We start from the raw sequence: 57,671 nt of genomic DNA on the forward strand, positions 1-57,671 counted from the left end.
TTTTTGCTAGTCAAAGAGCGCATTAGTGCTTTCAATGAGCTTTCAAAGAATCCAAGCAAGGATAAGGTGATTATCCCTTACGAGACAAGCGAATTTATCGGCGGCTTAAGCGTAATAAGCGACTTTTTTGGAAAAAATTCTAAGTAAGTTTTTCTCGCAGAATTAAAATACACTATAAAAGGGCAAGATTCTAAACAATATAGAATCTAAAATTTTAAATCCCACAAGTGAGGTAAAATGTGAGGGCGAGATGCGTGCGTATTAGTGAGCCAAAGCCCACATTTTGTACCCCACAAAAACCTTGACATAGCGCACTTTCTAAAAACAGAATCCTTATTCTTAAGTGTAAAAAATTAAACGCAACAAGGTGGGCAAAATATAAAATCTCGGTTTCTAGCCTAAACTCTCCAACACAACTCCCCTTGCGCGTTGCAATGCCTGTGGAATCTTCCTAGTCGTTCAACAATAGCAATTGTCTGTTTGCGAGATGATTTTCACACCAAAGTATAAAACCACCCCGCATAGCCCAAGCACGATTAATGCTAAAATGATCATTATGTCTCCTTTAAAAATTCACAAAATGTGGGGATTATAGCGTAAAAAAGACTTAAGAAGTTAAGTAAAGGGAGTAAATCAGCCTAGACATCACATTATAAAGATGTAATGCCTAAACCTGTTCGTCCAAAATAAGTTTACATATTGCGTGATTAACAAGACTCTTTTCTGAATATTTAGATATATCAAAATTTTTCTTACTAAGCTCTGCAATAGCATTGTCATATACCTTTAGCCAACTTTTAACTTTTTCATTTGTTGAGCTTAATCCATAATATTCAGGGTCTACCAACAAACGATATAAATCAGGTATATCATTACTGCCTAGAAACTTAATCTTGTTTTTATGATAATATTGCTTACACACTTCTTTGTTTTTCTTATTAAAGATATTATTGTCATAAATAGGGTCTCCAAAGTCAGCACTTACTCCTGTAAGTAAAGCATTCAATGCAACTATTCCTACTACACTCTTTTTCATTTTCTCTCCTTGTCATTGAAAGTAAAATTTAAACTTTCCACTATAACAACAAAAAAAGCTTAATCAATTCACAAATAAAAATTTTATTTTGTTTCATTCTTTCATATTGCAACGAAAAAACATTATGTGGAGTGTAGTATTCCTTATTACACAGCCTTGAGGGCAATATCTCTTGCGAGATTCAAAGCCTGTGAGATTTTGCTCATATCTTTGCCTCCAGCGGTAGCAAAGTCATCTCTGCCCCCGCCATTGCCACCTAGAATCTGCGCTACTTCTCTCACCCACGCTCCAGCTTTAAGAGAATCTATGCCTTTTACTCCCGCCGTGATAGCGATTTTGCCCTCACTTTGACTAATAAGTAAAATCGCTACATGCATATTTTCATTTTTCGCCTTATCCACAAGCTCCTTTGCCTGTGCGCTATCAATAGAATCAAGCTGCGAGATAATAAGCGTTGCGCCATTTATCTCCTCAAAATCAAGGCTTTTGACACTGCTTTTTGCTTTCTTTTCACGCTCTTTGAGTTTTGCTAACTCGCCTTTGAGCTTTTCAATGCCCTGCATCACATCTTGCGCCTTAAGGCTCTCTTTTGCTATTTTAAGAGAATCTAATGCCGCCCTGCCATAGCTATACGCCGCTGCGCCGCACACTGCTTCAATACGCCGCACACCGCTACTGACACCGGATTCTTTGATGATATAAAAGCTGCCAATCTCTGCCGTGCTGCCTGTGTGGATTCCACCACATAGCTCGATAGAATCCCCAAAGCGCACCACACGCACGACATCGCCATACTTCTCGCCAAAAAGTGCCATTGCGCCCTTTGCCTTTGCCTCATTGATACCCATATACTCGCATTCTTGCTTGCTCGCACGAGCGATTGCCGCATTTACAAGGCTTTCAATCTGTGCTAACTCCTCGCCGCTCACTGCCTTTGGGTGAGAAAAATCAAAGCGCAAACGAGTAGATTCTACAAGGCTACCCGCTTGAGCGATATGGCTGCCTAGCACATCACGCAATGCCTTATGCAGCAAATGCGTGGCGGAATGGTGCTTTGCAATCTCAAGACGCGCATTATCCACCACCGCGCGCACGACATCATTTACCCCAATGCTCTTGTTTGCGTGAATGCGAGAGAGATTAAGCCCAAAATACTTTTGCGTATCAAGCACTTGCGCAAGTGTGGAATCTGCGCCTTGTTTGATAAGCACACCCTTATCCCCCACAGGACCGCCAGATTCGGGATAAAAGGGCGTTTTATCAAGCATTACATAGCCCTCTTGCCCCGCTTGGAGTGTATCTATCTTTTGAAATGCAAAATCTAAGAGGGCTACAACCTTGCAATCCGCGCTCATACATTCATAGCCAATAAATTCATTCTCGCCAAATGCACTTAGAAGCGCACTAAAATCGCCCTCTTTCAAGGCGTCCCCACTGCCTTTCCAACTTGCCTTGCCCCTGTTTTTCTGCTCTGCCATACATCGCTCAAAACTTGCCAAATCCACCTCTAAGCCCTGCTCACGCAGCATATCTTGGGTTAAATCAAGAGGGAATCCATAGGTATCATAGAGTTTAAACGCCACTTCGCCGCTAAACAATGGGCTTTGTCCTTGCGTGCTTGATATTGTCTTAGAATCTAGCTCATCTGTTAGCTTTTCACGCTCTTTGTCAAAAAGGCTCATTCCTGATTCTATGGTTTCAAAAAAACGCGCTTCCTCTGCCTTGCACTGCTCCATAATGGCGTTTTTGCGCTCGTTCAAATAGCTATAATGTCCGCCCATACACTCACACACAGAGGCAATGACTTCAAACAAAAAGGGCTTTTGCAGTCCAAGCAAATAGCCGTGTCGCACCGCGCGGCGCAAGATTCTACGCAGCACATAGCCTCGCCCCTCTTTATCAAAATTTACCCCTTGCGCGAGGAGGAATGCCACACTTCTAGCGTGGTCGGCAATCACTCTAAAACTCGCACTCTCCTTTTGCGCTTGTCGTATTTGCTCTGCGCTTAATTGCATTGTGTTTTGCAAAAGCGTGCCATCGTGGTAGTATGTCTTGTGAGTGAGATTCTCTATTGTTTTCATCAGTGGCGCAAATAACGAGGTATCAAAGTTATTGATTTTGCCCTCTTTGAGTGCAATAACCCGCTCTAAGCCCATTCCTGTGTCAATGCTTGGCTTTGGTAGCGGTGTGCGTATGCCGTCTTTTTGCTCAAACTGCATAAACACAAGATTCCATATTTCTAAGAATCTATCGCCCTCGCCGCCAAAATAATCCTCGCTCGAATGGAAAAATTCTGCGCCTTGATCGACATAAATCTCACTACAAGGTCCGCAAGGTCCGCTATCGCCCATTTGCCAAAAGTTATCCTTATCGCCCATTCTTTTTATGCGGCTTGGCTCAATGTGTTCGCACCACAGCTCATAGGCTTCATCATCGCTTTCGTGAATGGTTACATATAACACAGATTTATCAAAACCTAGAATCTGCGTTACAAACTCCCACGCATAGGCAATCGCGTCTTTTTTAAAATAATCGCCAAAGCTAAAGTTGCCTAGCATTTCAAAAAGCGTGTGGTGGCGCGCGGTGTAGCCGACATTTTCTAAGTCATTATGCTTGCCACCTGCGCGGATACAAAGCTGGGAGCTTGTCGCTCGTGGTGGCGTAGGTGTGGGAATCTTGCCCGTAAAAATATCTTTAAACTGCACCATACCTGCATTGGTAAAAAGCAAGCTCGCATCATCAGGCACAAGCGGCATAGAATCATAAATTTTATGAGCTTTAGAAGCAAAAAAATCAAGATAAGCTTGACGAATGTTTTTCATCATAATCCTTGTCAAAACCTATGCATTACGCTAAGGCTTACCGATGTATTTCCCTGCCTATCGCTATCAATACTCGGTAAAATCATCGTATTTTTAGGCTGATACTCACTTGTAAAGAGCCACGCAAATCCCCAAGCAATTATCGCACCAACACTCACTTGTAAAATAGAATGTTTCTTAGCCTCAACCCTTGAAGCCGCTGTAAGCACGGCAAGTCCTCCCACAGGCAAGGCACTTTTCCACCCGTAGCGGTAATATACATATCCAGCCGCGCTAAAAGCCCCAGCTGAATGTCCGCTAGGCATTCCTTTCCAGTCCTCACAACAAGGGCGTTTCGCCCACTTAAGCGGATGTCCGCCATTATGCACACTTTCAAAGCTATATTTTAATCCTTCAACTACAAGCTGTGTGCTTAAAGTGCCAAGTACAAGTTGCCCCATACCCTCATAGTCTTCCATTGCCAAAGATACAACCATCACATACACGGGCAAAAACCTAAACGCATCGCCAAATTGTTCAAATTGATTCTCTTGCGTATAAACGGGGGGGGGGGCATAGATAAAAAAGACCAATGCAAATTGCATAAAAAAATTTCGCCACATAGATTTCCTTAATATTTTATAATAAAATGCTATTATAAGATTTTATCCTTAAACTGCATTTTGGATTCAAGCATTATTTATAGCATATTCTACCGCATTGAGATAGCTTTGCACACTGATATTGCTTCCTTTTTTATATGCCTTATCATACGCTACGCCGTGATCCACAGAAGTGCGCAAAATAGGCAAATCAAGGCTGACATTAATGCTCTCCTCAAAATACAGCGCCTTAAGCGGAGCTAAGCCTACATCGTGATACATACTCACAAAATACCTAAACTTTGCACGATTAAGCGGAGAAAATGCACTATCAGGTGGATATGCGCCAAAAAATAGTTCTTTTCCCAAAGCCATATTTGCTTCATGCACTGCCTCGCTAATAGAGCTATCCTCATCTCCCATAATACCCTCATCGCCGCAATGTGGATTAAGCCCTAGCACACAGCACGGCTCATCTAAAGCCACAGCCAAAGCAAAGCGAAGTAAAAAATCAATAAGTTTCTCTTTTTTTACATACGCGCTCACATCTTTGAGGGCAATATGGTCGGTAAAAAGTGCGACAAAAAGTGCAGGACAGCCCAGCATCATAATGCCCTGTTTCTTAAAAAAAGTAGATAAGGCGTGAGTATGCCCCACAAATGCCACTCCGGCTTCCTGCCACGCTTTTTTGTGTATAGGCAAGGTTACTAACGCCACACATTCACCACTTTGGGTAAGATTCACCCCCTGCATAAAGCTGTGGTAGCTATATGCGCCACTTTTTGCACTCACCACACCCGGCGTGATAAAATTCCCTACATCATAGGCAAAATCACCCACACACTGTATATCTAGGGGTATAGGATAAGATAGAATCTCACTCGCAGATTCTAAAACTTCTCGATGAGCGCAATAGAGTGGCTCACAGATTTGAGAAATAATCTTATGCGCTCTTAAAGCAATTTCAATCCCCACGCCATTGACATCGCCAATACTAATGGCTATTTTTGGCACATCGCCTCTTTCATTTGAATAATTGCACGCTCTAGCCCCACAAACATCGCTCTTGCGATAATACTATGCCCAATATTTAGCTCACTAATGTAAGGAATAGTGGCAACCGCGCCCACATTTTGATAATTAAGCCCGTGTCCCGCAAAGCATTCAAGTGAGCGTGTATCCGTGCTAGAAGTCGCTAAAGTCGCGCATTGAGAGAGTTCATCAAGGCTTATTTTAATTTGCTCCAGCATATCACGCATAGGCATATCTAACTCCTTAATGCTATGTTGTGTGCGCGAGAGATTACTATAAGCCATAAGGTGCAAATTTGCGTATTTACCCGTGTGTAGCTCCACAGCGTCCGCTCCAAGCTCCCTTGCAAGAAAGATAGATTCTTTTTTAGGGTCGATAAAAAGCGCACTTGCAATACCCACAGATTCAAAGGCTTTGAGTGTAGTGCGTATAGTGTTGTAATGAGATTCTATATCCAGCCCACCTTCAGTTGTAATTTCCTCTCTCTTCTCTGGCACAAGCGTAATACGGCGGGGCTTGAGAGCACAAAGATAGTCTATAATCTTTTCATCAAGAGCAGATTCTATATTAATAGGCAAAGGGCTTGATTGAATAATGCGCTTTACATCACTATCGTGGATATGTCGCCTATCCTCGCGCAAATGCAAGGTGATTTGGTGTGCTCCCGCATTTTTTGCCACAAACACCGCTTCTAGCGGGTCAGGCTCATAAATCGCTCTCGCCTCACGCAAAGTCGCAATATGATCGATATTTACCCCTAATCTCATCATCACCTCCTTATTTCTCCATAGCAATAACACCACTGCGAATAATCTCTTTTGGATTAAAGATTTTCACAGCAGCGATAAATTGATTAATTGCGGTTGGCTTATCAGTGGCGATGACAATGATATATTTTTCATTCGCATTGACAATCTTACCATTGTAAGCCTTACACAGCACCTCTATATCTGCTAAACGCTCACTTAATGGAATCTTTACAAGCGCTGCCTCTTTTTCAAGCAAATCATCGTTTGAAATCACGCTCACCACCGGGATAAGCTTATGTAGTTGCTTGATAATCTGCTCTATCACCACTTCCGAGCCTTGCGTAACAATCGTAATGCGTGAGAGATTGCTATTTGGAATGGGGGCAGTAGTCAAAGATTCTATATTATAGCCCCGCGCAGAGAAAAGCCCGGAAATACGCGCTAAGACGCTATGCTCGTTAATCACATTCACACAAATACTTTTTTTCATTTCTTTATTTTTTGCTTCCATTGTTGCTTCCTTATGCGATTATTTACTCTGCGGGAGCATCATCTCATAGATTGCCCCACCTGTTGGCACCATAGGCAACACATTTTCGTGTCTATCAATAAGAACCTCAATAAACGCCACTTTTTTAGAATCTAGCGCGGCTTTGAGTGCTGGGGCAAACTCATCTTTACGCTCTACCCTAAAGCCCACACCTCCAAAAGATTCTATAAGCTTCACAAAATTCGGCTGCAAACTCAAATCTACGTGAGAGAGGCGATTATCATAAAATAAAGTCTGCCATTGGCGCACCATACCCAAATAATTATTATTCAAAATCACATTAATTACAGGAATATTATATGCTACACAAGTCATTAACTCTTGAATATTCATCAAAATTGAGCCATCTCCTGTAATATTGACGATAATTTTATCCTCACACGCGAGTTTTGCACCAAGAGCAGCGGGCAAGCCATAGCCCATTGTGCCAAGCCCCCCGCTGCTTAAAAATTGACGCGGAAAGCTAAAAGGATAAAACTGCGCCGCCCACATTTGGTGCTGTCCCACATCAGTGGTAATAATCGCCCTCTCACTCAAACTCTCTCCTAGCTGCTCAATAATCCATTGGGGTTTAATAGAATCCTCGCTATCCTCATAGCTTAGCGGATTCTGTCGCTGCAGTGAGCGCAAATGCTCCCGCCACTGCTCAATATGCTCCCTCTCATAGCCATTAAGCTCGATAAGCATATCAGCAATAGCATACTTCAAGTCGCCCACAATAGGGTAATCCACACCTACGATTTTACCAATAGAGCTAGGGTCTATATCGATATGTGCTATTTTTGCATTTTTGGCAAACTCACTCAATTTGCCCGTTACCCTATCATCAAATCTCGCACCAAGGCAAATAAGCAAATCGCACTCGCTCACCGCCATATTTGCCGCATAGCTGCCGTGCATTCCTAGCATTCCTAGTAGATTCTCATCATTATGCGCCAAGACGCCAAGCCCGAGCAGAGTCTCCACACAAGGAATCCCTGTGCGATGAGCCAACTCACGCACATCTTCACTTGCATTTGAGAGTATCGCACCCCCACCGATATAAAACAAAGGCTTCTTGGCGTGTGTGATAGCCGCGCAAAGCTTTTTGATTTGACGTGGATTCCCCTTAATCGTAGGTCTATAACTCTGTAATGCAATAGAATCTGGATAGTCAAATGTGCCTAATGTCGCAGTAATATCCTTTGGAATATCCACAAGCACAGGTCCTTGTCTCCCACTTCGTGCAATATAAAAAGCTTCTTTTAAAATTCTGGGTAATTCGGCAATATTGCGCACTAAAAAATTGTGTTTCGTGCAAGGGCGCGAGATTCCAACCGCGTCAATCTCTTGAAATGAATCTGTGCCAATTTGCGTAATAGGCACTTGTCCGCTAATCACCACAAGCGGAATGGAATCTGTGTAAGCGGTGGCTATTCCTGTAACTGCATTAGTGAATCCCGGACCAGAAGTGATAATAGCCACTCCCACTTCCCCGCTACTGCGCGCATAGCCATCGGCTGAATGCACCGCGCCTTGCTCGTGCCGTGCAAGAATATGATGAAAATATTGTTGCTTATAAATCTCATCATAAATATGCAACACCGCACCACCGGGATAACCAAACACTACCTTTACGCCCTCTAAATGCAAGGCTTGGATAATCATTTGTGCCCCTGTTAGCTGCTTCATAAAAACTCCTTTTGCCTCTTTAGTCGCTTTTAAAAAGCGTTGATGATACCTAAATTTTGTTTAAAATATGCAGCTTTAGATGATTGAATCTCACGCTTTTTGTGTATATGTGCTTTTTTGCACCTTTTAATGCAATAAAGCAATGTCAAAAGTTAGGAAATTGCTATGTTTAGGATTTAACTCTTATTTTTAAGAATCCAACAATATACAAAAGTTATATTATGTTTGTTACAAAATTTCGCTAGGATTAAATTTTTATTTTATTTCACAAGGAGTCTTAATGCTAAAAAAATTAGCATTTACTTTGGGCGCGGCACTTGCGCTATTTTTTGTAGGCTGCGGTGGAGATACACCAAAAGATGTGGCGGTTTCTTTCATTGAGGATGTATATAATGGCAAGGGCGATGCACTTATCAAGTATGTGTATATTCCAGAAAATGAAAAAGCGGGTGCAAAAGAGTTTGTAGAGGGCAAACTTAAAGCAGCGGCTGAAATAGCTAAAGAAAATGCGGACAATGCTGGAGGAGTAAAAAATATAGAAGTGTTGTCTGAAAAAGTAGATGAAAAGAAAGCAAGAATAGAATTGCGCGTGAATTTTAAGAATGGTGAAGACAAAATGGAGCACGTGAAGCTAACAAACATAGATGGCAAATGGAAAATTGACCTCTAAAAAGCTGCAATTTAGGAGATTCTATCTCGTATTGCTTGCGTTATGTTTTGGCGTTGTGGCACTTTGTATCGCAACGCTTTTTAATTTCTCCCCCTCATCTCTTACCCCCACGCTTTTACACAAAGATTTGCGCCCTCTCCCTCCATTGCAGATAGGCGATATGATTCTACGAGAAGGTATAGGCATAGAAAGTGTAGTGATTAAACGCCTAAGCAAACATCGCTATACACACATTGGATTGGTTGTTAGCTCAAAACCTATTATTATCTTACACGCCACACCAGATGATAATCTCAAAATGCCAAATCAGGTGATTCTAAGCTCCATTGATGAATTTTTATCCCACGCGCAAAACATTGCGATTAAACGACTAAATCTAAGCAAAGCTCAAAAGGAGCATATCGCATTGCAAGTGTCCGCCTATCTTGGCAAAACTTTTGTGCTAGATTCAAACAAAGGCGCACTATACTGCACGACTTTGCTCGAGCAAATCTTATCGCCCATTATTCCGCTCAATATAGATTATGAACGTATTGATTTACCCGCCTTTAGCGGAGATTATCTCTTTCCAAAGGCATTTTATGAGGATTCTAATTCAACACTCATTTATGAAAGTCGAGCATATTGACAAAAAGTTACAAACAAGAAATTTTTACATTCTAGATTCTTAAACCCTCATAGATTGCTTTTATCTCGTCCTTGTTTAGTCGTTCGCGCTCTTGCAAGGCTTTAGAAATTGCTAAAAGGGCGGTTTTTGAGTTAGTAATAAATTCGCGCATCTCACTCTGTGCAGATTCTAAAATCGCCGCCACATCGCTACTATCGCTCAATAATCGCTCACTCATTCCATATTCCTCGCACATCTGCATAGCTATGCCTTTAGCACGTGCAATATCTTCTTTTGCATTACTAAAACTCTGCTGATAAATGTAACTCACGGCGATATTGCCACTTAGGGCGACCTTGATTTGCGCCATAAGCTCCTGCTTACTCACAATCTCCTTATCCACAGCCCTAAAACTCTCACTCACAAGTGCAATTTTATCAAAATCCACCTCTAACCAATACGCGCTCAACGCCTTTGCACCCTGATAAAGAGCTAGAATCTCTTTTTCTTTCTCGCTTAGGCTCAACACTTTCTTTTTGCCTATCAACACCTTGTCTTTCGTGGCTAAAATATCTTCTTTTTGTATCACATTTGATTTGCGCCTTAGAGCGTTGAGAGCGGATTCATTTACGAGTGCCGCAAGAGCTGCACCACTAAAACCCACACACAAGCGTGCCACCTCCTCTATGTCAAGCTCGTGCTTTTTATCCTGCAAATACAGCCCCAAAATATGTTCTCGCTCTTGCAAGTTTGGCAGCTCTACATAGATTCGCCTATCAAATCGCCCACTACGCAAAAGTGCCTCATCAAGCACCTCCATCTTATTTGTTGCTGCGATGACTATCACACCACTAGAATCTTCAAAGCCGTCCATTTCTGTTAAAAGTTGATTGAGTGTTGCCTCGCGCTCATCACTACGTGTGTTGCCTCGCGCTTTCCCCACTGCATCAATCTCATCAATAAAAATAATACTCGGTGCTTTTGCCTTTGCCCTCGCAAAAAGCTCCCTTACGCGCTTTGCACCCATACCGACATAGATTTGCACAAAGCTTGAACCGCTTTGATAAAAAAATGGCACACCGGCTTCACCAGCCACAGCCTTGGCTATCATTGTCTTACCCACACCCGGAGGTCCAACAAGTAGCACACCCTTAGGCAAAGTAATGCCCAAATCCTGATAATGCTTAGGATTTTTCAAATAATCAATAATTTCTACAAGCTCTTCTTTTACCTCGCTAATCCCCGCCACATCTTTAAAACGCACTGCACTACTCATTGGCATAAAGCTAGATTCTATAAGTGGCACACTCTCTCGTATAGGCTCATTTTGTATTTTTTGAGGGATTTTGTTCTTTCTGTGCGAACGCACAAGCGCAAAAAATAGGCTTAGGACTAAAAATACGACAACAATCACACCAATTTCGCCCAGAATCTCGCTACTAAAAAATGTTTGTCTCACTTTAATGGGGAACATATAGCCCCACGCTTCAAGCGGAATGGGGTAGAGATAGACTTTATAATTGTCATCTTTATGTGTAAAATACAAATAGTCATTATCCACACTCACATTGCGCACTTCTCCACTCGAAAGCAAAGTCTGTGCTTCTTGTGTGCTAAGCACTTGGGTATTATCACGCATAAGCATCACCACGACAAGAATTGCTACGACAACAACGCCAACAATCCCCACGATGAGACTTTTAGACTTTACCATAATTCCCCTCCTTGTGTATCTCATAAGATGTGAATGTGAGCCATTTGCCCTCTAAACCCTCTTGAGAGGATACAAAATAAAAGCGGTTAAAGAACTGGTCAAGCCCACTATACATAAAGCCATTTGCAGATTCTATTTTGCTCTCAACAAGCACTTCTAAAGGCACTCTATGAGCTTTTCTAAAGGATTCGTTATTATGCGTGATAATATCTTTAAGCGTATGTAGTCGCTCTTTAGCAATATCGCCCTTGACTTCATTTACAAGAGCACTAGACCTTGTGCCATCACGCTTAGAGTAAATAAAGGGGTGCAAATGCGTAAGCGGAAAGGTTCTAAAGTTATGCAAAGATTCCTGCCACACTTCCTCACTCTCGCCGGGGTGTCCCACAATAAAATCACTCCCCAAACAAAAGCCTTTTTGAGCAAACTCATCAAACAAGGCTAAATCACTCTCCACGCGATTTAGCCTATTCATTACCTCTAGCATTGTATTGCTCGTGTGTTGAAGTGCGATATGCAAATGTCTCTCCATTAGGGGTAGATTCAAAACATCTTTAAGTTCATCATTGATTTGACTAGGCTCTAAGCTCCCTACGCGTAAGCGTTTAAGGACATTGAGAGCATTTATATCACAAATAAGTTTGGCAAGATTATAATTATCTAAATCTATGCCATAACTACCAACATTCGTGCCTGTTAGCACCACCTCATCTACGCCATTTTCACTTAAAGCGCAGATTTGATTTAGAATCTTCTCCTTTGGGTAGCTCCGTGCGCGCCCACGCACAGAAGGAATAATGCAATAACTGCACGAAAAATTACAACCCTCCTGAATCTTCAAAAACGCGCGTGATTTATTTGCAAACTCCGCAATCATCGTGCTATCGATATGTGTCTCGTTTTTTTCTTCATAAAAAAATCGCTCATCTGTGCGCAAAAAATCTCCAATAGATTCTTTAAAACTATGGGCGAATACACTATGGGCGAGATTATTATGAAAAAGCTCTTTTCCCCTTGTCCCCACACCACAGCCGGTAAGATAGACTTTTTTATCCAAATGGCGTATTTTATTGAGATAGCCCCTCACACCAGAATCTGCACCATTTGTTACCGTGCAAGAATTTACCACCACCACATCGGCGCTCTCCTCATCATTGACGCATTCAAACTCCTCTCCTATGCAGCTTTTCATTACCTGTGTATCAAAGAGATTTGTACGACAGCCAAAGGTTTTAAAATATACCTTTTTTTGCAAAATATATCCTTCGCTAAGATTCTATCGCGCCGCCTAGCAAGGCATTTGCGGAGGTATGACTAGAAATAGAGGCAGTATCGCCAATACCATTGCCACCGGTGGCAACAACTTTAGTTGTAGGATAGGCGATGTGTATATCATCTTCTTTTAAAATTGCCTCGATAATCTCCCCTGAAATCGTGCTACGCAAGGCGAGTGTGGCATAGGCGTTTGTTTGATACCACATTGAGATTCTAAGTCCATTTGGCTCTATCATACAATAGCTTCGCACCTCAAGATTTGGATTGCGTAGAGAGTATTTATCGCGCATACGATGCACCTGCTGACGCACCATTTCCGTGTAGCCTTTGGCATATTTTTTACCAATATCTGTGGCAATTTTGAGTGCTTTTTTATGATTGCTATCAAAGGTGATACTAAAGTCTATCCCGTCCCAAACGGTCTTTAGCCCTCCGTGCGTATAGTTTGCAAACATTGTAGTAAAAATAAAATTGTTTGGGACAAAGATAATGCGCCCAGCTCGGCGATTTTCCTTATAACTTGTGAGTGTTACATCTTCAAAAAGTGTGATTCTTAGCATAGAAATATCCAGTACATCGCCTACATAGATGCTATTATCCTTTACCACGCGCACCCTATCACCCACATGCACAGTGCCGCCCAGCACGATGACAAACCAGCCGAGCACACTCATAAATAAATCTTTCATCGCAATAGCAAGACCCGCTGAAGCAAAACCCACAATCGCCACGAGGTAGGTTACATTCTCCATATAGCTAAAAAGCAGAATAAGCACGATAATGGTGATATTTAAGAAATTAATCACCTTACTTGCAGTATAGATTCTATCTGTATCAAGGATATATTTGCGTAGAGTGAGCTTCAGCAAAAAGGCTAAAAGAATCGTAATAAGCACTGCTATGCCTACATACACGATTTTTATAATTTGATTTTTGATTTGATTTGTAATCTTTGTATTGATATTCTCACTCTCTTGCACATAAATATCAATCGAAGTTTCTAAGATTTTTTGTGCCCCCTCGAGCTCTTCTATCATTCTCTGTGTGGAAGCAATGGCACTTGCTACTTCAAGGGATTTATCAGTAAAACTTAGCTCAAGCAAAAGCGTGTATTTCTCACGCACCATATCAAGCAAATGCTGCAAACTATCATAATTGCTTTGAAGCGCATTTTGTTGCTCCCTCATTATTTTCATAAAAGAATACCCAGAAAAAGCTAAAAATGGATTAGTAATCTGTGGCACTTCATCGATTGTCTTAATTTCTAGAAGTTCCTTGTATGGCTCTTTTGCATAGTCTTTTAACAAATCTTGCTGCCTTTGCAAAGTCTCTAGGCGCGAAGTGAGTGAGCGGGGAGGATTGATATGAGATTGAATCTCTCGTTTTAATATATTGATTTCATCACTAAGTTCATTATAGTTTTGCATACTCATATAGTGCTTGAGCCACGCATTGTGGCTCGATTCTAGCTGCTTGTCAATAACCTCTACCTGCTCTTTAAGCGAAAGATCATCTCCAAAGCCAAGAGATAGAGTAGCACAAAGCAGCGCAATCACACATAAGATTAATTTATTCATCACATTCTCCACAGGCTTTTAACACTTTTAACACAACATCTTTTGGCACATCATCAAGTAGTCTCACATCACCAATGCCTTGAGGCAAGATAAACATAATCTTAGAATCTGTGCTTTTTTTATCAAGATAGAATTTCTCATAAAATCCACTCGCTGATGAAAAACTAAATCTTGTAGGCAAATCATAACTTGCAAGCAGTTTCTCTATGCTTTCACACTCACTTTGCGTCATCATTCCTAGCTCACAAGCAAGTGCATTTGCCATACACATACCCATACTTACCGCCTCTCCGTGTAGAAATCTCTCATATTGTGTAAGATTCTCAATAATATGCCCGAAAGTATGTCCATAATTCAATGCGGCGCGAATGCCTCGCTCTTTCTCATCAGCACTTACAACACCTGCCTTTATCTTTACACTTGTGGCTATGGCTGCACTCAAAGACACTATATCCTGCAATGTGAGCCTATGCGAAAGCAGTATATCAAAAAATATCTTATCAAAGCACACCGCCATTTTGACAATCTCTGCTACTCCCGCTCCAAACTCTCTACTTGGGAGAGTGGCGAGCATAGAGGGGTCGATATATACCGCTTGTGGCTGATGAAAAAGCCCAACAAGATTCTTACCAAAGCTATTATTAATGCCGGTTTTGCCCCCAACAGACGCATCAACTTGCGCTAAAAGTGTTGTTGGAATCTGTATGAAATCAATCCCGCGCTGATAAATCCCACTTGCAAAGCCCACCATATCGCCGATAACGCCCCCGCCAAGCGCAATCATTAAGGATTTTCTATCAAGGCGATGAGTAAAAGCGCATTCAAGGATATACTCGATATTTTGCATATTTTTATACTTCTCGCCATCTGGCACAATACACACATACACTTCAGGCGCAAAAATACGCTCTAGGACATATTTGAGATACAGCCCGGCGACTTTTGGATTTGAAACAATAAGAATCTTATGATTCGATTCTATTTTTGGTAATGCCCCAATATAAATAGGATATTGTGAAGTTTTTGTCTCTATATGCACAATTTCGCCCATAATTTCTCCTCCTTATTTAACTTGCGAAAGTGGAATAAAAATCTGCGGATTCTTATTGTTCATTGATACAATTTTATGAGCATCAGTAGAAAGAAATGAAAAGGTCTTGGTGCGCGAAATGCCCCGCTCAAATGGCACAAAGCACAAATAAGGGATAAAGCTATCTTGCAAATACAAAATAGGATTTTTTGAATCTGTTTGTATCATATTCATATCGCATTTAAAAATCCGCGCAAGCTCCTCATATCGCTGCATAATCTCATTATGATACAGCGCGTCCGTATCATAATCATACACATCAATATCAAGCTTGAGCTGCTTACTCACATCAAATACTACCGAAGCTACATTATCCGCATTTCCCATACTTTCACTTAACACGACAAAGCCCTGTTTGCACTCGCTTATATGCTCATAGCCTGTCTTAAGCACAGGGATTGAGAGGTCAAAAAGCACCTTACGATTCTTACGCAAAGCAAAAATATCGTGATTCACAATCACCAACCCAAAACGTTTCTGTGAATCTTGAGCGATTTTCTCCTTAAAGCTCGCATTATTATAATCCACCATAACCTTTACGCTCTTAGATTCTAAATCCTTTATTGATTTGAGGAACGCGAAATTAGAGGGATTAAGCAAATGGATAAAAAGCTTATTATTTTTGAGATTATCATTTAAAAAAATTGCGTCCTGCACATCATTAAAGATTCTATGTTCGCTTGAAAGCGACATATCAATATAAAGAAAAATATCGCGTCCAAATGGTGCAGGAAACTGCCCTATATCACTTTTTATCTGCCTATACACATCATTAAGCTTTTTTGGGTCTCCAGCAATAAGCAGACTATCATTTGGCTGAATCACCAAAGAATGTGTGCTTAAAAGCAACTTGCCACCACGATAAATGCCAACGATGCGCCAATTTTTCTGCTGTATAGAACCTATGTGCCGATATGCGTATATACTCCCGCTTGGCACACCAACTTCCATAATCTCGCCCTGCCCTAGCCCAAAACTACGCGGGATAAGCGGGACATTTGGCAGACGCTCGATAAATTTATTTGAAATAATCAGCTCTTCATTTAAAATAATCACATTGTTATCATTTTTCATTTGTGCGCTTTTCTTTTGTTCCTCAAGCGCCATTACAATACGCACGTTTTTGCTTATAGCGCGGATAAGCTCATAAGTAGCAATTATCTCACTTTTATCTTCGAGCACCAAAAACACGCTATGAATGTCGTTGTCTATAATCTCCCCTAGACGAAACGAAGAGGTATAATCAAAACAATGAAATTCAAAGGAGCTAGGTGCATTATCGGGCATAAAACACATATCTTTTGTAACGACCACATAATAGTCATTGCTAAAATATTTGTCTAAAATCGTATCAAGAAATATTCTTGCAATACCCCCTTGCGCGACAATAAGCGTTTTTTTCACACTTGCCCTTTGTTGTGAGTTTCAATGAGTTTCAAAGGGATGATTATAGCCAAAAAGTAATAACCAAGCCTTTAAAAACGCGTAGGCTTTTTGATACCCTTAAGGCGCATTTGTGTATAGAATCGACTTAAGGCTATGCTCTCTTTTTTGCCTATACGATAATGAATGTGCTTAAGATATGCGAGAATATCCGCAGCAGCGATATTGCTCTGTCTGCTTCGTTCCTGCAAAATATAATGCGGAATCTTCACAGGCACTCTTATGAATCTTTGCGCGAGTTGCTTATAAAACGCGCTATCTTTATTAAAGCACAATCGCCCAAAGCTAAAACCCAAATGATGTTTGTCCCACCATAGCTTACCAAGGTCGATGCTCTCACCACCACCCAAATTGTAGTGCAAAGCCCTATCACCAATAAGAATCTCGCCCCTCACGCCGAGCACCTTTGCTAGGGCATTTGATGAAGCAGATTGATAATCGTCTTTTTGCGCTCGAGGCAAGGCGAGCACACTCCATACCGCGCCCTTTGCCACAATCCCCGCATTTGTCGCTTTTTTTTGACGCGCACTCTCATATCCTGCGATACTCGAGATAAATCCCGCATCAATTCGCCGATACAAAAAATCCTTATTAAGCCTCGCAGGGTAGGATTTCCTCAAGCCCAAAAAGATTTTAAAATATGAAGGCGTGGGATATTTTTTGATAAACACATCAAAGGGAAGCAGATTCAAATACTCGATTTTACCAAAGCGCATAGTAAGCCCTACAACACCATTTTCACGCTTTTATCTTGTTTTAAATGCACAAAAATATCATTGCGTTCGCTTTCACTCTGCACCTCCACGCTCACATATACACTCACAAAATGCCCCTGTGCCGAGTGTTTGCCAAGCTTTATATTATATTCGCGTGGCATTACCTCAAAGACAAGTTCGCGTAGCCTCTCCTCACTCTCACCGATAATGCGATACTCCCACACACAGGGATAAACGATGTTTGGTTTTTGCATATCAAGATTCATTATTTCTCCATTTTTTAGAATCTAACTTAAAGATTTGCCCTCTAAAATCTCACGCATAAATGTCGGAATCTTACAAGGTTTGCCCTTTTTCACATCGACAAAGGCAAGGGTAATCACCGCGCTAAACACGAGAGCATCACTTAAAGAATGCGCAAGTGCGTCATAGATTCTATACACATTTTGCTTGAGCTTTATGGAAACATTTTTGCACTCTAAAATCTCGTTTCTTACCTCTAGCATATCGCCTAAATGTGCGCTTGCGACAAAATCCATTTCGGCGTGTTTAAGCACAAAGCCACTTTGTTCCACAAAAGGCTGCATATTTTTAGCAAAAAACAATTCGCTTCGTGCGCGCTCACAATATTTAAGGTAATTTGTATGATACACAATCCCGCCACAATCCGTATCTTCAAAATACACTCTCAAGCGATATGATTCCAACGCCCTCTCCTTAGATAACTTTTGCAAATATTGTAGCAAAGTTAAGTTTAGTATTGTGTAATGTTATGTGTCTTGCAAATTGTGAATCAACTCTTAAGAGATTCAAAAATGCGCGAAATTTCTCCCCTATCGCTCGTGCGCGTAAGTGCAAGGATAAGCAACACACGCGCTTTTTGTGGATTCAAATCCTCGCTACTAATAAAGCCACATTCTCTATCCTCTTTATTTACAATGACTTTACCGCAGTTTATCCTCGAACTTATAACGACTACCACGCCCTCTTTGATGAGCTTTTTTTAGCGCACTTTTATGATGTGCGTGTATGCTTCCCGCACCGCTCCCAGCAATAACAAGCCCCCTTGTGCCTTGCTCTATTAGAGCTTTGGCAGCAGTGGCAAGTCCATCTCCTGCATAAGAGCCTAGAATCTCCACGCGAGGCAGAGAGTCTAAATCATTCACACTAAAGGACAAATTGCACCTTGTGGCTGTGGGCGAAAAAAAATGCGATGATTTTCTATATAGCCCAAATCGCCACCATAATACATATTATGCGAATCTGCTTCATCATATGATTTTACAGAATCTAATATGTGCGCTTTGAAGCAAGGTATCAACGCGCTTAGCGAGAGTGAGCCATATCTCTGCGCTCATATCCGCGCTGTCAATGTTGGCAATCTGCTCTGTATGCAAGGAAGCGATAGTGCGAATCTCCTGTGGCAAGAATAGCGATAGTAGGCTTTTGTGTGCTCTCCATAGTCGAGATTCTATGCAGAAAAAAGCTGTGAGATAAAAATGACTAAAATTATGCCGGGCGCGACAATGCGTAGTATCCATAGCCACACGAAAAAAAGCGTATTTGGCAGATAGGGCGTCCATTTTCGCAGATTCTCCACCTTGATATACCAGCCCAAAAAGAGAAGCACACACAACATTCCTAGCGGCATAAGCACGGAGGTGGTGTGGTGAGGAAATCGAGCATATCAAAAAGGTTTTTTTCGCGTATGGTAGGCATATTAAGGTCAGCATTACTCCACAAAATCACAAGAAAGCCGAGTATCAAAATCACGCCGCCTAATGTGTATGAGGCTTTGGCTTGGGAAAAATTAAGCTTGTCGCAGAGGATTCTCACACCCGGCTCAAGCATAGAGATTGTGGAGGTGAGTCCGGCAAAAAGCACAGCAATAAAAAAGAGTATGCTAATAACCTCTCCGCTGCTCCCCAGCGAATGAAATGCAAGGGGCAAAGAGATGAGTAAAAGCCCCACACCCTCGCTTGGCTGCCCGTCAAAATGATAAATAAATGTAAAAATCATAAGTCCGGCGATAAGCGAGATGACAATACCGCTTATTACTACCCACAAGCCGCTTTTAAGGAGATTTTCACCCTCTTTTGCATTTGCCGCATAGACAGCTATCGTGCTTACGCCCAGTGAGAGGGAGAAAAAGACTTGCGCGAGAGATTCTATAAGCGTATCAAGAGTAATGCGCGATGGGTCAAAATGAAACATAAAATGCCAGCTTTTACCAAACTCCTCGAGCGTAAGTGCATAGATGAGTAGTCCCACAAATATAATAAAAAGCAGAGGCATAAGGATAAGATTGAGTCGCTCAATACCCTTTTTAATCCCACGCGCCACAACAAATGCAGTAAAAGCAATAATACTAGCAAAGCAAAGACTCTGCCACAGGAATGATTGTGTCCGAATCTCATTAAAAAGTGCAACAGAGCCTTGAATATCACTAGGCAAATGAGTGCTAACAAAGATGAGATAATACAGAATCCAGCCCATTACTACCGCGTAAAAGCTAAGGATAAGGGGTCCGGCAATGGCATTTATCCCTAGCCACATCAGGGATTTATTAAGGGGTTTTAAATCTTGCACAGACTGATTGTGTATGTCTAATTTATCGTGTGCAGTAGGTGAGGTATTAAGCTTATCAAGGATAGGGTAATTATCTAAAGGGTTGCTTCGCGCAATGTTGCCAAGGAGCATTTCGGCAATCAGCATTGAGACGCCAATACATAGCGCAAGGATAAGGTAGAATATCACAAAAGCCCCACCGCCATTTTCCCCTGCCATATATGGAAATCGCCAAATATGTCCCAAACCAATAGAGCTACCCAAAGTCGCCATAATAAAGCCCAGCCTACTGAAGTTATTCATCTGTATGTTCCTTTTTTGTGTTAGCATCTGTGGATTCTAGCTAAAATATAGCAAAGTTGCGTCTTTCTATTTTGGAAAGTTTAGAATCTTTGATTGTATCTCGCAGATTCTATTTTGCAAAAGTGCAGAATATTTGACTTTGTTTTAAGGCTTTGCATTTTTCCGTATTCCTCTTTGATCCATCCTTGACATATTTATCCTTGGAATATAAAATTCAGCCCTTTGTTGCATATGCAACTATAAGGTTATAATTCGTGCATACTTGAGCAAGACCTTAACTTGTGTGAGATTTTTCAGGCACATATTTTGCTATCTCGCGCCCATAAAAGTTTTTGTAAGGTTATTTTCTATGCTTTACAGAATTTCACAACCTTATATATTTCAATAAGGAAAAAGTGTGCTAAGAAGTCTTGTTCTCTTGCTTTTGTGTTGTTGTCTTGCCTATACATCGGGCTTCAAAATAAATGAGCAGAGCCTTAATTCAACCGCGCTGAATTCTGCTTATGTCGCTGGAGCTTATGGGGCGGATAGCGCATATTATAATCCTGCTAATATGGGTTTTTCTCACCCATTATCAGACACGGCTAAACACGATTTAGATATTACTTTTACAGGCATTTACATTCCGGGTTTTGCTTTTACAACAGATACGAATTTGAAAAATATTGGCGAGGGGTCTATTAATTGGGGCTTAAGCACCACTACGACATTGGGTATTGATTCAAATATGGCAAATTTAGCAAACACTTTTTTGGGTGTGGATTTGAGTGCACCCATTGAAGTGCCCTCTGAAGTGAAAAACCAGCACGGAGAATGGGGATTTAGTGAGAGAGGTGCATTAGTTGAGGGTTCTGCTGACCCGACATTTTTTCCTGTGCCTAAGATTTTTTATAAAAGCAAAACTGCTAAAAATAAGTGGGGAAATTGGAATTTTGGTGCGAGTTTTACTGCTCCTAGCGGATTAGCAATGAATTGGAATGGCGAGGCAGGAGCTTTTTTACGCAATGTGATGATTGCAATGGTGGAATTTAGTCCTTCTTTGAGCTGGAATTATGATGAACGTATTTCTATTGGGGTAAGTCCGCGGATTCTCTATGGAATGGGCAATTTCAAAAACACTGTGTTTGTTCCACTTGGCACAAAAGATAAGCCCGGTGAAGTGATTACAAATATTAAAGATTTTGATGAAATTCCAGAATCTATGGTGCCACCAGCTATGGCGCAGCTCATTTATGCAGTAAACACAGCTCAAGGTAATGCTTTAGCTGCTTTGGCAGGATTAGGAGTTTCTGGTGGAGGACACTTAAATAATAAGCTTCGATATCAAATGCCTACAATATTTAATCCTGAAGCGTGGTTTGGTATGCCTGACCCGAGTGTGTTTGCTCCTTATGTTGATGACAATAAACAAAGCATTGATGTTGCAGGTTATAATGCAAAGGTTGCAGAGATTAACGCAAAAATTAAAAAGAATTGGGAGAACTATCAGGGTGAATGGACAAATGGTAACTTAGAATGGCGGTATAATGATAAGACTTGTGCAAGTCAAACAGCTATTTGTTTGCCCACATTATTCAATAAAGTGCCTAATCAAACTTATAAAACTACTATTAATGGGGTAGAGCAAACAGGCTATAAATTTGTCAATGGCGTAAATTATTGTATTCAAAATGGTTATAGCACAAGTGATTTTTATGGTTGTGGCAATTTGGCAGACACTATGAAAGAAGCTCAAAACTTAGGAGCATATGTGAATTGTTACACAGGGACATTTTATGATTTTAATGGTAATTTGCAAACAAGTAACCCGGGACCTTGTGCTTATCCATCTCCAACAGAAACAGATGCCGATGGAGCCCCACGTGGCTATCTCCCTCTAATGGATGCCAAACAAGTGGCAAATGCCTTTGGTATGGGAGATATGGAGATTACTACAAGGCTTGTAGGAGCGACTAAAGTAGAGCAAAAAAGTAATGGTGCAGATCTTGCCTTTGGCTATAAACTTGCAATGAGTATGCGTCCATTTGAAAGCAAGAAAACTACTTTGAGTGTTGTTTATACTTCTCCCGTAACTTTTAACCTCAAGGGCGGTCTTGATGCTACAACTTATATTGGTGGTTCTGTGGGTAATGTAAATATGAAAGCAGATTTAAATCTTGGTGTTACGCTTCCTTCAAGCGTGCAAATTGCAATAATGCACTATTTTGAGCAATTAAGTGTAGAGTTTGTATATGAGAGAATTTATTGGAGCAAGGGAGATAAATTTGCATTTAACTTTAGCAATCCCAAATTTACGCCTCTTAGCGGTATGGTAATGCAATTTAGTTCGCAACAATTAGAAGCAATGATGGGGTTAGCTGATTATGGTGCAGTGGCTATGGGTGATGGTTGGCAGGATACTATTGCTTTGCGTTTAGGGGTTACTTATTTGACACAAAAGAATCTACTTCTAATGTTTTCTGCGGCATTTGACCAATCCCCTGTGCCTCAAGATAAAATAGGAATCCCCGATAGTAATGCCTATATGTTTGGTGCAGGAGTGAGAAAAACATTTAGTGAGCAATGGAATCTAGGCGTTGCATATAGTCTAAGTCTTAAAGATGGGCGTAAAAGTATTTATCAAACAGGTGGATTTGGACAACTTCATTTGCTCTCTGCCTCTTTGGGTTATCAATTTTAACTTTTTATTAAAAAGGCACAAAATAGCGTAATTCAAGCATTAAGAGAATTCATAGCAAAATAAAAAGTTAAGAGGAAATTATAAATATGTGCTACAATTTGAGTTTTTAAAATCAAGGGTAGAATATGGATTCTTATGAATATGGTGAGTTACTCTTTTGTCCTTACTTACTATCTTTAAATTTCCCTATTATCTGCAAACATTCATAAAGGCTTTATATTCTAAAGTTGTCTATGCAACTATAATAAGATGGAATTGTATTATACCTAGATAAACAAATTTTAAAATCACATTAATATCTTTGAAAAATTTTTGCAATTTCTGCTGAATTTTTGGTTTGAGTAAGGGCAAGCATTAAAAGCACACGTGCTTTTTGTGGGTTCAAATCCCCACTGCCAATAAAGCCAAGTTTAGCATCTGCTTCACTTGCTAATACTATGCCATTATTTATCCTTGAGCTTTGCACGACTATCAAACCCTCTTGCATTAATTTTTTAAGCATATCTTTGTGATTCTTATGGATACTTCCAGCGCCACTTCCTGCTATGACCAAGCCTTTTGTGCCTTGATTTGCCAAAGCTTGAGCCGCTATGGCTAAGCCATCATTAGCATAAGAATAAAGAATATCCACTTTTGGCAGAGATCTCAAAGAGCGCACATCAAATTCACTATGAGTTGTATGAGGCTTATTTGGAAATGTGTAGAAAAATACTTTACCATCTAAAATATAGCCCATATCGCCACTATTAGGGGAGGAAAAAGCATCTACATTAAGACTATGTGTTTTGCTCACATATCGCGCACTTTGGATTCTATCATTCATCACTACCATAACGCCCTTGCCCTTTGATTGCGTATTAGCTGCTAATGCAAGTGCATTGTAAAGATTCTTAGGACCATCAGCACTTATCGCAGTGCTAGGACGCATTGCTCCTGTAAGCACTACAGGCTTATCACTTCGAGTAGTAAGATGTAAAAAAAACGCGCTCTCTTCCATTGTATCTGTGCCGTGAGTAATAACAATACCATCAATCTTTGGATTCTCAAGCAACTTATTCACGCGTTGAGCCAAAGTGAGCCATATTTCATCATTCATATCCGCACTATCAATATTGGCAATTTGCTCCCCTTGAATATGTGCAATCTCTTGAAGCTGTGGCACAGCCTCAATCAATGTATCAACGCTTATTACTCCTGCATTATAGCCTGTTGTTTTAATTTGAGAATCTACCGCCCCAGCTATCGTGCCTCCTGTGGCAAGAATCACAATATTAGGCTTCTTTATTTTGGCATTTTGCTCAAAGCCTTCCAACTTTTCACTCCTTTTTTCTTTCACTTGCTGTGCTTTCTCTTCACTTGAACAACCTAGCATTCCTAATGCCATCACAAGAACACAAACAAAGATTTGAACAATACGCCATATATTCATTGTAATCTCCTACAAAATTGCATCTAAATCGAATTATTGTAGGAGATTTTATCAACTATGTCAAGCGCTTTTAGCCTACTCTACTTCAGCATCAATGACATCATCATCTTTTTTCTTTGTATCTGTGCCTTGTTGTGTGCCACCTTGCTCTTTGGCATACGCTGCTTCAGCAAGTTTATGGCTTACTTCTGTGAGATTTTTAATTTTCTCTTCAAGCTCCTCTTTTGAAGCATTTTCATTTTTCAAAGTCTCTTCAAGTGCAGCAACCGCGCTTTGAATCTTTTCTACTTCGGCAGATTCTATTTTATCCTTAAATTCTTCAAGGCTCTTTTTTGTTTGATACACTAGAGAATCCGCATTATTACGCAATTCAATAATTGCTTTTTTCTTCGTATCCTCTTCTTTGTGTAATTCTGCTTCTTTGACCATTTTTTCAATTTCGGAATCTGAAAGTCCGCTTGAACCGCTAATCTTAATCTCTTGAGATTTTCCTGTGGCTTTATCCTTTGCTGAAACGGTTAAGATTCCATTTGCATCAATATCAAATGTTACTTCAATTTGTGGCACACCACGAGGAGCTGCCGGAATACCGCTTAAATCAAAGCGCCCAAGCGATTTATTATCACGCGCTAATTCCCTTTCTCCTTGCAGTACATTAATGCTCACTGCAGGTTGATTGTCTTCGTAGGTAGAGAATACTTGCGTTTTCTTTGTAGGGATAGTTACACCGCGTTCAACGACTTTGGTTGAAATACCGCCAGCAGTTTCAATACCTAAACTCAAAGGTGTAACATCAAGGAGGAGCACATCTTTGACATCGCCTTTTAAAACACCACCTTGTATTGCTGCACCCACAGCCACAACTTCATCAGGATTGACTGATTTATTTAAATCTTTACTAATAAATGCTTTAACGCGCTCTTGCACTTTTGGAATCCGCGTAGAACCGCCCACCATTACCACTTCGCTTATATCACTTTGTGAAATCCCCGCATCTTTAATCACAAAATCAATCTTTTTAATCGTATCCTCGATTAAATCATCAATAAGGCTTTCAAACTTCGCACGAGTGATTTTTTTCACCAAGTGCTTTGGACCGCTCGCATCAGCAGTGATAAAGGGTAAGTTAATCTCTGTTTCTTGTGCGCTACTTAGCTCTTTTTTGGCATTTTCTGCCGCGTCTTTGAGCCGCTGCAATGCCATTACATCATTTTTTAAATCAATCCCTTCATCACTTTTAAATTCTTCTGCTGCCCAATCAATGATTCTATTATCAAAATCATCGCCGCCCAAAAACGCATCTCCGCCGGTAGCAAGGACCTCCACGACATTATCACCAGTCTCAAGCACGGTAACATCAAATGTCCCACCGCCCAAGTCATACACCATAATCTTTTCTGCTTCTTTCTTATCTAGCCCATATGCTAAAGCCGCCGAGGTAGGCTCGTTAATGATTCTTAGCACATTAAGCCCTGCGATTGTCCCTGCTTCTTTTGTTGCCTTGCGTTGAGAGTCATTAAAATACGCTGGAACAGTGATAACTGCTTCTGTTACATCTTCTCCCAAATAGCTTTGCGCGTCTTCTTTAAGCTTCATTAGAATCTTGGCTGAAATCTCTTGAGGTGTATAAATTTTATCTGCAATTTCCACCGCACACGCGCCATTTCTATCCACGATATTATAAGGCAATCGCTTCTCTGCCTCTTTCGCCTTGTCTTCATTAAACATAAGCCCCATAATGCGCTTGATAGAATAAATCGTCTTTTTGGGGTTGGTTACTGCTTGTCTTTTAGCAGGTTCACCAACTAGAATCTCGCCCTTGTCAGTAAAAGCCACGATTGAAGGGGTAGTATTTCTCCCCTCTTTGTTTGCAATGATTTTTGCCTCATTGCCCTCATACACTGCCATTGCCGAATTTGTTGTTCCTAAGTCAATTCCTATTACTTTTGCCATTTTGAACTCCTTTTGTTGTAAAGTTAAATTTTAAGATTGGTTTTTGACCACGCTTACCATTGCGGGACGCAGCACCCTGCTCTTATATACATATCCTTGCTGCAAGGTGGCAAGGATACTTCCATCTTCCTTGTCTTGACTTGGCACTTGCATTAAACACTCGTGCAAGTTTGGGTCAAACTCGCCACTTGTGTCAATGCGCTCAACGCCGTGCTTGTTAAGCACTTTGTTAAAAGATTCTAGTGTCAGCTCTAAGCCTTGTGCGATGGCTTGTGCCTCTGGATTAGCACGAGCTGATTCTAAAGCCTTATCAAGTGTATCAAGCACAGGAAGCAAATCACTCATCACACGCTCATTAGCGTATTCTAAGCTTTGATTTTTATCTCGTTCTAATCGTTTTTTTGTATTTTCAAAATCCGCAAATGCTCGCACATATTGATCTTTTAGCTCATCATATTGACGCTTATAATCTTCTATGTCTTGCGCCGATTCTACTTCTTGCGTAGATTCTGTATCTTGTGCAGAATCTAACGCCTCTTGTGAATCTGCTTCAAGCTGCTCTTGTAGCTCGTCTTTATTTTCTTGCATACTCGCTCCTTTCTTTAAGATTTTACATACTCAAAAAATTGAGTAAAATCCCTATCTAATGCCCCAACACAAAGCATTCTGCTCTTTTTATCGGGGTAAGTTTGTAACTCTATATCCTGTATAATCGCCACATATCCCTTAGGTAGCACCTCCTCACAATATATTCCATTCTGTAAAATATCAAAAATACCTCCGTCTATAATAGAGTAAAAGCTCTGTTCATCGCTATTTTGATGATAGGCTTGCACTAGAGCTCCAACGCCAAAGCGTGATAAATTCCTGCTTTGTGCATAACTAAGCACATCTAACAACTCCATAGCACGCACCTGATAGGCGATTTTACGCACATCGCTCACCTCCAAGCCCTTTAATTCGCGCAAAAATCGCTCAATCGCATTCGAAAAGGGCAAGGTAATACCAATATGCTCAAACTCTAGCAAAAGCCTCTGTTCATCTAAACGAGTAATCGCACAAAGCCGATTACTCTGCTCAATACTCACCGCGCAAAAGACTTGAGATTCAAAACAAGCCTTTTTGATGCGCTCAAACGAATCTATTTCAATCACGGATTTTGTATCAAACTGCCTATACCAATACGACTTCAAGGCTTGTGGTGTAGGGATACGCCCACTGCTAATGTGAGGTTGAAAGAGTAGTCCCTCATCAGCAAGTGCCTTAAAATAATTGCGTATTGTTGCAGATGAAATTTTTGTATCCATAAGCATTTTTAAAGATTCAGAACCAATTGGTTCTCTATGCTTGAGATACTCAACAATCACGCGAGAAAGCAACATTTCTTTTTTGCTCAAGATTCTACACCTTTACAATAATTATATACAATCTGCATATTTTTCAATTTTCTTTGTTTTTGGTTTCTCTAACGAAACGAAAAGAATTATATCACAAAATTAGCAAATAAAAACAAATATTGCTAAATTTTACTAAACTTTAGTCTTATATTATAAACTTTTATTCGTAAATTTACTTAATAATCCTACATAATATAATTTATATTTGTGAATCTATGCTAATTTGTGGCGGTTTTTTGCACCATTGCCTACAAAATGCTACAATTTACCCTATGGATATACATACTTCTCAAGCTCATAGCAAACTTATTGCGGATATTGCCCATATCTCACTTGCAATGTTTAAAAAGGGATTTTTTGGCATATTTCACGGCGCAATCTCCGCGCGTGTGTCAAAAAATCGCTTCATTATCAACAAACAACAAGTCATTTTTGATAACCTCAGTGAAGATTCTATGATAATGCTCTATCAAAAACAGGATTATCGCTGGAAAGAGGCTAGTTTGCACACACCTATACACGCAGCGATTTATAAGGATTTTAGTGAGGCAAAATTCATCGCTTATGCTATGCCACCCTATCTCGTCTCTTACTCGCTTAAATATGACACACTTGAGCCAAAGGATTATTTTGGGTATAAGTTTCTCGCACCCCGCATTGATATTTTTGACCCAAAAGATTATGATAGCTGGTCAGAACAATCCGATACAGACATCACGCGATATTTCAAAGAGCATTCGCACTCTTTTATGTTGATTAAGGGCTATGGCGTGTATGTATATGCACGAGACCTCTACACACTCGCAAAGGTTATTGCGCTCATTGAAAATTCTTGCAAAATTGCTCACCTCAACGCGGATTTGGGCGAAATCTTTCAAGCAAGTCCAAAATACGATGTATAAGGATTATATATGCCACACTTAGAATCCAAACCCCACCAAGATTCACAAAGCCTCTATGAAAATGCACTCGAAGCTTTTAGCGCACTCTGCGCCATTCCTCATTGTAGCTTTCACACGCAAGATATGTTTGCCTACCTTTGCGACACGCTCACAGCCCAAGGCTATGAAGTGCAAGCCGATGAGGCAAAAAATGTTTATGCCAAAAGGGGCAATCCGCGCATTTGTCTGCAAAGTCACTATGATATGGTGTGCGTTGGGGATTCTACACAGCATTTAGGCGTAGAGATTGTGAAAAAAGACGGATTCTTACAGGCTAAAAACTCCTCGCTTGGCGCAGACAATGGCGTGGGTATGGCGTGTATGCTCGCACAAAAAGCAAAAGACATTGAATTGCTCTTTACCAATGATGAGGAAGTGGGAATGATAGGCGCAAACAACCTTGCTCTTAAGATTCAATCCTCTTTGCTGCTGAATCTTGACAGCGAGGACTTACACGAAATTGTGCTTGGTTGCGCCGGTGGCGTGGATATAGAATGTGAGATTAACCTCAAAAATTTTGCAAAGCCCCTCGATTCTGTGCTAAATACACACCCACACATCTACCATATCACAAGCAAGGGCTTTTTGGGCGGACACAGCGGTATTGACATTCACAAAAATAAAGAAAATGCTATCGTGGAATTTGGTTTTTTCCTCTCCACCCTTGATAGTTATATTGTGAATCTTAATGCTGGGGAAAAGCGCAACTCCATTCCTGTGGGGCTGGAGGCAACTATCCTATGTGCGAAAAATATTGAATCTTGCTTTAGCACTCCACAAGGAGCACATTTTGAAGCAAAATCTCTGCAATCTTTAGAGAATGCACCGACATTTGTCTATCATCAAAATGCCATTGTGCCGCTTATTTGCGGGATTCATAGTGGGGTGTATGCAACTTCAGCACAAGGCACACTCTCATCACTCAATCTCTCCCTCTTGCGTCAAAAAGATTCTTTACTAGAGATTATCATAATGGCACGGGCAAATACCGATTCTTTTTTGCAACGCACAATCAATCGCTTACAATCAAGCATTCACTTTTTGAATCCTCACTGCACTATGCGCACGAGCGGATATTACAGCCCGTGGGAGAAAAGCATAGATTCAAACCACAAAGCCCTAAAGCTTTTAGATTCTATTTATTCTAAGCACTCTATCACACCCCATCTAGCGCAAATTCACGCCGGACTTGAATGCGGGATTCTAAAAAGACAAATTCTAAAGCATAATACAGACTTAAACCTAGAAGTTATCTCTATTGGTCCCACAATACACGAACCGCACAGCTGCAACGAAAGGCTTGATTTAACACATTTTAGAATCTTTTGTGCAATACTTGATGAGTTTATCAATACATACTAAGGGTTATTTATGTTAGATTCAAAAATAAAAGTTGGCATTATCGGCGTGAGCGGCTACACAGGTTTAGAACTCGTTAAGCTCCTTGTCAATCACCCTATTTTTACGCTCGTGTATGTGGCAAATTCACAAGGTGGCGGTGAATTGGGACAGATTCACAAAATGCTTATGGGCTTGTCTTTGGCACATTTGCCTATTCATAAGGCAGATGCAAAAGAGGCTTTGCAATCCTGCGAATTATTGTTTCTCGCCCTACCGCATAAGAGTGCAATGGAGATGGCAAAGGAAATTTTTACTATAAATCCTAAGGCAAAGGTAGTTGATTTGTCCGCGGACTATCGCCTAAATGCACTTAATTATGAGGCGAACTACTGCCCCCATATTGATAAAGAAAATCTCTCTCACGCCGTCTATGGACTACCCGAATATAATAGAGAGAGTATAAAAAAAGCTCATCTTATAGCTAATCCGGGCTGCTACCCCACCGCCACGCTCCTAGCCCTGCTCCCCTTTGCTCCTTATATCGATATAAATTGTGGCGTATTTGTTGATGCAAAAAGTGGCGTAAGTGGCGCAGGGAAAGGCTTTAGCGAGACTTCACATTTTTCACATATTAATGAGAATCTCTTCAGCTACTCGCCTCTTACACACCGCCACCAAATCGAAATTTCCCAAAAATGCGGTGATATAGTCCAAAGAAACTTTGACATCGTCTTTGTCCCTCATCTCACACCGCTCACGCGCGGAATGCTCGTAAGTGTGTTTGCCACGCTCAATTCTACCCTTAGCGCACAGGAAGCAAAAGAAGTGCTTACAAAAGCCTATGAAAACGAACCATTTATCCGTATAAGAGATAAACCCGTGAGTATCGCACAGGTGGTAGGTAGCCATTTTTGCGATATTTTTGTCGCCACAAGGGATAAAAATCTCTATATCAACTCATCAATTGATAATCTCTTGCGCGGGGCAAGCTCACAGGCATTGGCAAATGCAAACCTAATGTGTGGGCTTGATGAAGGCTTAGGTATGCCAAAAGTGCCTTATGGGATTTTTTAGGCTATGAATCCTCTTTCACAGACAAAGCAAGATTCTACAATCATATTAGATTCAAAAATAGAACCATTTTCGCAACTCGCGCACTTTTGGGAGAATGCACCACTTATTTATAATGACGCTATTTTTATCGCAGATTCACATTTTATGCCGCTCAATACGACTTTAAACGATGAAAGTAAAAATGCCTCAATTGCGCTTCTTAATTATTTTAAAAGTCTGCTCGATTCGGTGCAAAATATCCCCTCGCAAATCTTTCTTATGGGCGATATTGCTCATCTGCTGTTTGGTGGAATAAGTTCAAGCCACAAAACACATAAAGAGCTTTTAGAGCTTATCATATCTCTTAGTGCGCATTCCCAAATATGGTGGTTTGAGGGCAATCACGATTTTAATCTCGTGTGGATTGGTGCGTTAAAAAAGCATTTCAATCGTATTTTTATTGTCCCGCGCAACGACCAACCAAAGGCATTTTTATTCGAATCTAATGGTGCAAAAAAGCGCATTCTTTTAGCACACGGCGATTTATTTCTCAACACAAAATATGAACTCTATATACGATGTATGCGAACTCAATTTTTGCAGTTTTGTATGCGTTTTATTGATTTTGTAACTTTTGGTAATCTGTATCACAATATCATTGCAAAAGTTAATCGCAAACATATTAGGGTTGGCAAGGCGCAAATGAGCGAGTTTGCGCCACTTAGAATCTGTGCATATGAAAAATATATGCGGAAAAAGCTCAATATAGACGATTTGGTAAATCTAGATTCCATCTTTGATGCGGTTATAGAGGGGCATTTTCATATCGGGCAAACCTATAGCAATGGGGCTGTGTATGTCTCTCTCCCCTCATTTTATATAAATGGAAGCATTTTTGCTATACAATCCTTGCCTGATAATAAAATCACATAAGGAGAGCATTTGAAAAGCGATAAAATCGATGTTATGCGTATTGCTAGTAATGAAATGGAACTTGTGGATTTTAGAATCTATGAGGACAAAGATGGCGAAACTTATGAAGGTGTGTATGGTATCAATGTCGCTAAGGTAAGCGGTATTGTCGATTATCCTGAGGAAATTTTTGAAACACCCGGTAGCCCAGAATACATGCTGGGTATGTTTGATTTGCGTGGTGATATATTGCCACTTATTGATTTGACGCGTTGGATGAGAATTAAGCCAAAAGAGGATATCAAGTATCAAAAAAAGGTAATTGTTACAGAATTTAACAACAAACGACTTGGTTTTGTCGTCCATGCAACAAAGCGTCTTAGACGAATAAGTTGGGCAGATATAGAATCTGCTATGTTTAGCCTAAGCAATGATGAGCAAAGGGGTAAAATCACCGGCACAACGCGCATAGAGGACGGGCGCACATTGCTTATTTTGGACTTAGAGGGCATTCTTGACGATCTTGATTTCCATATGCCAAGTGGCGATAGTGCCGATGTAGAGCAATTCAAAGCACAGCAAAAATTCAGCGGAACCGCACTCATTGTCGATGATAGCTCTATTGCGCGCAAACTACTACACAACACACTTACAGAGATTGGCTTTGATGTTGTTGATGCGATTGATGGCGTAGCTGGGTTAGAGCGTCTTAATCAGCTGTATGACCAATGGGGAAATACTATAAATCAGCGATTAAAGCTCATTATTTCGGATATCGAAATGCCTAGAATGGACGGATTCCATTTTGCCGCACAAGTCAAAAATGATGCGAGATTTAGTAATATTCCGCTACTTTTTAACTCATCAATTAGCGACAAAGTCAGCGCAAACAAAGGAAAAGAGATAGGAGCAGAGGCTTATTTAGTTAAATTTGATGCAAAACTATTTTATGATGAAATAAGCAGAATTTTGTCAAAATAATAGTAGAATGCCTTTTTTGAAAATTTCGTTATGAGGATTCGCAATGGATGATATACAAGAGATAATGGAAGACTTCCTCGTAGAAGCCTTTGAAATGATAGAACGACTAGACCAAGATTTAGTGGAACTTGAGAGCAACCCTGAAGACCTTGATCTGCTTAATAGAATCTTTAGAGTAGCTCATACAATCAAAGGTTCGAGTTCATTTTTGAATTTTGATATTCTCACTCGCCTCACACACAATATGGAAGATGTGCTCAACAAAGCTAGGCGCGATGAGTTAAAAATTACACCTGATGTGATGGATGTCGTGCTACACTCCATTGACTTGATGAAGTCCTTGCTGAATGCCATACGTGATAATGGCACAGATGCCAATAGTGGTATTGACATTGATGATACTGTGGTACGACTTCAAGCTATCTCTAATGGCGGTGCAGCGAGCGAAGCGGAGGCTACAGCAGCTGCTCCTGCGCCAGAAGATCAAGCGGTAGCCGCACCAAGTAACAATACAAATGCAAACAATCCACTTGCCGATGAACCGGATTTAGACTATGCCCATATGAGCGGTGAGGAAGTCGAGGCAGAAATTGAAAGACTACTCAAAAAACGACAAGAAGCCGATAAACAAGCGCGTGCGGCTCAAAAAGCGAATGGTGGTGCAGCAGCAGTGCAAACACCAAAAGCCCCAGATGCTGCTCCTGCTCCTAAACCCACTCCAAAACCAGCAGCAAAAAAGGCAGGAGATGAAAAAGCACCGGCAGCGAATGTAGAGCAAACTGTACGTGTTGATGTAAAAAGACTAGACCACCTTATGAATCTTATCGGTGAACTCGTGCTCGGCAAAAACCGCCTCATCAAGATTTATGGTGATGTGGAAGAGCGATATGACGGAGAGAAATTCCTAGAAGAACTCAATCAAGTCGTGGCTTCTATTTCATCTGTAACGACCGATGTGCAGCTTGCTGTGATGAAAACACGTATGCAACCTGTGGGAAAAGTATTTAACAAATTCCCTCGCATGGTGCGTGATCTCTCCCGTGAGCTCAACAAAAATATCGACCTTATCATTAGCGGTGAGGAAACAGAGCTTGACAAGTCTATCGTGGAAGAGATTGGCGACCCACTTGTGCATATTATTCGTAACTCTTGCGACCACGGCGTAGAAAGCCCTGAAATTCGTGCGGCAGCAGGTAAGCCAGAAACGGGTACCGTGAAACTTAAGGCATACAATGAAGGCAATCATATTGTGATTGAAATTGCCGATGACGGCAAGGGCTTAGATGCAGATATGCTTAAACACAAAGCTATGGAAAAGGGGCTTATTAGTGAAAGAGAAGCTGATAGTATGAGTGATAAGGAAGCCTTTGCCCTTATCTTTAAGCCCGGGTTCTCAACTGCCGCAGCAATTACAAATGTGTCAGGGCGCGGCGTGGGTATGGACGTGGTGAAAACCAATATTGAAAAACTCAATGGTATCATTGATATAGAATCCGAAAAAGGTGTAGGCACAACCCAAAAACTCAAAATCCCACTTACACTTGCCATTATTCAAGCATTGCTCGTAGCAGTGCAAGAAGAATACTACGCCATACCTCTTGCCTCTGTTATCGAAACCGTGCGCGTGAGCCAAGATGAAATCTACACAGTTGATGGTAAAAGCGTATTACGCTTACGTGATGAAGTGCTACCTATTGTGCGCTTGGCTGATATTTTCAAAGTAGATTCTGTATTGGAAAATACGAGTGAAGTATATGTAGTTGTCATCGGCTTGGCGGAGCAAAAGATGGGTGTAGTTGTGGATTATCTCGTGGGACAAGAGGAAGTAGTTATCAAATCACTAGGCTATTATCTCAAAGGCACAGAGGGTATTGCTGGTGCAACCGTGCGGGGTGATGGTAAGATTACGATGATCGTCGATGTGGCGGCGATGATGGAAATGGCAAAAGAAGTGAAGGTCAATATCACTAAAGCAGCGGAAGAAAATACCGCGGCACACGCGAAACATTCTCCAAGTGATTATGTGGTGCTCGCAATCGATGATAGCAATACCGATAGGGCAATTATGAAAAAATGCCTTAAAACACTCGGCGTTACCGTGCTTGAGGCTTCAAATGGCTTAGATGGACTTGATATTGTCAAAAATGGTGATAAGCATCTTGATGCTGTGCTTGTGGATATTGAGATGCCTAAAATGGACGGCTATACATTTGCTTCCGAGGTGCGTAAATACAACAAATTTAAGAATCTTCCGCTTATCGCTGTTACAAGTAGAAATAGCAAGACAGATAGAATGCGCGGGGTAGAATCTGGTATGACAGAATACATTACCAAGCCATATACACCCGAGTATCTCGTCAATGTTGTAAAACGCAACATTAACCTAACCATAGAGGGAGAATAAGATGAGCGATAACAAACTAAAAGAAGTCCTTGAAAAACAACAAAACAAGGGTGAGGACGCTACATCTGTGGAGAAAACGCTCCATATCATAGGCTTTATGATTGGCAACGAAGAATTTGCGGTGCCAATTCTTAATGTGAAAGAAATCATCAAACCTATAGAATACACGCGTGTGCCGGCAGTGCCTAACTATGTGCTAGGTGTATTTAACCTACGCGGAACAGTCCTACCCCTCATTAGTATGCGATTAAAGTTTGGCTTGTCTGCAATTAAGCAAGATGCGGATACTCGATTCTTGGTTGTAACACAAAGAGATGAGATGATTGGCTTTATGATTGACAGACTCACGAGTGCGATACGAATCCCAGAAAATGACATTGAACCAATCCCAGAGACATTTAATGAAAATCAAAATTTATTGCAAGGTATTGGTAAGCGCGAAGACCGCCTCATCACAATCCTCAATGTAGAAAATCTCTTAAAAAGAGATTTTTAACTTTCTACTATGAGGGGTTTTATACAATTCTTTAGATTCTATGATTATAAAGGTGGTGTTGCATCAAAGCGATTAGGATTCCGCATTATCAAAAAGGATAATGTTGCAACATTGCTTATTGCGGGATTTCCTCTCTTACAAAAGAAAGTGCTTATTACGCAAACAGGGGGGGGGTATAGTGTAAGTGCAGAAATAATAGATGTCATCTATCGTTTTTGTGGCTTCCCGGTATTCAAAACCTTTAAATATAAAAAATTAAATAACAAAACTCCTTATCTCCGCCAAAATTACCTCTTGTCCTTGGGTCTTTGCAAAATGTCGGATTCTGAACTTTTTGAAAAAACGCAGAATCTTTGCAAAAATATGGATTCAAAAAGTAAGCAAATCGTGCATAGGATTATCTCTCGCACCAAAGAAGCGGATCTCTCGCCCACAAACAAAGTCTTTTGTCTCACTCAAGATGAGAGGGAGAAGCTAGAATATATTCACAATGATTATCGTGCAAATATATGCAAAGTTACCTCAAATATCTTTTGTTTATCAGGATTATTTTCTTCCTATAAAGCATTTTGAAACTTCCGTCTTTTGTTACAAGCACGGGCTAGATACATTCTCACCACAAACATTGCAGAAAATAAAGAATCTTGATATTATCGATGTAGGTGGATTTGTTGGCGATAGTGCGCTCATTTTTCAACATTTTACAGATAAAAATATTTATAGCTTTGAAGCCACAAATCGCAGCTACAATCTTATGCTTGAAAGCATTAGACTTAATCACGCACAGCGTATTGTCCCCATAAAAAAGGCTTTGGGAAGTGAGCATACCACGATGACTATTAATATATACGGGAGTGCTTCAAGCCTTATAAATGATGTGGGTAATGATAAAGAAGAGGTAGAAATCATCACACTTGATAGCTATGTCAATGAGCATCAGCTCAAAATAGGACTTATCAAAGTTGATATTGAGGGCTTTGAGATGGAGTTTTTAAAAGGTGCTAAAGAGACCATTTGCCAACAAAAACCAGCAATGATTCTAAGCATTTATCATCAAGCGAGTGATTTCTTTGATATCAAACCGCTGCTTGAATCGTGGAATCTAAACTATACATTCCGCGTTTATAAACCAATTGATGACAATATCTCCCTTGAAACAACACTAATGTGTGAAGTATTGTAAGCCATACATAAATCAAAATCTTACAGATTCTATCTCCTATGAATCTTAGAATCCATATTGTATAAAAAGCTTTTTATACAGCAAAAGCCCTATATATACACTCCATACGCGCGGAGGTCATTATGCTTTGGTGTAGAGAGATAGAGCGAAGCCCCAAACTCTCGCGCCACCTCACGCATTGCTTGCCATAATCGCTCATAGCAATTCCGCACATTTTCCGCATTTGTGCTTGACTTACTCATTTGAGTGTTAAGAGCGGTTTTTTTTGCAGGATAATTTTTACCCGCTACACCCATACTCTCCATAGAAGCTGCATATTGAGAATCTGCACCCGACAACACAGATTCTAAACATTCCATACCCCCCATAGATTCTATATATTCTTGTGGCACTTCAAAGCCCAAATGTGCTTCATTTATCGCTCTTGCACTTTGCAAACTAAAAAGCCCAAACACACCTAGTGATACTTGCGCCTTGTAGCCCCCTGCACGCTTTATGGATTCAAACTCTTGTAAAAATATTCTTGCCTCTGCCGCACTAAAAAAGGGTTGTGTAATGATTTGATTCGCCCCCACTTGTAATTTTTGTACCAATCTCTCTTTGGATTTAAAATCTACCAAACTCCCGCTTCCGCCGATGATATGGGGCTTTTCGCCTAGCACCTCCCGCGCTAAAGCTATCATCTCCACACCGCTAAAGCCCTCTCCTTCCCCACCAATAAGTGCTAGAGTCTTAAAGTTTGCATACGCAAACGCTAAAAGTTGCGAGATGATTTGTTCCCTCCCAGCCGCACCCGCATAGCCACTGCCACTTAATGTGGGCACAAAACATATATCCCTAAATTCCTCCAAGCCTGAAAGCATTTGTGCGCCTACAAGCGCATTCACACTCGGCTTTTTGCGTGGATTCAAAGGGAGGATTACATATTCCACCCTTTGCCCCAAATACTTCCTTGCGCCCTCACACATCGCCCTTAACACTGACGAATCACCCTTAAAATCCTGTGGTAAAAACTCAATCCCAAACATCATTGCTCCGTTTAATCCCATTTTTAATCCCAAATGCTATAATCTTAGCATTTTTTGCAAAGATTAAGGACTAGATTATGAATCTTGTTGTGTTTGATTTTGATTCTACATTGATGAATGGCGAGACGATTGATATACTCGCTCACGCGCACAATGTGAGTGATGAAGTAGCACAAATCACGCATAGGGCGATGAATGGAGAGCTTGACTTTTATGAAAGCCTCAAAAAACGTGTGAGTGCGCTCAAAGGCTTAAGCTACCAAAAGGCTTTAGATATTGCGCATTCTTTACCACTCAATCCGGGAGCAAAATCCTGTGTCGCCTCTCTCAAGGCACAAGGGCACAAAGTTGTATGCTTTAGCGGAGGATTCCATATCGCCACGGATTATTTTGCCAAAATCTTAGGGCTTGATGCGACTTTTGCAAATATTTTGCATCACAAAAATAATATTCTCACAGGCGAAGTGGGAGGCGAGATGATGTTTGCAGATTCTAAAGGTGAAATGCTTTTGCGCTTACAGAATCTCCTGCATATCACGCGCGAAAACACCATTGTCGTAGGCGATGGGGCGAATGATAGGAGTATGTTTGCTCACGCCGATGTGCGTATTGCCTTTTGCGCGAAAGAGGTGCTTAAAAAAGAAGCGAATATCATCATAGACACACAGGATTTAAGGGAAGTCCCCAAAGCCCTGCAAATCCCCATACAAGATATAAAGGAGTAGCAATGACAATTAGCATACTTTGCGGAGGCTCTGGCACGAGGCTTTTCCCGCTATCTCGTGAGCTTTTACCCAAGCAGTTTGTATCGCTTCTTCCCAGTCAAGATGGCGCACCCTCACACTCACTTTTCCAAGAAACGCTTCTTCGAAATGCCTTTTTGCAAAGCTCTCTCAATGCTAAGATTCAAGTTATCACTAATGAAAATCACTACTTCATTGCCAAAGATCAAGCCAAGGAATGCGGATTTGATATTGATGAGTTCATTTTAGAATCCATTGGCAAAAATACCGCCCCAGCTCTTGCTATGGCGGCTTTGAGCGTGTGCAAGGATTCTAAGAATACCCAAAATACAGATGATATTATCCTTGCCCTGCCAAGCGATCATCTTATCAAAGATACACTTCTTTATCAAAAGGCGATTGATGAGGCTATCATTCTAGCCAAAAAGGGCTTTTTGGTTACCTTTGGCATCACACCCACATCGGCTCACACAGGCTATGGCTACATCAAAGCCAACAAAAACAATGTCGAGCAGTTTATAGAAAAACCTACACTCCAAAAGGCACAGGAGTATATCAAGCAGAAATATTACCTGTGGAACAGCGGTATGTTTTGCTTTAGTGCGGAGGTTTTTTTGCAAGAGCTTTGCACCCACGCAAATGATGTATATCAATCCTGCAAGGCGGTTTTTGAATCCGCAAGAGAGGCTAAAGAAGAGCATTTCTTGCGCTTAGATTCTAATTTAAGTGAGAAATTACCAAATATCAGTATAGACTATGCCCTTATGGAGAAAAGTCAGAAAGTAATGTGTGTGCAGGGGGATTTTAGCTGGAATGATGTGGGGAGCTTTGAATCTTTAGCAAATGAATACCCAACTGATAATGCACATAATGCGAGTAAAAATGCCTTTGTGAGCAAAGACTGCGCGAATAACTTTATCCTATCAAACAAACTCGTAGCAGGTGTGGGAATAGAAGACTTGATGATTATTGATGAAAGTGATTGTTTGCTGATTGCCAAAAAGGGGCGCGCGCAGGAGGTGAAAGATATTGTCGCTACCCTTAAAGATTCTCATCCCGAGCTTACAAAGGTGCATAGACTGGTGCATCGCCCGTGGGGAAGCTATGGTGTGCTTTTAGAATCTCAAAATTATAAAATCAAGCAAATTATCGTCAAGCCAAAGGGGCGACTTAGCCTACAAAAACATTATCATCGCAATGAGCATTGGATTGTCGTGAGTGGTTCGGGGCTTGTAACCATAGGTGAAAAAGAGTTTTTTTTGAAAGCCAATGAATCCACCTATATCCCTATGGGCGAGGTGCATAGGCTTGAAAATCCCGGCACACTGCCGCTCGTGCTTATTGAAGTGCAAATGGGCGAATATTTGGGCGAAGACGATATTGTGCGCTTAAACGATGACTATCAACGCGCGTAAATTACGCCTTTTTTCCGTTTTTGGATTAAGCCACCTTGCTTTTAGATTCTATTTTTATTTTATGCGTCCCTATTTTGCCTTGAAATCGTGCTTTTACCTCACAAGTCCTATGCAAACTCTAATCCAAAAGCTAAAAAATATCTTAGTAGCGATTCCACACGTGTTTTTATGTGTCCTGCTGCCCTGCACGCTCAATTCACATCTCTTTGCCAAAGCCTACGAACCGCTCCTTTTGAGCGATTTTGCCCCCTATGCTGACAAGCTAGACTTAAGCCAACCTGCGCAGTGGTTAGTAAGTGAGAAACTTGATGGCGTGCGTGGGCTATGGGACGGGGAACGAATGCACTTCCGCAGCGGCAAAACAATGCCTCTCCCACAAGCATTTAGCGCAAATTTTCCTCCATTTGCTCTTGATGGCGAACTTTATAGCCCACATCTGCATTTTAATGAAATCATCTCAATCCTCAAAAATCCTGCAAGACAAGATGAAATTACCGAGCTTAAATATTATGTCTTTGATGTGCCTTTCGCGAGTGGTGGGCTTATGGAGCGATTAAATATTTTGAAGCAATATTTAGAATCTCACCCTCATAACTTTATAGAGATAATCCCGCAAACTCCACTTGAAATCCTAGATTCTGTATATACCCGCTTAGAATCTATCACACAAAATGGAGGCGAAGGGCTTGTGATACGTTCCGCACTTGCACCCTATGAATCAAAGCGAAGCAAAAACGCCTTCAAACTCAAAAAGAGCAAAGATGCTGAATGTGAAGTGGTAGCACATACAGAGGGCAAGGGTAAATATAGCGGAATGCTCGGCGCACTTGTGTGTCGCTATAATGGCACATCTTTTAAAATCGGTAGTGGATTGAGTGATGAGACACGGCGCAACCCGCCAAAGATTGGCACAATTATCACTTTTAAATATCAAAGCCTTACTCCAAGGGGTATTCCACGTTTTCCTGTCTTTTGGCGCATCAAAGAGGGTGAATAAGAAAAATTAAAGTTTTCTTTATTTATAATCCACTCTTTTGTTTCAAAGGATAATAATGATTTTTTTAAGACAGCTTTTAGCACATAGGGGGGGGGGTAGAATCTAAATCTTCTTACATAAGCTCCGCTCAAAATTTTCATCACTCACCTCATTGTAATGTTTATACACAATCTTATCTCTCGTGGCTTTATCTTTTTCCGCTTATTATCACGCCATTTAGCCCATTTTATGCCTATATAGTTTGTGTATTTATAATGGTGGGACTTTCCGCCACTATAAATACCCATTATAGAATCTTGCTCTCTCTCACACTTGTATTTAATATCGCTGTGATTTATTCAAGTCGCCTCTATTTTAATATCGCCACAGATTTTGATGATGATTTCTCACGATACTATCAAAACTACCTTGATATATACGATAACATTAGCGGAGCTATGTTTGTATGGGGTGGGGGTTTTGAGATAGGATTGCCGCTTTTTTATAAGCTTTTATCACTTTTTTTACCAAAACTCATACCACAATATCTCCTCTTTTTCACTGCCTTAGGCGCAACTTCACTCTTTTATATATGGTGTGAATATTATGGCACAAAATGGGTTAAACCTCATCAAAAAGCCGCTCTTATTGCCTTTGCGTGCTTTATAGGTATATTTTTAGAATCTCTAGGACTCACACGCCAATGTTTTGCTTCTATCTTTTTGCTCTTTGGATTTTTCGCACATACAAAAAGATTCAAAATATTATTTTTTGCGTGTGCTATTGGCTTTCATTTAAGCTCAATCCTTATTATTGTCCTTTTTTACACCTTATATTATTTTCCTAAGCTAAGCCTTTGTATCGCCCTCACATTTTTTGTAGTTTTTGTTGGAGATTCTATATTTACCAACTCCCTTTTGCGTGAGCTTGCACCATTTTTGGATATATTTCTCCCCTCCAAACTTGCCTCTTATTTTACTTACTATGTGAGTGCGCACGGCTACGATCCGCTTACACTTAAATACATACCCATTATCAAAGTCATACTAATGTGCTGTGTAATTTTCTGTCTTTTTATCATTACCCCCCACGATAAACTTACCTATAAATACAAGACTCTTATTTTAGTAAGCTTTGGCATTTATATGACCAATATTGTTCCACACCGCATTGTAAGTCTTGTGTGTATAATGTGCTTTTATTTTATTGTATTTGTTATTTTGAGACGCTTTTATAAACTTGCTCTTTTATTTTTCTTTCCTTATTTTTTAAAGCTTTGTTTCAATTATCTTACTTCGAGTGATAACCCACAAACACAAGCACTTGAGCTATTTCATTCTTTTGATATAGCACATTTCTACCCATTTTATTATTTTTTACAAGGAGGTTTTTGATGAGAATCCTGTCTAATTACGACCAAATAAGACTTATTTTGGTTTTTAAAAAACGCAAATGGCTTTTTGGCATAACCCTAGTTGTATGTATGATTTTGGGAAGTGTTTTGGTGCATATGCAAAAAAACTCTCCTCAAAATACCACACCTTTTGACAGCCCGATACAATCCATAGAACCACAAATGTCTTTTTTCAAAGTGCAAAAATATAGGGAGCTTTCTTTATCAAAAGACATTATTCAAAATACCCTGCAACACTTCTTTAATGAAGATATAATTACAGATTTTCGTCTCTATGCTCAAGGGGGTTTGTTTGATGTTTATATGATTTCTTATGCCGATACTAACCCATTAGCAGAAATTCTAAACACACTCAATGAGCACCCTATCACTCAACTCACATTGCTAAATATCAAAACACTTCTACCCACCCTTGAAAATGATATGAAGCACTATGCCCAGCTTATTATACAAAATGGCTTTTTTGAAACTCTTGATAATAGCCTTCCATTTGACACACACAAAAACCGCCCCATAAACAAACATTATATCTATCTTGATAAGAACAGAATAGCTTCCGAGAAAGGTTACGCTATCCGCTCCACAGAAGTAATAAAGTCTCATCAAAGCCTAAATAGCAAAAAGATATGGATTTTTATGCTTATAGCTTCAGTGATGATAAGCATCTTTGTCATTTTTGGTGTTGAAAGTTTTGTGAAACTTAGGAGAAAACTCAAACAAAGCTCATAAACCCACCTCACCACATTTCATAGAGAAAATTTGTCTGTGGATTTTATATTAAGTTTTCTTTGGATATAATCCGCAGTTTTTAAGCATTGAAATCTATCAAAAGGAAACGTTATGGAACAAACCCTTTCAATTATTAAGCCTGATGCCGTCAAAAAAGGGGTGATTGGTAAGATTATTGATCGCTTTGAAAGCAACAACCTCCGCATTGCCACAGCAAAAAAATTGCAACTTTCACGCGCTGATGCGCAAAGTTTTTATGCCATTCATAAAGACAGACCTTTCTTTAAGGATTTGGTGGATTTTATGATAAGCGGACCTGTGGTGGTAATGGTGCTTGAAGGCGACAATGCCGTGAGCAAAAATCGTGAGCTTATGGGTGCAACAAACCCAAAAGAAGCCGCAAAAGGCACTATTCGCGCTGATTTTGCAGAAAGTATTGACGCAAATGCAGTTCACGGCAGCGATAGCCTTGAGAATGCAAAAAATGAAATTGCCTTTTTCTTTAGTGCGCGGGAGATTTGCTAATTGAAAATCGCAATGAGAAAATTTTCTCATACACCTAAAGACATTGAACTTACCCTTAATAGCGAGGGTGAGCTGGTTGCAGAGCATATCACGCTTAAAGGGCATATAAAGCGCGTAGATTCGAAAATCTTATATTTAGACGCCAAAGTCTTTGGGGAAATTGAGCTTATATGCGATAGTAGTGGTGAAACATATGTGAAAGAGATTGATTATCCTTTGGTTTTGTATATTTCAGATGGCATCTGGGATTCACAAAGCCAAAGCAAAAGCTTTGATAGCTTTGAAGTTATTGAATTTTTTGATGGCTTTGTAGATTTACATTATATTTTAGAGAGTGAAATGACATCTTTACGAAGTGATTATCACACCAAAGACAACTAAAAGGAGAAAATATGGCAGTTCCTAAGAGACGCGTGAGCAAAACAAGGGCGGCGAAAAGGCGCACACACTACAAAATAGCTCTTGCAAAACCTATTAAGGATAAAGACGGCAGCTGGAAAATGCCTCACCACATTAGCAAATTTACAGGCAGCTACAAATAATCTTAAGATTCTTGAGGAGCATTTATGCTAAAGATAGCTATTGATGTTATGGGCGCAGACAATGGGGTAGCTCCCATTGTCGAGGGAGTCTTACAGGCATTAAAAACTCGCGACTTTACTGCCGTAATTGTTGGCGATGAATCTCAAATCACCCCGCTTATCCCCAAAAATCTTGCCTCCCGTGTTGAAATCTTACATTGCACAGATTATATTCGTATGGAAGAATCTGCTTCAAGTGCAGCTAAACGCCCAGAATCTTCAATTTTTAAAGCAATCCAAATACTAAAAGATGACGAGGTGAATGCGCTCGTATCACCCGGGCATAGTGGCGCAACAATGAGTCTAGCCACCCTTAAAATCGGGCGCATTAAAGGCGTATCTCGTCCAGCAATCTGCACAACTATGCCAAATATCACCGATAAACCGAGTATCATTCTTGACGCGGGGGCAAATACAGACTGCAAACCCGAATATCTTGTTGATTTTGCGATTATGGGCTATGAATATGCAAAAAATGTGGTAGGCTTTGAGAATCCACGTGTTGGGCTTCTATCAAATGGCGAGGAAGATAATAAGGGCAATGATCTTACCAAGGCAACATTTAAGCTTCTCAAAGATTTTTCATTTTTTAAGGGCAATGTCGAGGGGCGCGACATTTTCAATGGCAGTGTTGATGTGGTTGTGTGCGATGGATTTAGCGGGAATCTCGTCCTAAAGGCGAGTGAAGGCGTTGCTACCGCTATTTCATCTGTGCTCAAAAAAGAGATTAAATCCTGCATTTGTTCAATGTTTGGTGCGCTCTTTTTGGGTGGTGTCTTTAAAAGATTAAAGAAAAAAATGGACCATAACGAGTATGGCGGTGCACCCCTGCTCGGTGTACAAAAGGTGGTGATTATCAGCCACGGCAGCTCAAATGCACGTGCAATTGAATGCGCCATTTATCAAGCCCTGCACGCCATAGAATCCGATATTTGCACGAAGCTCACTGCGACTTTCGCGCAAAAATAGAAAACAAGGACTAGAATGCTATATGCCTCACTCAAATCAATCGCTTCCTATGTTCCATCCACTTGTGTAAGCAATGCGGATTTTGAAAAAATCATCGATACAAGTGATGAATGGATTACCAAACGCACAGGTATCAGGACACGTCATTTTGCTACAAACACTCAGCACGCAAGCGATTTAGCCTATGAGGCTGGTAAGCTTGCTATGGAGCGCGCAAAGGTTACTCCGCAAGATATTGACGCGGTAATTATCGCCACACTTACCCCCGACTATCTCGCTATGCCTAGCACCGCGTGTATCACTTCCTATAAGCTCGGCATTGAAAACAAACCCGCTTTTGACATCAGTGCGGCGTGCAGTGGCTTTATCTATCTCCTCAATATTGCAAAATCATTTATAGAATCTGGTACTTTCAGGCAGATTCTTATCATTGGCGTAGAGAAACTAAGCTCTGTGCTTGATTTCACAGATAGAAGCACTTGTGTGCTTTTTGGTGATGGTGCGGGAGCTTGTGTGATAGGCACCACAGAAGACAAAAGTGCCTCAATCGTAGATGTGCATCTTGGAGCAAATGGCAGATACCAAGATTTTCTCTGTGTGCCACGCACTCACACTTCTTTTGGACACGAAACACAATATGTGCCCTCCTATGTGCAAATGAAAGGTAATGAGACTTTTAAAATAGCGGTAAAAACGCTTGTGGCTGATGTCGAGGGGATTCTAGAAAAAAATAAAGTCGCACCCAAAGATGTATCATTTTTTATCCCTCATCAAGCCAATTTGCGCATCATCAATGCCGTGGGCGAGAATCTTAATTTCACTCCGGAACAAATCGTTATTAGTGTGCATAAATATGGCAACACTTCAGCCGCTTCTATTCCTATGGCAATGAATGACGTATATGAGGAAAAAAGGCTCAAATATGGCGATTTGATGCTCCTTGACGCTTTTGGCGGCGGACTCACTTGGGGTTCTGCGCTTGTGCATTTTGGCGGAGATTCATAGAATCTCGTGCGCTTAAAGCAAAAACTAAAATTTCACAAAGTATAATACCGCTTCCTATAAGTCTTGTGATTTTGTAACAGGCTTGTAGGATGTAAGGACGCGTAGCTCAGCTGGTAGAGCAACTGACTCTTAATCAGTGGGTCCAGAGTTCGATCCTCTGCGCGTCCACCACTTCCAAGCTTAAAATTTGCACTTTGTTTCTCGTATTTTGGATTATATATTTCTAAAGACTTGTGTTACATCTTGCGCCTCATCTTAAAAATTTTTAGAATCTTGTAATTCCCTCATCAAAATACAAAAAAATAAGGTTGTGTTTTGCAATTGTGCCTTTAGGTTAAGCCAAAAAAAGATAAAATCCCGTAAAACATTGTAAGGCTTGAGACGATGAAATTAATGACTGCACTTGTGGTAGCTTTTAGTTTGATTGGAATTGTTTTAGATGCAATATTTTATGGCTTCAGTTGGCACAGTATCTGCTATGTGTGTATTATTGTTTTTGCCCTGCTTGGTTATTATAAATTTGCACAAAGAGCAAAATTCATAAGAAGGGTAATTAATATATCAAAATGCTATCGAGACGGCAAGTTTGAAAAACGTATGCTTCATATCAATGTCGATAAAGATCTGCACGAACTCGCAAACAATATCAATATTCTCATTGATAATCTCGAAGCTTTTATGCGTGAGATTAGCGCGTCTATTAATTGCACACAGGAGGGGAGATTCTATCGTAAGGCACTCGCGCAGGGACTTAATGGGTCTTTTGCGAGTAACATTCAAGCCATTAATGAAGCTCTCACTAGCATAGAGCAAAACGCGAAAGATAATGTCAAAAATGCCCTTGCAAAGTCGCTTATGGATATGAGTTTAGGCAATCAAAATGCGGACTTGACGACTATTAGCGTGGATTTAGAAAATGATATGGAATATATGAAGCAAGTCGATGCGAATGTTGAAAATATGAAAACACTCTCCACAAACTCTAAGGAAGATGTGTCCTCTATCACAAGCTCCATTAACGAACTCAACGAACTTATCACTGAAAATAGCACTATTATCGATAATTTTGCTGCAAAATCGCGTGATATTAGCGAGGTGCTTGGTATCATCACAGATATTGCAGAGCAAACAAATCTCTTAGCACTTAATGCCGCTATTGAAGCAGCAAGAGCAGGAGAGCACGGGCGAGGCTTTGCTGTGGTGGCTGATGAGGTAAGAAAACTAGCTGAACGCACACACAAGGCGACAAATGATATATCTATTGTTATCCAAACAATGCAACAAGAAATCGAGCAAATCACGCAAAGTTCAGTAAAAATCGAAGGGATAGCGGCGCAAAATCACGAGCGCACCGAGCATTTTGGTGGTGTGTTTAGCACAATGGGACAAAGCACAGAGAATCTATTCATAGCATTTTCACAGCTTACCAAACGACTTTTACTAAGTATAAGCAAACTCGAACACATCGTGTATAAATCAAGCGTATATCTTAGCTTTAATCTAGGCAAAGAAATGCTTGATTTTCATAATACTCTGCCCACAGGTAAGCTTTTATCACAAGAAGAGAATCTTAACGCATTAAAAATTGACATCAATTCGCTTAAGATATTGCAAAAAGATATGAGTGATTGTGTGCAAGATGCCACCGCACTTTTAAGCCAGACAATCACCACGCAAAATTCACAGACTATTATTGACAACCTCACTGCATTGGAAAAACATAGCCAAGAATTTATGAAAAACCTAGACACACACTAGCATTTGCTTGTGATGAACCCACTTTGTGGCAAAATACATAATGTTTTTGCCACACCTCCTTTAAGTAGTGTGATTTTAAAGGGCGATTGCAAAGGTGTGGGTATATCCCCACAATAAGGCACTCCATACCTATCAAAATATATCCTTGCACCCTGCCTTTCCTTGCAAAAACTATCAGATTCTAAAAGCATATGCTCCACCCCAAAATATTCACCCAAGCGCACGAGGGGCAAAGCATTATCCTTGCATTCCTGTGCGGTGTTGGTATTATTATACGCACTCAAACACTTCCTATCCATATTTTTAAGGATAATATCCCCCGCCATAGGACGCGCGTCAAAATGTGTGCTCGTGGCGTTACGCGGCGTATCAATATAGAGGCTGTAACTATGTGTAGTATAGATTTTGCCCAAATGAAATTGCACCTGCCACATCGCATTATGGTGATGCGTGAGGAGGGAGCTTGCATTCAACGAGGGGTAAGAGATAAGCATATCGCGCGTATCTGCACCCTGCAAAAATGCACTATCATCGCTCAAAGCGGTAAGTTGCAAGATTCTAAGATGTGAAAGGAACGTGATATGGGCGATTTCTAACGAGTGATTATGCGGTTTTGGCGACAATGCAAAAAGTATAGCCACAAGGCTTAGGGCAATCATATATTCAAAAATCTTCATAACCCTATAACCCTATGGCAAAAGATTGACAGGAGTGTCTAGACTCTGTGTAGAATCCACTTCATCAGCGAGTTTCTTTGCCTTAAGCTTTTTAGAATCTTTACTCTTTTGCTTTAGTCGCGCTTGGGTAGTCGTCATAGGAGAACTTTGCTTGGAGGGTAACACCACAAATGAGGCGATCTTTTTACCTAGATAAATGATTGGAATCTCGTTTTCATAATGCTCGTTGAGATTCTGCATTGGTAATAAATAAGGCTTTTGGGCTTGTTCTATGCCATAGAATCTTAAAGGCAACGCGAGTTTATCGCTCCCCACACCAATGGCACTAATCCCCATATCGTGCAGAGCGTGAGCAAGTTCTTTGCTAATATAGCGCGAACTCGCAAAGTGATTTTCCGTGCCAAATAAATATAGAATCTTATTGTAATAAAGCACAAAGCTTTGTGCGCAAAGAAAAGTCAAAATCACGACAAATCGCCATACATAGTTTGCCCGAAATGGGCTAAGGCGGATTCTCATATCAGAAAAAAACTGCTTCACCGCTACAGGGAGTGCTACTACACTCATAGGAAATAGATTTTCTAAATCCACCTCCTGCCTAATGGAAAGCAACATAACAAAAAACATAGAAGTTGCGCCAATATCTACGAGAATATTTGTCTGCTTTTTGAGTGCGTTAAAAAGCGTGTAGCAATAATACACGAGCAAAAGTGGCGAGAAAAAGAGTGCCATTTGACCGAGATTTGACATAAAATGATTGCGAGGAATGCCCGAAATATCTAGCCCTAGAAAGTGGAGATTCAGCGCGAAAAACAAAAGCGAGACAAACATTCCAAGCACATTTTTGGTTTTGAGTGCAAAGAAAAAGAGAGCAAAAAACAAAATTGCAAAACTGCCATCGAGAAAAAGGGCAAGAAGCATTACAATGTAGGGCATTTTTTGTGTTTTAAGCTGATAATAGCAACATAAAAGTGTTACAAAAATAATGATTCCGCTCTTTATCACAAAAAGCGCACTAAACATCACGCCGGGCAAAAGCGCATAAATCAACACGACTACCAACGCATCGGAGGGTTTTTTAAGATAGATTCGAGAGATTCTATACAACAAAAACATATTACACGCGTGTATTAGCATAAATGGTGCGCGCAAAGCGTAGTCATTTTGCCCAAAAAGCGAAATACAATAACGCGCGATAACAAATACAAAATCATTAGAGTAAAACACCCCAGCGGCTTCTTTATAGTGGATACTCATACCCCCAATAGCAAAGAGTAAAAGACATAAATTTACACATAAAATCACACAAAAGAGTATATTTGTGCGTAGATTAGAATCTTGAGAGAATATAGAGTTTGGCATTGTTTAGCTAATCTCACTAAAGGCATAATGATTGGCTTTAAGCTTCTCGCGTATGAGGGCTTTATGCTCCTCACCTTTTGTCTCAAGTGCGAGAGTGATAAGTGCATCTCCATATTTAAGCATTACAGAAGTCCTATCATACTCCACCTGCACAATATTTGCACCCACAGAGGTAAGGATATTTGTAAGCCCTTGCAAACTACCGGGCTTATCAACAAGCACCACTTTAAGTTTCATCTTGCGATTTGATTTCAACAAGCCCTTTTCAATAATCACACTAAGCATAGTAATGTCGATATTCCCGCCGCTTAGCACAAGGGCGATTTTCTCATTTGCGCCAATTTTAAATTTCTTATGCAACACACTCGCCACACTCGCTGCCCCCGCACCCTCGACAACAAGCTTTTGCTTTTCAAGCAAAAATAAAATAGCATTGGCAATCTCCTCATCATCGACACTCACAATCTCATCAACACATTGCTTTAAAAGTGCAAAATTATGCTCATTGACATCACGTACAGCGATTCCATCAGCAATAGTGCGCACAGAATCTGCCTTTACAATCGTATTTTGTTCGAATGACTTTTTCATCGCATCAGCCCCACTCGCCACCACGCCAATAACACGCACATTTGAGCAGAGCTGCTTATATACGCTCCCAATCCCGCCAATCAATCCCCCGCCCCCAATAGGAACGACCACAACATCTATATCCTTGCGCTCTTGTATCATTTCCAGCGCGACACTACCCTGCCCAGCAATTACCTCATCATCGGCAAAGGGGTGAATAAATACGAGATTCTGTGCTTTTGCAATTTCTAAGGCTTTAGCATATGCCTCATCATAATTATCCCCGCTTAGCACCACTTCAGCCCCTAAATCCTTTGTCGCGCTTACCTTAAGCAAGGGTGTGGCTTCGGGCATCACAATCACAGCCCTTAGATTAAAATGCTTTGCTGCATAGGCTACACCCTGCGCGTGATTCCCAGCACTCGCTGCGATAACGCCATTTATCTGTGTGGAATTCTCCACCAAAGAGGCGATTTTATTAAATGCACCACGAATCTTAAACGCCCCTGTGAGCTGAAGATTCTCTTTTTTGAGATAAATCTCTGCCCCAGCAATACGAGAAAGCACCGGTGCATAACCTAGTGTGGAGGGCATAACAATATGTTCTAAACGTTTTTGGGCAATCTTTGCTTTGTCATAGATATTTGTCATCTTTATCCTTGTTGTTTTGAGATTTTTTGATTCTATCCTCCTTTGTGTTAAGAGAACTTGAAGTGCTTTTGTATGCTCTCATATCGGCAATAAATATAGGTAGCCCCACGCCAATGCCAGAGAGGATAATAAGCACTATGCCAAGGCTTGTAACCAAATGTGGCATACTATCGCCTAGCATAACACCAAGGGCTACGCTAAACACCAAGCGCGAATAATCAATAGGCGAGACTATCCCAGCGGGGGCTTGCATATACGCATATGTGAGAAAATGCTGTCCTAAAGTGCCAAAAAGCCCTAACAGAAAGATATGTAGCCATTGCCAACCTTGCGGGATAAGCCAAGATTCACTAAAATGTGGAATACCTAAAAAACTCACAATTAAAGCAATAGCACTCATTGCCACGCCTGTGGAAAATATAGCCACCCAAGAATTGAAATAATCCTTTAAGGCGCGTAGATTCAAAAATGCTATCGCCATAGAAAGCCCATTGATGATACCAAAGATGATATTAATCGCATCTAAGCCCTCCAAATGCGGGTCGCAGATAAGTAAAATCCCAACAAATCCTATGATTGTAGAACACACTACACCAAGGCTATATTTTTCTTTAAGAAAAAGGAATGAAAGTAGCACAATATACAAAGGCACGCTTTGGCTAAAAGCGGTTGCTGTGCCAAGGGAAATTGTAGCGATATTATAAAAAAGCACGACAAAGCTTAATCCCCCAGCAAAAGCACGAGAGAATAGAAAGATAAAACCACCTTTTTTATGATTTGGGCTTTTAAAGGGTTGGCTAAAAAATATTGGCAGGAGAAAAACTACCATAGCAAAGGCGCGAAAAAATGCCACCTCCATAGGAGGCAAGGAGAGGCTTAAAAATTTCGCCTCCGCACTCATTAGTGCAAACAAGAATGAGGATAAAAGCATAGCAAGAATACCGCGTGAGATGTTTTGCTGCATTCATACCTCCTATGCTAAGAAGCAAAGTGATATTGTAGCCTAAGTTAATTATTTTTATACCAACAGCCCCGCAAGTGCTACTCCGCACACATTTGTTGTTGCTATATAGAGCTTGTGTCGTAAATAAAAACTTATGGAATACCCTTTGCTTTAACACTCCTTAAAGATTCACATAAAGGACTTTCAATGCGTGAAAAGGGCATATATGTGCTTGGAGCATTCATACTCTCCATAGTATTCTCTCATCAAGGCTTTGGCTTTGAGGCAAATATTGATTTTAATGCGCCAGAATGGGTAGAAGAAAGAGAATCTGCGGATAATGATATACCAGAATTACCACGTGCGGGAAGTCTCTTTGGTAGTGGGGACAGACCACTCTTCTCCGATAGACGTGCGATGAAACCAGATGACCTTATCACGGTGGTTATAGCCGAAACAGCAAATGCGAATTTTACAACAAATAAAAACTACAACGGAGCAAGTGGAGGAAATGTAACACCTCCATCAATCGAATACACAGGCAATGACGAGGAGCATAAGCAATTAATACAAGAGCTAAATGACCAAGCCGCCTACAATCTTACAAAAGCAAACAATACCTCAAATTTTCAGGGTGGTGGGACACAAACGCGTAATGAAGCCCTCAATGCCACGCTCACAGCGCGTATTATCAAGGTGCTTGATAACAATACTTACTTTATACACGGGCGACGTGAGGTGCTTGTCGATGGCGAGAAGCAGATTCTAGAGCTTAGCGGCGTGGTGCGCTCGTTTGATATTAATAAGGACAATGTCGTGCAGAGCAAACACATCGCCAATGCAAAAATCGCCTACACATCATTAGGACCAATCAGTGATACAAATCGCAAAAAGCCTGTGAGTGATGGCATAGAATCCTTGTATCCTTTCTAAACTTCTTAAGATTCATAGAATGTATGAATCTTAAGATTTGGAGGATTTATCAAATCCTCCAAGGAATCACAAAAAGGTAAAAAGAGATGAAAAAAATCGCCCTTATCCCAGCGCGTGGCGGAAGCAAACGAATCCCACACAAAAATATCAAGCCATTTTGCGGGAAACCTATCATCGCCTATCCTATTTGCACCGCCTTGCAATCCAAGCTTTTTGATGAAGTCATAGTTAGCACAGATTCCAAAGAAATCGCCACTATCGCTCAAAGCTTTGGCGCGAATGTGCCATTTATGCGCCCAAAACACCTAAGCGATGATTTCACGCCCACCGCCGCAGTCGCCGCCCACGCGGTAGATATGCTTTGCCTAAGTGAGCGCGATTTGCTATGCGTGATTTACCCCACCGCTCCACTTTTACGCGCACAAACAATCCAAAATGCTTTAGAATCTTTACTTGCAGATTCTACAAAATGCTTTAGTTTTTGCGCAGTAAGCTATGAATACAATCCTCACCGCAGTTTTTATATCAAAAATAACGCATTAGAAATGATTTTTCCCGCACATTATCTCACACGCTCACAGGATTTAGACCCGCTCTATCACGATGCTGGGCAATTTTATTGGGGACACGCGGGCGCGTGGAGGGCGCAACTGCCAATTTTTGCTCCGCATTCTTGTGTGGAGATTATCCCTGCTAATGCGGCGCAAGACATTGATACGCTAGAAGATTGGCAAATAGCGGAGATGAAGTATAAGCTATTCAAAGAGTGTTGATATTTTTCACAATATATCGCACTTGATATGATTTTTAAGATAAAAATAATTCTTATTTTAATACAATCGCAACTTATCTTAAAATCAAAAGGATACGATATGCAAAAAATAGGTATATTTTATGGTAGCGATGGTGGCACAACACAGGAAATCGCACAAAAAATAGCAAACCAAATTGGCAACGCACAGGTTTTTGATGTAGCTTCAAGCAAAACAAGTGATTTAGAATCTTTTAGCAATCTCATTCTTGCCACCCCCACTTATGGTTCTGGTGATTTACAAGATGATTGGGATAGTTTCTTATCAAACATAAATGAAGGCGCATTTGCAGGAAAGACAATCGCACTCGTGGGCGTGGGGGACCAAGAAATCTATGGCGATACATTTTGTAATGGCGTAGCACAGATTTATCACAAAGCCTCAAAACAAGGCAAAATCATCGGGCAAACAGCCACCGATGGCTATACCTTTGATGATAGCCAAGCAGTGGTAAATGGTAAATTTGTGGGCTTAGTCATCGATGAAAGCAATCAACAAGAACTCACCGATGAGCGTATAAGCAAATGGATAGAATCTATCAAAACTGCGTTGGCTTAGTTTGTTTGATTAGTTTTAAATGTGGCGGATTCTAAAAAGTCCGCTAAGATTATAAAAAACAGCAATAACATTCAGACTTTTTATAATTACCTACAACCACGACCCCACAATATTGCTCTGCACGAGAAACATATAACAAATAGTCCCACAAATCACACTAAGCACGGCAATTTTAAAGCACAAATGTATTGACACCACCACAGCCACCGCTATAAGCTCATTTAACCCATAAGGTGCATTGGCTAAATCCACGCCCTTGAGGCAATATACAATCAACATAGCAATTATGGCACTTGGTAAAACTTTGCCCAAAAATATGATAAAAGGCGGGGTGGATTTCGCAAACAGCATAAAAGGCAAGAATCTGCTAAGCAAAGTGTTGAAGCTAATAAGCGCGACAATGGCGATTGAGTGCAAGAAATCAGGATTCAAAAAAACTCCTCAAACGGCAAAATATACTTGAAATATGGGCTTTCAATACAATAAGGCATAAATTATTGAGTTTCAAAACTTCTCCTTTTAAAGCTCAGGGCTATGCAAATACCAAGTAGCGCGGGGAGCAAAAACTGCTCTGCACCAAAAATATAAAGACTTATGAGGCTTATGATAATGCCAAGCAGTGCCGATGTGCGCATAGATTTGTTGCGCCACTGCTCGATAAAAATTACAATAAAAATAGCACTCATCACAAAATCTAGCCCCTGTGGCTCAAACTGAAGTTTTCCTCCTAGCAGTGCGCCAAGAGTGCAGCCCACAATCCAATAGCTTTGATTTAAAAATGAGATAAAAAAATCAAACCACTGCTTATCCACACCCTCCTTTGGACTTTTGAGATTAAGCAAGGCTAAGGTCTCATCAGTCAGCGAGTAAATCATATAATAGGATTTTTTGCCCATATGCTTAAATCGCTCAAGCATACTAATACCATAGAAAATTTGTCGTGCATTTATCATAGAGACAAGTAGGAAGCTCTCCCATAGCCCAGCCCCACTCGCCATAAGCCCCACAGCGATAAATTGCGTTGTGCCTCCATAAATTACTATTGCCATTACTGCCGCCCATAGTGCGCCATAGCCGGACTTAGCAAGCAAAATCCCAAATGCACCGCCCATAAAAACATAGCCGAGTATAATGGGAATTGTGTGTGGAAAAGCGTCTTTGAGAGCAGAGAGTATATGTGGGGGCATTACATTCTTGTCTGTGCTTTGATACCAAGGAGCAATAGCCCAAGCGTGAGGCTGTGGCTCACCACTTTCAACACATAAAGATAACTATCTTGCTGCTCGGTCTGCAAAATCTTATGCGCATTATAGAATCCGTGCAAACTCGCGGCAAGATTCTTTAAATACTCACATATTTTTTGAATCTCTCTATCGCGAAAGCTTATCTCTGCAATATTTGGAAGACATAAAGATTCAAATAAAAGTGTCTTTGCGTCATCATTTAGCTCGAGTTTATCCTGCGTGATATGCAAATCCTGCATTGACACACCAGCTTTGTCAAAAATCGTATGGATTCTAGCATTTGCGTAATTGATATAATAAATTGGATTGCTCGAATCTTGTTTTTTTAGCGCATCGACATCAAATTCAAGATGAGTATCCGCCCTTTTGGTCAAAAATATAAAACGCAACGCGTCCGCGCCAATATCATCAACCACATCTTTCATAAGGATAAAATTTCCCGCGCGCTTACTCATCTTGTATGGCTCACCGCCTTTAAGAAGACTTACCATTTGGGATAATAGCACCTCAAGGGCAGTTTCATCATAGCCTAAAAAGTGAATCGCCGCCTTCACGCGCGGAATATACCCGTGATGGTCTGCACCCCAAATATTGATATAGTGCTTAAACCCTCTGCTAAACTTATCCGCGTGATAGATAATATCACCAGCAAGATAGGTTGGCTCACCATTTTCGCGCACAATCACGCGGTCTTTCTCATCTCCTTGTTGCGTGGAGGCAATCCATATCTTGCCCTCATTTTCATATATGCCATTATGGGCTTTGAGAGATTCTAAAGTCTTGCTCCAGCGCGTATATAGAGCCTTTTCGCTCACAAAATTATCAAAAGTTATACCAACTTGCGCAAGATTTGCTTTAATCTCATCAAGCATTGCATTTTTACCATACTCTGCAAGACGCGCGATGACATCTGTATCGTCTGCAGATTCTGAATCTTTGCTATTTGCACACGATATAAAAATCTCACGCCCAAAGTGCTTTTCGCATTCCTTTGCCAAATCAATAATATACTCGCCTTTATAGTAGCTCTCCGGATAGATAACCTGCTCTTTAAGGATATGTTCGCGCCCGGCGAGTAAAATAGATAACCCAAGCATTTGAATCTGCGCACCCGCATCGTTTATGTAGTATTCTGTGTAAATCTCATAGCCCAAGAATCTCCCCACACGAGCAAGTGCATCGCCATAAACTGCGCCTCGTGCGTGTCCTATGTGAAGCGGACCCGTGGGATTTGCACTCACAAACTCAAGTAAAATACTTTGTTTTTTTGCTCTTTGTGATATATTTGTAACTTGATGAGAATCTAATGTATTTTTCATATATAATTGGGCTTGTTCGTGCAAAAATGCACTAGATAGACTAAGATTCACAAAACCATTTTGTGCTTCCACCCTATCAAACGCTGCGCAAGTAGCAAGACTTTGCGCTAATTCTTTAGCAATTAGCATAGGATTTGTTCTTTTTATCTTAGCAAGACTAAAGGCAAGTGGCGTGGCAAGATGTCCTAAATCCTTATTCTTTGGCTTCTCTAGCACAATAGAAAAGCTCAATTCATTACTCTTTTTATCATTTACTTGTGCCTCACTTGATCCTACATCACACAC

The 57,671-nt window shown here is 40.6% G+C and carries 58 protein-coding genes and 1 tRNA gene (2 of these 59 cut by a window edge); 28 read left to right on the top strand and 31 right to left on the bottom strand.

Annotated features, from left to right (window positions below; genetic code table 11):
• Positions 1–147, top strand: the final stretch of a protein-coding gene (locus BN2458_RS08030) for an SPFH domain-containing protein (RefSeq protein ID WP_034342328.1). Its footprint begins 753 nt before the window's first position; 147 of the gene's 900 nt are visible here — the last part of the coding sequence; its start codon lies off the left edge, out of view; its stop codon occupies positions 145–147.
• A 520-nt stretch (positions 148–667) separates the two neighbouring features.
• Here the strand turns inward: BN2458_RS08030 and BN2458_RS08035 are convergent.
• The 7 genes from BN2458_RS08035 to BN2458_RS08065 all read right to left on the bottom strand — a co-directional run bounded on the left by BN2458_RS08035 (position 668) and on the right by BN2458_RS08065 (position 8,441).
• Positions 668–1,036, bottom strand: coding sequence for a hypothetical protein (locus tag BN2458_RS08035; protein ID WP_034342326.1), 369 nt, complete (start codon positions 1,034–1,036; stop codon positions 668–670).
• Between the two features lie 146 nt (positions 1,037–1,182).
• A complete protein-coding gene (gene alaS, locus BN2458_RS08040) occupies positions 1,183–3,858 on the bottom strand; it encodes an alanine--tRNA ligase (protein ID WP_173644084.1) in 2,676 nt (891 codons plus the stop codon).
• Positions 3,859–3,869: 11 nt separating this feature from the next.
• Positions 3,870–4,460: a phosphatase PAP2 family protein gene (locus BN2458_RS08045; protein ID WP_173644085.1), complete on the bottom strand. Its 591-nt coding sequence runs from the start codon at positions 4,458–4,460 to the stop codon at positions 3,870–3,872.
• 66 nt (positions 4,461–4,526) lie between these two features.
• Positions 4,527–5,453 carry a 4-hydroxythreonine-4-phosphate dehydrogenase gene (gene pdxA / locus BN2458_RS08050; RefSeq protein ID WP_034342322.1) on the bottom strand — a complete coding sequence of 309 codons (927 nt, stop codon included), beginning with the start codon at positions 5,451–5,453 and terminating at the stop codon, positions 4,527–4,529.
• Positions 5,441–6,238, bottom strand: a complete 798-nt coding sequence (locus BN2458_RS08055) for a pyridoxine 5'-phosphate synthase (protein ID WP_034326207.1) — start codon at positions 6,236–6,238, stop codon at positions 5,441–5,443. The genes pdxA and BN2458_RS08055 overlap by 13 nt, the downstream gene beginning before the upstream one ends.
• Before the next feature lie 10 nt (positions 6,239–6,248).
• A complete protein-coding gene (gene ilvN / locus BN2458_RS08060) occupies positions 6,249–6,731 on the bottom strand; it encodes an acetolactate synthase small subunit (protein WP_034326208.1) in 483 nt (160 codons plus the stop codon).
• An 18-nt stretch (positions 6,732–6,749) separates the two neighbouring features.
• Complete coding sequence (locus BN2458_RS08065) at positions 6,750–8,441, bottom strand: acetolactate synthase large subunit (RefSeq protein ID WP_034326211.1); 1,692 nt, start codon at positions 8,439–8,441, stop codon at positions 6,750–6,752.
• Between the two features lie 280 nt (positions 8,442–8,721).
• On the opposite strand from BN2458_RS08065, the gene BN2458_RS08070 reads away from it, so the two are divergent.
• Positions 8,722–9,111, top strand: coding sequence for a DUF4878 domain-containing protein (locus tag BN2458_RS08070; RefSeq protein ID WP_034326213.1), 390 nt, complete (start codon positions 8,722–8,724; stop codon positions 9,109–9,111).
• Between the two features lie 31 nt (positions 9,112–9,142).
• Positions 9,143–9,739, top strand: a complete 597-nt coding sequence (locus BN2458_RS08075; RefSeq protein ID WP_161594485.1) for a C40 family peptidase — start codon at positions 9,143–9,145, stop codon at positions 9,737–9,739.
• Between the two features lie 31 nt (positions 9,740–9,770).
• Here the strand turns inward: BN2458_RS08075 and BN2458_RS08080 are convergent, their stop codons facing one another.
• The 12 genes from BN2458_RS08080 to BN2458_RS08125 all read right to left on the bottom strand — a co-directional run bounded on the left by BN2458_RS08080 (position 9,771) and on the right by BN2458_RS08125 (position 20,404).
• Positions 9,771–11,432, bottom strand: coding sequence for an AAA family ATPase (locus tag BN2458_RS08080; protein WP_034326215.1), 1,662 nt, complete (start codon positions 11,430–11,432; stop codon positions 9,771–9,773).
• Entirely contained in the window at positions 11,419–12,687 is a 1,269-nt protein-coding gene (gene mtaB, locus BN2458_RS08085; protein WP_034326216.1) for a tRNA (N(6)-L-threonylcarbamoyladenosine(37)-C(2))-methylthiotransferase MtaB, read from the bottom strand. The genes BN2458_RS08080 and mtaB overlap by 14 nt, the downstream gene beginning before the upstream one ends.
• 13 nt (positions 12,688–12,700) lie before the next feature.
• The gene (locus BN2458_RS08090) at positions 12,701–14,284 is read right to left on the bottom strand and encodes a mechanosensitive ion channel domain-containing protein (RefSeq protein WP_058122088.1); all 1,584 of its coding nucleotides are present in this window, start codon (positions 14,282–14,284) and stop codon (positions 12,701–12,703) included.
• The gene (gene aroB / locus BN2458_RS08095) at positions 14,277–15,335 is read right to left on the bottom strand and encodes a 3-dehydroquinate synthase (RefSeq protein ID WP_058122089.1); all 1,059 of its coding nucleotides are present in this window, start codon (positions 15,333–15,335) and stop codon (positions 14,277–14,279) included. The genes BN2458_RS08090 and aroB overlap by 8 nt, the downstream gene beginning before the upstream one ends.
• A 12-nt stretch (positions 15,336–15,347) precedes the next feature.
• Positions 15,348–16,778 (bottom strand): COG3400 family protein, encoded by a 1,431-nt coding sequence (locus tag BN2458_RS08100; protein WP_034342853.1) that lies wholly within the window; start codon positions 16,776–16,778, stop codon positions 15,348–15,350.
• A gap of 71 nt (positions 16,779–16,849) precedes the next feature.
• Positions 16,850–17,533: an MqnA/MqnD/SBP family protein gene (locus BN2458_RS08105; protein WP_034326223.1), complete on the bottom strand. Its 684-nt coding sequence runs from the start codon at positions 17,531–17,533 to the stop codon at positions 16,850–16,852.
• A gap of 8 nt (positions 17,534–17,541) precedes the next feature.
• Positions 17,542–17,799: an HP0495 family protein gene (locus BN2458_RS08110; protein WP_034326225.1), complete on the bottom strand. Its 258-nt coding sequence runs from the start codon at positions 17,797–17,799 to the stop codon at positions 17,542–17,544.
• A gap of 21 nt (positions 17,800–17,820) precedes the next feature.
• Positions 17,821–18,240, bottom strand: a complete 420-nt coding sequence (locus BN2458_RS08115; RefSeq protein WP_034326226.1) for a YbgC/FadM family acyl-CoA thioesterase — start codon at positions 18,238–18,240, stop codon at positions 17,821–17,823.
• 86 nt (positions 18,241–18,326) lie between these two features.
• Positions 18,327–18,515, bottom strand: coding sequence for a hypothetical protein (locus tag BN2458_RS10740; RefSeq protein WP_138117651.1), 189 nt, complete (start codon positions 18,513–18,515; stop codon positions 18,327–18,329).
• Positions 18,478–18,711: a hypothetical protein gene (locus BN2458_RS10745; protein WP_052082117.1), complete on the bottom strand. Its 234-nt coding sequence runs from the start codon at positions 18,709–18,711 to the stop codon at positions 18,478–18,480. Before BN2458_RS10745 ends, BN2458_RS10740 begins: the two co-directional genes overlap by 38 nt.
• Positions 18,712–18,804: 93 nt before the next feature.
• The gene (locus tag BN2458_RS10600) at positions 18,805–19,167 is read right to left on the bottom strand and encodes an asparaginase domain-containing protein (protein WP_320409758.1); all 363 of its coding nucleotides are present in this window, start codon (positions 19,165–19,167) and stop codon (positions 18,805–18,807) included.
• A gap of 7 nt (positions 19,168–19,174) precedes the next feature.
• Complete coding sequence (locus tag BN2458_RS08125; protein ID WP_320409759.1) at positions 19,175–20,404, bottom strand: sodium-dependent transporter; 1,230 nt, start codon at positions 20,402–20,404, stop codon at positions 19,175–19,177.
• Positions 20,405–20,801: 397 nt separating this feature from the next.
• On the opposite strand from BN2458_RS08125, the gene BN2458_RS08130 reads away from it, so the two are divergent.
• On the top strand, positions 20,802–23,084 hold the full coding sequence (locus BN2458_RS08130; RefSeq protein ID WP_034342854.1) for an outer membrane protein transport protein: 2,283 nt from the start codon (positions 20,802–20,804) through the stop codon (positions 23,082–23,084).
• A 292-nt stretch (positions 23,085–23,376) separates the two neighbouring features.
• Here BN2458_RS08130 and BN2458_RS08135 read toward each other — a convergent pair whose 3' ends face one another.
• The 4 genes from BN2458_RS08135 to BN2458_RS08150 form a co-directional block, all read right to left on the bottom strand.
• On the bottom strand, positions 23,377–24,513 hold the full coding sequence (locus BN2458_RS08135; protein WP_081951431.1) for an asparaginase: 1,137 nt from the start codon (positions 24,511–24,513) through the stop codon (positions 23,377–23,379).
• A gap of 75 nt (positions 24,514–24,588) precedes the next feature.
• A complete protein-coding gene (gene dnaK, locus BN2458_RS08140) occupies positions 24,589–26,466 on the bottom strand; it encodes a molecular chaperone DnaK (protein WP_034342856.1) in 1,878 nt (625 codons plus the stop codon).
• Positions 26,467–26,496: 30 nt separating this feature from the next.
• On the bottom strand, positions 26,497–27,054 hold the full coding sequence (gene grpE, locus BN2458_RS10010; RefSeq protein ID WP_034326230.1) for a nucleotide exchange factor GrpE: 558 nt from the start codon (positions 27,052–27,054) through the stop codon (positions 26,497–26,499).
• Between the two features lie 14 nt (positions 27,055–27,068).
• Entirely contained in the window at positions 27,069–27,863 is a 795-nt protein-coding gene (locus tag BN2458_RS08150) for an HrcA family transcriptional regulator (protein WP_173644086.1), read from the bottom strand.
• A gap of 236 nt (positions 27,864–28,099) precedes the next feature.
• Here BN2458_RS08150 and BN2458_RS08155 point away from each other — a divergent pair, with 236 nt between their 5' ends.
• The 9 genes from BN2458_RS08155 to BN2458_RS08190 are packed head-to-tail and all read left to right on the top strand — an operon-like array spanning position 28,100 to position 37,174.
• Complete coding sequence (locus BN2458_RS08155; protein WP_407081050.1) at positions 28,100–28,765, top strand: class II aldolase and adducin N-terminal domain-containing protein; 666 nt, start codon at positions 28,100–28,102, stop codon at positions 28,763–28,765.
• Between the two features lie 9 nt (positions 28,766–28,774).
• Positions 28,775–30,166 (top strand): M20/M25/M40 family metallo-hydrolase, encoded by a 1,392-nt coding sequence (locus BN2458_RS08160; protein WP_058122090.1) that lies wholly within the window; start codon positions 28,775–28,777, stop codon positions 30,164–30,166.
• Positions 30,167–30,175: 9 nt separating this feature from the next.
• Positions 30,176–31,219 (top strand): N-acetyl-gamma-glutamyl-phosphate reductase, encoded by a 1,044-nt coding sequence (argC, locus tag BN2458_RS08165; RefSeq protein WP_034326236.1) that lies wholly within the window; start codon positions 30,176–30,178, stop codon positions 31,217–31,219.
• Positions 31,220–31,222: 3 nt separating this feature from the next.
• Positions 31,223–32,131, top strand: coding sequence for a metallophosphoesterase (locus BN2458_RS08170; RefSeq protein WP_231944772.1), 909 nt, complete (start codon positions 31,223–31,225; stop codon positions 32,129–32,131).
• 9 nt (positions 32,132–32,140) lie between these two features.
• On the top strand, positions 32,141–33,091 hold the full coding sequence (locus BN2458_RS08175) for a chemotaxis protein CheV (RefSeq protein ID WP_034343790.1): 951 nt from the start codon (positions 32,141–32,143) through the stop codon (positions 33,089–33,091).
• Between the two features lie 43 nt (positions 33,092–33,134).
• Positions 33,135–35,495, top strand: a complete 2,361-nt coding sequence (locus BN2458_RS08180; protein WP_034343789.1) for a hybrid sensor histidine kinase/response regulator — start codon at positions 33,135–33,137, stop codon at positions 35,493–35,495.
• 1 nt (position 35,496) lies between these two features.
• Positions 35,497–35,991 carry a chemotaxis protein CheW gene (locus BN2458_RS08185; RefSeq protein WP_034328327.1) on the top strand — a complete coding sequence of 165 codons (495 nt, stop codon included), beginning with the start codon at positions 35,497–35,499 and terminating at the stop codon, positions 35,989–35,991.
• Positions 35,992–36,000: 9 nt separating this feature from the next.
• Complete coding sequence (locus BN2458_RS10470; protein ID WP_231944773.1) at positions 36,001–36,564, top strand: hypothetical protein; 564 nt, start codon at positions 36,001–36,003, stop codon at positions 36,562–36,564.
• Complete coding sequence (locus BN2458_RS08190) at positions 36,482–37,174, top strand: FkbM family methyltransferase (protein ID WP_231944774.1); 693 nt, start codon at positions 36,482–36,484, stop codon at positions 37,172–37,174. Before BN2458_RS10470 ends, BN2458_RS08190 begins: the two co-directional genes overlap by 83 nt.
• 89 nt (positions 37,175–37,263) lie before the next feature.
• Here BN2458_RS08190 and BN2458_RS08195 read toward each other — a convergent pair whose 3' ends face one another.
• Entirely contained in the window at positions 37,264–38,223 is a 960-nt protein-coding gene (locus tag BN2458_RS08195) for a methylenetetrahydrofolate reductase (protein WP_138109674.1), read from the bottom strand.
• Between the two features lie 56 nt (positions 38,224–38,279).
• Between BN2458_RS08195 and serB the strand changes: the two genes are divergently transcribed.
• The 12 genes from serB to BN2458_RS10605 all read left to right on the top strand — a co-directional run bounded on the left by serB (position 38,280) and on the right by BN2458_RS10605 (position 48,317).
• Positions 38,280–38,927 carry a phosphoserine phosphatase SerB gene (serB, locus tag BN2458_RS08200; RefSeq protein ID WP_034328330.1) on the top strand — a complete coding sequence of 216 codons (648 nt, stop codon included), beginning with the start codon at positions 38,280–38,282 and terminating at the stop codon, positions 38,925–38,927.
• A 2-nt stretch (positions 38,928–38,929) separates the two neighbouring features.
• Positions 38,930–40,360: a mannose-1-phosphate guanylyltransferase/mannose-6-phosphate isomerase gene (locus tag BN2458_RS08205; RefSeq protein ID WP_034328332.1), complete on the top strand. Its 1,431-nt coding sequence runs from the start codon at positions 38,930–38,932 to the stop codon at positions 40,358–40,360.
• Between the two features lie 109 nt (positions 40,361–40,469).
• The gene (locus BN2458_RS08210) at positions 40,470–41,357 is read left to right on the top strand and encodes a DNA ligase (protein WP_081951511.1); all 888 of its coding nucleotides are present in this window, start codon (positions 40,470–40,472) and stop codon (positions 41,355–41,357) included.
• Between the two features lie 254 nt (positions 41,358–41,611).
• Positions 41,612–42,730 carry an EpsG family protein gene (locus BN2458_RS08215; protein ID WP_034327846.1) on the top strand — a complete coding sequence of 373 codons (1,119 nt, stop codon included), beginning with the start codon at positions 41,612–41,614 and terminating at the stop codon, positions 42,728–42,730.
• Complete coding sequence (locus BN2458_RS08220) at positions 42,727–43,479, top strand: hypothetical protein (RefSeq protein ID WP_156407290.1); 753 nt, start codon at positions 42,727–42,729, stop codon at positions 43,477–43,479. Before BN2458_RS08215 ends, BN2458_RS08220 begins: the two co-directional genes overlap by 4 nt.
• Positions 43,480–43,590: 111 nt before the next feature.
• On the top strand, positions 43,591–44,004 hold the full coding sequence (ndk, locus tag BN2458_RS08225; protein WP_034327843.1) for a nucleoside-diphosphate kinase: 414 nt from the start codon (positions 43,591–43,593) through the stop codon (positions 44,002–44,004).
• Positions 44,005–44,385 carry a hypothetical protein gene (locus BN2458_RS08230; protein WP_034327840.1) on the top strand — a complete coding sequence of 127 codons (381 nt, stop codon included), beginning with the start codon at positions 44,005–44,007 and terminating at the stop codon, positions 44,383–44,385.
• 11 nt (positions 44,386–44,396) lie between these two features.
• Complete coding sequence (gene rpmF, locus BN2458_RS08235) at positions 44,397–44,546, top strand: 50S ribosomal protein L32 (protein ID WP_034327838.1); 150 nt, start codon at positions 44,397–44,399, stop codon at positions 44,544–44,546.
• A 24-nt stretch (positions 44,547–44,570) separates the two neighbouring features.
• Positions 44,571–45,554: a phosphate acyltransferase PlsX gene (gene plsX, locus BN2458_RS08240; RefSeq protein ID WP_034343788.1), complete on the top strand. Its 984-nt coding sequence runs from the start codon at positions 44,571–44,573 to the stop codon at positions 45,552–45,554.
• Between the two features lie 15 nt (positions 45,555–45,569).
• A complete protein-coding gene (locus BN2458_RS08245; protein ID WP_034327833.1) occupies positions 45,570–46,559 on the top strand; it encodes a beta-ketoacyl-ACP synthase III in 990 nt (329 codons plus the stop codon).
• A gap of 95 nt (positions 46,560–46,654) precedes the next feature.
• A tRNA-Lys gene (locus BN2458_RS08250) sits at positions 46,655–46,730 on the top strand.
• Positions 46,731–46,943: 213 nt separating this feature from the next.
• On the top strand, positions 46,944–48,317 hold the full coding sequence (locus BN2458_RS10605) for a methyl-accepting chemotaxis protein (RefSeq protein WP_034343787.1): 1,374 nt from the start codon (positions 46,944–46,946) through the stop codon (positions 48,315–48,317).
• On the opposite strand, the gene BN2458_RS08260 is transcribed toward BN2458_RS10605, so the two are convergent.
• From BN2458_RS08260 to BN2458_RS08275, 4 genes are read right to left on the bottom strand one after another with little or no spacing between them, the layout of a single operon-like run.
• Complete coding sequence (locus BN2458_RS08260) at positions 48,314–48,994, bottom strand: hypothetical protein (RefSeq protein WP_034327829.1); 681 nt, start codon at positions 48,992–48,994, stop codon at positions 48,314–48,316. The two genes, BN2458_RS10605 and BN2458_RS08260, sit on opposite strands and share 4 nt — an antisense overlap.
• Positions 48,995–49,006: 12 nt before the next feature.
• Positions 49,007–50,356 carry a glycosyltransferase family 39 protein gene (locus tag BN2458_RS08265; RefSeq protein WP_231944775.1) on the bottom strand — a complete coding sequence of 450 codons (1,350 nt, stop codon included), beginning with the start codon at positions 50,354–50,356 and terminating at the stop codon, positions 49,007–49,009.
• Between the two features lie 3 nt (positions 50,357–50,359).
• On the bottom strand, positions 50,360–51,577 hold the full coding sequence (gene ilvA, locus BN2458_RS08270) for a threonine ammonia-lyase (protein WP_034327827.1): 1,218 nt from the start codon (positions 51,575–51,577) through the stop codon (positions 50,360–50,362).
• A complete protein-coding gene (locus BN2458_RS08275; protein WP_034327825.1) occupies positions 51,561–52,541 on the bottom strand; it encodes a DMT family transporter in 981 nt (326 codons plus the stop codon). The genes ilvA and BN2458_RS08275 overlap by 17 nt, the downstream gene beginning before the upstream one ends.
• Positions 52,542–52,727: 186 nt before the next feature.
• On the opposite strand from BN2458_RS08275, the gene flgH reads away from it, so the two are divergent.
• The 3 genes from flgH (at position 52,728) to BN2458_RS08290 (ending at position 54,823) form a co-directional block, all read left to right on the top strand.
• Entirely contained in the window at positions 52,728–53,453 is a 726-nt protein-coding gene (gene flgH / locus BN2458_RS08280; protein ID WP_034327822.1) for a flagellar basal body L-ring protein FlgH, read from the top strand.
• Between the two features lie 86 nt (positions 53,454–53,539).
• On the top strand, positions 53,540–54,226 hold the full coding sequence (pseF, locus tag BN2458_RS08285) for a pseudaminic acid cytidylyltransferase (protein WP_034327820.1): 687 nt from the start codon (positions 53,540–53,542) through the stop codon (positions 54,224–54,226).
• 99 nt (positions 54,227–54,325) lie between these two features.
• The gene (locus BN2458_RS08290; RefSeq protein ID WP_034327818.1) at positions 54,326–54,823 is read left to right on the top strand and encodes a flavodoxin; all 498 of its coding nucleotides are present in this window, start codon (positions 54,326–54,328) and stop codon (positions 54,821–54,823) included.
• Positions 54,824–54,913: 90 nt separating this feature from the next.
• On the opposite strand, the gene BN2458_RS08295 is transcribed toward BN2458_RS08290, so the two are convergent.
• From BN2458_RS08295 to argS, 3 genes are all read right to left on the bottom strand, one after another.
• Positions 54,914–55,255 (bottom strand): branched-chain amino acid transporter permease, encoded by a 342-nt coding sequence (locus BN2458_RS08295; protein WP_034327848.1) that lies wholly within the window; start codon positions 55,253–55,255, stop codon positions 54,914–54,916.
• A 62-nt stretch (positions 55,256–55,317) separates the two neighbouring features.
• Entirely contained in the window at positions 55,318–56,010 is a 693-nt protein-coding gene (locus tag BN2458_RS08300; protein WP_034327815.1) for an AzlC family ABC transporter permease, read from the bottom strand.
• A protein-coding gene (gene argS, locus BN2458_RS08305) for an arginine--tRNA ligase (protein WP_034343786.1) crosses the window boundary here: on the bottom strand, positions 56,010–57,671 show its 3' portion. The gene runs 33 nt beyond the window's last position; the window shows 1,662 of its 1,695 coding nt (coding positions 34–1,695); its start codon lies beyond the right edge, outside the window; the stop codon is at positions 56,010–56,012. Before argS ends, BN2458_RS08300 begins: the two co-directional genes overlap by 1 nt.

It is taken from the genome of Helicobacter typhlonius (assembly GCF_001460635.1).
GTDB classification, from domain to species: domain Bacteria; phylum Campylobacterota; class Campylobacteria; order Campylobacterales; family Helicobacteraceae; genus Helicobacter_C; species Helicobacter_C typhlonius.

What these genes read in the sequence shown, in the direction of transcription:
- BN2458_RS08035 (WP_034342326.1), bottom strand. Translation starts at nt 1,036, where the DNA reads ATGAAAAAGAGTGTAGTAGGAATAGTTGCATTGAATGCTTTACTTACA.
- alaS (WP_173644084.1), bottom strand. Translation starts at nt 3,858, where the DNA reads ATGAAAAACATTCGTCAAGCTTATCTTGATTTTTTTGCTTCTAAAGCT.
- BN2458_RS08045 (WP_173644085.1), bottom strand. Translation starts at nt 4,460, where the DNA reads ATGTGGCGAAATTTTTTTATGCAATTTGCATTGGTCTTTTTTATCTAT.
- BN2458_RS08055 (WP_034326207.1), bottom strand. Translation starts at nt 6,238, where the DNA reads ATGAGATTAGGGGTAAATATCGATCATATTGCGACTTTGCGTGAGGCG.
- ilvN (WP_034326208.1), bottom strand. Translation starts at nt 6,731, where the DNA reads ATGGAAGCAAAAAATAAAGAAATGAAAAAAAGTATTTGTGTGAATGTG.
- BN2458_RS08065 (WP_034326211.1), bottom strand. Translation starts at nt 8,441, where the DNA reads ATGAAGCAGCTAACAGGGGCACAAATGATTATCCAAGCCTTGCATTTA.
- BN2458_RS08070 (WP_034326213.1), top strand. Translation starts at nt 8,722, where the DNA reads ATGCTAAAAAAATTAGCATTTACTTTGGGCGCGGCACTTGCGCTATTT.
- BN2458_RS08080 (WP_034326215.1), bottom strand. Translation starts at nt 11,432, where the DNA reads ATGGTAAAGTCTAAAAGTCTCATCGTGGGGATTGTTGGCGTTGTTGTC.
- BN2458_RS08090 (WP_058122088.1), bottom strand. Translation starts at nt 14,284, where the DNA reads ATGAATAAATTAATCTTATGTGTGATTGCGCTGCTTTGTGCTACTCTA.
- aroB (WP_058122089.1), bottom strand. Translation starts at nt 15,335, where the DNA reads ATGGGCGAAATTGTGCATATAGAGACAAAAACTTCACAATATCCTATT.
- BN2458_RS08105 (WP_034326223.1), bottom strand. Translation starts at nt 17,533, where the DNA reads ATGCGCTTTGGTAAAATCGAGTATTTGAATCTGCTTCCCTTTGATGTG.
- BN2458_RS08110 (WP_034326225.1), bottom strand. Translation starts at nt 17,799, where the DNA reads ATGAATCTTGATATGCAAAAACCAAACATCGTTTATCCCTGTGTGTGG.
- BN2458_RS08125 (WP_320409759.1), bottom strand. Translation starts at nt 20,404, where the DNA reads ATGAATAACTTCAGTAGGCTGGGCTTTATTATGGCGACTTTGGGTAGC.
- BN2458_RS08135 (WP_081951431.1), bottom strand. Translation starts at nt 24,513, where the DNA reads ATGAATATATGGCGTATTGTTCAAATCTTTGTTTGTGTTCTTGTGATG.
- dnaK (WP_034342856.1), bottom strand. Translation starts at nt 26,466, where the DNA reads ATGGCAAAAGTAATAGGAATTGACTTAGGAACAACAAATTCGGCAATG.
- grpE (WP_034326230.1), bottom strand. Translation starts at nt 27,054, where the DNA reads ATGCAAGAAAATAAAGACGAGCTACAAGAGCAGCTTGAAGCAGATTCA.
- BN2458_RS08160 (WP_058122090.1), top strand. Translation starts at nt 28,775, where the DNA reads ATGCCACACTTAGAATCCAAACCCCACCAAGATTCACAAAGCCTCTAT.
- argC (WP_034326236.1), top strand. Translation starts at nt 30,176, where the DNA reads ATGTTAGATTCAAAAATAAAAGTTGGCATTATCGGCGTGAGCGGCTAC.
- BN2458_RS08170 (WP_231944772.1), top strand. Translation starts at nt 31,223, where the DNA reads ATGAATCCTCTTTCACAGACAAAGCAAGATTCTACAATCATATTAGAT.
- BN2458_RS08180 (WP_034343789.1), top strand. Translation starts at nt 33,135, where the DNA reads ATGGATGATATACAAGAGATAATGGAAGACTTCCTCGTAGAAGCCTTT.
- BN2458_RS08185 (WP_034328327.1), top strand. Translation starts at nt 35,497, where the DNA reads ATGAGCGATAACAAACTAAAAGAAGTCCTTGAAAAACAACAAAACAAG.
- BN2458_RS10470 (WP_231944773.1), top strand. Translation starts at nt 36,001, where the DNA reads ATGAGGGGTTTTATACAATTCTTTAGATTCTATGATTATAAAGGTGGT.
- BN2458_RS08190 (WP_231944774.1), top strand. Translation starts at nt 36,482, where the DNA reads ATGATTATCGTGCAAATATATGCAAAGTTACCTCAAATATCTTTTGTT.
- BN2458_RS08195 (WP_138109674.1), bottom strand. Translation starts at nt 38,223, where the DNA reads ATGGGATTAAACGGAGCAATGATGTTTGGGATTGAGTTTTTACCACAG.
- serB (WP_034328330.1), top strand. Translation starts at nt 38,280, where the DNA reads ATGAATCTTGTTGTGTTTGATTTTGATTCTACATTGATGAATGGCGAG.
- BN2458_RS08205 (WP_034328332.1), top strand. Translation starts at nt 38,930, where the DNA reads ATGACAATTAGCATACTTTGCGGAGGCTCTGGCACGAGGCTTTTCCCG.
- BN2458_RS08210 (WP_081951511.1), top strand. Translation starts at nt 40,470, where the DNA reads ATGCAAACTCTAATCCAAAAGCTAAAAAATATCTTAGTAGCGATTCCA.
- BN2458_RS08215 (WP_034327846.1), top strand. Translation starts at nt 41,612, where the DNA reads ATGGTGGGACTTTCCGCCACTATAAATACCCATTATAGAATCTTGCTC.
- ndk (WP_034327843.1), top strand. Translation starts at nt 43,591, where the DNA reads ATGGAACAAACCCTTTCAATTATTAAGCCTGATGCCGTCAAAAAAGGG.
- rpmF (WP_034327838.1), top strand. Translation starts at nt 44,397, where the DNA reads ATGGCAGTTCCTAAGAGACGCGTGAGCAAAACAAGGGCGGCGAAAAGG.
- plsX (WP_034343788.1), top strand. Translation starts at nt 44,571, where the DNA reads ATGCTAAAGATAGCTATTGATGTTATGGGCGCAGACAATGGGGTAGCT.
- BN2458_RS08245 (WP_034327833.1), top strand. Translation starts at nt 45,570, where the DNA reads ATGCTATATGCCTCACTCAAATCAATCGCTTCCTATGTTCCATCCACT.
- BN2458_RS10605 (WP_034343787.1), top strand. Translation starts at nt 46,944, where the DNA reads ATGAAATTAATGACTGCACTTGTGGTAGCTTTTAGTTTGATTGGAATT.
- BN2458_RS08260 (WP_034327829.1), bottom strand. Translation starts at nt 48,994, where the DNA reads ATGAAGATTTTTGAATATATGATTGCCCTAAGCCTTGTGGCTATACTT.
- BN2458_RS08265 (WP_231944775.1), bottom strand. Translation starts at nt 50,356, where the DNA reads ATGCCAAACTCTATATTCTCTCAAGATTCTAATCTACGCACAAATATA.
- ilvA (WP_034327827.1), bottom strand. Translation starts at nt 51,577, where the DNA reads ATGACAAATATCTATGACAAAGCAAAGATTGCCCAAAAACGTTTAGAA.
- BN2458_RS08275 (WP_034327825.1), bottom strand. Translation starts at nt 52,541, where the DNA reads ATGCAGCAAAACATCTCACGCGGTATTCTTGCTATGCTTTTATCCTCA.
- flgH (WP_034327822.1), top strand. Translation starts at nt 52,728, where the DNA reads ATGCGTGAAAAGGGCATATATGTGCTTGGAGCATTCATACTCTCCATA.
- pseF (WP_034327820.1), top strand. Translation starts at nt 53,540, where the DNA reads ATGAAAAAAATCGCCCTTATCCCAGCGCGTGGCGGAAGCAAACGAATC.
- BN2458_RS08290 (WP_034327818.1), top strand. Translation starts at nt 54,326, where the DNA reads ATGCAAAAAATAGGTATATTTTATGGTAGCGATGGTGGCACAACACAG.
- BN2458_RS08300 (WP_034327815.1), bottom strand. Translation starts at nt 56,010, where the DNA reads ATGCCCCCACATATACTCTCTGCTCTCAAAGACGCTTTTCCACACACA.